Annotated in this window: 45 protein-coding genes and 1 pseudogene (1 of these 46 only partly in view); 29 read left to right on the top strand and 17 right to left on the bottom strand. The window is 66.0% G+C overall.

Annotation, left to right across the window (positions count from 1 at the left end):
- The 3 genes and pseudogenes from P9A17_RS31255 to pdxT all read left to right on the top strand — a co-directional run.
- Positions 1 to 143, top strand: a pseudogene (locus tag P9A17_RS31255) (pyridoxal 5'-phosphate synthase lyase subunit PdxS); the annotation flags it as partial.
- Between the two features lie 11 nt (positions 144 to 154).
- A complete protein-coding gene (tesB, locus tag P9A17_RS31250) occupies positions 155 to 1,003 on the top strand; it encodes an acyl-CoA thioesterase II (protein ID WP_278042683.1) in 849 nt (282 codons plus the stop codon).
- The gene (gene pdxT / locus P9A17_RS31245) at positions 1,000 to 1,584 is read left to right on the top strand and encodes a pyridoxal 5'-phosphate synthase glutaminase subunit PdxT (RefSeq protein WP_278042682.1); all 585 of its coding nucleotides are present in this window, start codon (positions 1,000 to 1,002) and stop codon (positions 1,582 to 1,584) included. Before tesB ends, pdxT begins: the two co-directional genes overlap by 4 nt.
- 50 nt (positions 1,585 to 1,634) lie before the next feature.
- Here the strand turns inward: pdxT and P9A17_RS31240 are convergent, their stop codons facing one another.
- From P9A17_RS31240 to P9A17_RS31230, 3 genes are all read right to left on the bottom strand, one after another.
- Positions 1,635 to 3,290, bottom strand: coding sequence for a hypothetical protein (locus P9A17_RS31240; protein WP_278042681.1), 1,656 nt, complete (start codon positions 3,288 to 3,290; stop codon positions 1,635 to 1,637).
- 99 nt (positions 3,291 to 3,389) lie between these two features.
- On the bottom strand, positions 3,390 to 4,601 hold the full coding sequence (locus tag P9A17_RS31235) for an acyl-CoA dehydrogenase family protein (RefSeq protein WP_278042680.1): 1,212 nt from the start codon (positions 4,599 to 4,601) through the stop codon (positions 3,390 to 3,392).
- A gap of 68 nt (positions 4,602 to 4,669) precedes the next feature.
- Complete coding sequence (locus P9A17_RS31230) at positions 4,670 to 6,388, bottom strand: CocE/NonD family hydrolase (protein ID WP_278042679.1); 1,719 nt, start codon at positions 6,386 to 6,388, stop codon at positions 4,670 to 4,672.
- Between the two features lie 54 nt (positions 6,389 to 6,442).
- On the opposite strand from P9A17_RS31230, the gene P9A17_RS31225 reads away from it, so the two are divergent.
- From P9A17_RS31225 to P9A17_RS31215, 3 genes are all read left to right on the top strand, one after another.
- Positions 6,443 to 7,045: a TetR family transcriptional regulator gene (locus P9A17_RS31225; protein WP_278042678.1), complete on the top strand. Its 603-nt coding sequence runs from the start codon at positions 6,443 to 6,445 to the stop codon at positions 7,043 to 7,045.
- Positions 7,046 to 7,099: 54 nt separating this feature from the next.
- On the top strand, positions 7,100 to 7,855 hold the full coding sequence (locus tag P9A17_RS31220) for a YebC/PmpR family DNA-binding transcriptional regulator (RefSeq protein ID WP_278042677.1): 756 nt from the start codon (positions 7,100 to 7,102) through the stop codon (positions 7,853 to 7,855).
- A gap of 72 nt (positions 7,856 to 7,927) precedes the next feature.
- Positions 7,928 to 8,251, top strand: coding sequence for a hypothetical protein (locus tag P9A17_RS31215; protein WP_278042676.1), 324 nt, complete (start codon positions 7,928 to 7,930; stop codon positions 8,249 to 8,251).
- Here P9A17_RS31215 and P9A17_RS31210 read toward each other — a convergent pair.
- The gene (locus P9A17_RS31210; protein ID WP_278042675.1) at positions 8,235 to 9,080 is read right to left on the bottom strand and encodes an alpha/beta hydrolase; all 846 of its coding nucleotides are present in this window, start codon (positions 9,078 to 9,080) and stop codon (positions 8,235 to 8,237) included. The genes P9A17_RS31215 and P9A17_RS31210 overlap by 17 nt on opposite strands.
- Positions 9,081 to 9,142: 62 nt before the next feature.
- Between P9A17_RS31210 and P9A17_RS31205 the strand changes: the two genes are divergently transcribed.
- On the top strand, positions 9,143 to 9,760 hold the full coding sequence (locus tag P9A17_RS31205) for a TetR/AcrR family transcriptional regulator (protein WP_278042674.1): 618 nt from the start codon (positions 9,143 to 9,145) through the stop codon (positions 9,758 to 9,760).
- On the opposite strand, the gene P9A17_RS31200 is transcribed toward P9A17_RS31205, so the two are convergent.
- Complete coding sequence (locus tag P9A17_RS31200; RefSeq protein WP_347403868.1) at positions 9,729 to 10,151, bottom strand: MarR family winged helix-turn-helix transcriptional regulator; 423 nt, start codon at positions 10,149 to 10,151, stop codon at positions 9,729 to 9,731. The genes P9A17_RS31205 and P9A17_RS31200 overlap by 32 nt on opposite strands.
- 84 nt (positions 10,152 to 10,235) lie before the next feature.
- On the opposite strand from P9A17_RS31200, the gene P9A17_RS31195 reads away from it, so the two are divergent.
- From P9A17_RS31195 to P9A17_RS31160, 8 genes are all read left to right on the top strand, one after another.
- The gene (locus tag P9A17_RS31195; protein ID WP_278042673.1) at positions 10,236 to 10,655 is read left to right on the top strand and encodes a DUF1398 family protein; all 420 of its coding nucleotides are present in this window, start codon (positions 10,236 to 10,238) and stop codon (positions 10,653 to 10,655) included.
- A 28-nt stretch (positions 10,656 to 10,683) separates the two neighbouring features.
- The gene (locus P9A17_RS31190) at positions 10,684 to 11,007 is read left to right on the top strand and encodes a hypothetical protein (protein ID WP_278042672.1); all 324 of its coding nucleotides are present in this window, start codon (positions 10,684 to 10,686) and stop codon (positions 11,005 to 11,007) included.
- 77 nt (positions 11,008 to 11,084) lie between these two features.
- Positions 11,085 to 11,663, top strand: coding sequence for a crossover junction endodeoxyribonuclease RuvC (gene ruvC, locus P9A17_RS31185; RefSeq protein WP_278042671.1), 579 nt, complete (start codon positions 11,085 to 11,087; stop codon positions 11,661 to 11,663).
- Positions 11,660 to 12,247 carry a Holliday junction branch migration protein RuvA gene (ruvA, locus tag P9A17_RS31180; RefSeq protein ID WP_278042670.1) on the top strand — a complete coding sequence of 196 codons (588 nt, stop codon included), beginning with the start codon at positions 11,660 to 11,662 and terminating at the stop codon, positions 12,245 to 12,247. The genes ruvC and ruvA overlap by 4 nt, the downstream gene beginning before the upstream one ends.
- A gap of 3 nt (positions 12,248 to 12,250) precedes the next feature.
- On the top strand, positions 12,251 to 13,318 hold the full coding sequence (gene ruvB, locus P9A17_RS31175; RefSeq protein WP_278042669.1) for a Holliday junction branch migration DNA helicase RuvB: 1,068 nt from the start codon (positions 12,251 to 12,253) through the stop codon (positions 13,316 to 13,318).
- A gap of 15 nt (positions 13,319 to 13,333) precedes the next feature.
- A complete protein-coding gene (locus P9A17_RS31170; protein WP_278042668.1) occupies positions 13,334 to 13,720 on the top strand; it encodes a DUF1304 domain-containing protein in 387 nt (128 codons plus the stop codon).
- Between the two features lie 10 nt (positions 13,721 to 13,730).
- Positions 13,731 to 14,654: an alpha/beta hydrolase gene (locus tag P9A17_RS31165; RefSeq protein WP_278042667.1), complete on the top strand. Its 924-nt coding sequence runs from the start codon at positions 13,731 to 13,733 to the stop codon at positions 14,652 to 14,654.
- A gap of 60 nt (positions 14,655 to 14,714) precedes the next feature.
- Entirely contained in the window at positions 14,715 to 15,356 is a 642-nt protein-coding gene (locus tag P9A17_RS31160) for a hypothetical protein (protein ID WP_278042666.1), read from the top strand.
- On the opposite strand, the gene car is transcribed toward P9A17_RS31160, so the two are convergent.
- A complete protein-coding gene (gene car, locus P9A17_RS31155; RefSeq protein ID WP_278042665.1) occupies positions 15,353 to 18,847 on the bottom strand; it encodes a carboxylic acid reductase in 3,495 nt (1,164 codons plus the stop codon). The two genes, P9A17_RS31160 and car, sit on opposite strands and share 4 nt — an antisense overlap.
- Positions 18,848 to 19,179: 332 nt before the next feature.
- On the opposite strand from car, the gene P9A17_RS31150 reads away from it, so the two are divergent.
- Positions 19,180 to 19,521, top strand: a complete 342-nt coding sequence (locus tag P9A17_RS31150) for a hypothetical protein (RefSeq protein ID WP_278042664.1) — start codon at positions 19,180 to 19,182, stop codon at positions 19,519 to 19,521.
- 4 nt (positions 19,522 to 19,525) lie between these two features.
- On the opposite strand, the gene P9A17_RS31145 is transcribed toward P9A17_RS31150, so the two are convergent.
- Together P9A17_RS31145 and gabT are read right to left on the bottom strand one after the other, a co-directional pair.
- The gene (locus P9A17_RS31145) at positions 19,526 to 20,563 is read right to left on the bottom strand and encodes a GGDEF domain-containing protein (protein WP_278042663.1); all 1,038 of its coding nucleotides are present in this window, start codon (positions 20,561 to 20,563) and stop codon (positions 19,526 to 19,528) included.
- A gap of 216 nt (positions 20,564 to 20,779) precedes the next feature.
- The gene (gene gabT, locus P9A17_RS31140; protein ID WP_278042662.1) at positions 20,780 to 22,123 is read right to left on the bottom strand and encodes a 4-aminobutyrate--2-oxoglutarate transaminase; all 1,344 of its coding nucleotides are present in this window, start codon (positions 22,121 to 22,123) and stop codon (positions 20,780 to 20,782) included.
- Between the two features lie 336 nt (positions 22,124 to 22,459).
- On the opposite strand from gabT, the gene yajC reads away from it, so the two are divergent.
- From yajC to P9A17_RS31110, 6 genes are all read left to right on the top strand, one after another.
- Positions 22,460 to 22,807 carry a preprotein translocase subunit YajC gene (gene yajC, locus P9A17_RS31135; protein ID WP_278042661.1) on the top strand — a complete coding sequence of 116 codons (348 nt, stop codon included), beginning with the start codon at positions 22,460 to 22,462 and terminating at the stop codon, positions 22,805 to 22,807.
- A gap of 64 nt (positions 22,808 to 22,871) precedes the next feature.
- Positions 22,872 to 24,662: a protein translocase subunit SecD gene (gene secD, locus P9A17_RS31130; RefSeq protein ID WP_278042660.1), complete on the top strand. Its 1,791-nt coding sequence runs from the start codon at positions 22,872 to 22,874 to the stop codon at positions 24,660 to 24,662.
- Between the two features lie 3 nt (positions 24,663 to 24,665).
- On the top strand, positions 24,666 to 25,925 hold the full coding sequence (gene secF, locus P9A17_RS31125; RefSeq protein WP_278042659.1) for a protein translocase subunit SecF: 1,260 nt from the start codon (positions 24,666 to 24,668) through the stop codon (positions 25,923 to 25,925).
- 6 nt (positions 25,926 to 25,931) lie between these two features.
- On the top strand, positions 25,932 to 27,581 hold the full coding sequence (locus P9A17_RS31120; protein WP_278042658.1) for an ABC transporter substrate-binding protein: 1,650 nt from the start codon (positions 25,932 to 25,934) through the stop codon (positions 27,579 to 27,581).
- Positions 27,578 to 28,111 carry an adenine phosphoribosyltransferase gene (locus P9A17_RS31115; protein ID WP_278042657.1) on the top strand — a complete coding sequence of 178 codons (534 nt, stop codon included), beginning with the start codon at positions 27,578 to 27,580 and terminating at the stop codon, positions 28,109 to 28,111. Before P9A17_RS31120 ends, P9A17_RS31115 begins: the two co-directional genes overlap by 4 nt.
- A 123-nt stretch (positions 28,112 to 28,234) precedes the next feature.
- On the top strand, positions 28,235 to 30,535 hold the full coding sequence (locus P9A17_RS31110) for a RelA/SpoT family protein (RefSeq protein WP_278042689.1): 2,301 nt from the start codon (positions 28,235 to 28,237) through the stop codon (positions 30,533 to 30,535).
- A gap of 3 nt (positions 30,536 to 30,538) precedes the next feature.
- Here P9A17_RS31110 and P9A17_RS31105 read toward each other — a convergent pair whose 3' ends face one another.
- Positions 30,539 to 31,543 (bottom strand): peptidylprolyl isomerase, encoded by a 1,005-nt coding sequence (locus tag P9A17_RS31105; protein WP_278042656.1) that lies wholly within the window; start codon positions 31,541 to 31,543, stop codon positions 30,539 to 30,541.
- Between the two features lie 5 nt (positions 31,544 to 31,548).
- Complete coding sequence (locus P9A17_RS31100) at positions 31,549 to 32,439, bottom strand: peptidylprolyl isomerase (protein WP_278042655.1); 891 nt, start codon at positions 32,437 to 32,439, stop codon at positions 31,549 to 31,551.
- 118 nt (positions 32,440 to 32,557) lie between these two features.
- On the opposite strand from P9A17_RS31100, the gene P9A17_RS31095 reads away from it, so the two are divergent.
- The 5 genes from P9A17_RS31095 (at position 32,558) to P9A17_RS31075 (ending at position 38,232) form a co-directional block, all read left to right on the top strand.
- Positions 32,558 to 33,220, top strand: coding sequence for an MBL fold metallo-hydrolase (locus tag P9A17_RS31095; RefSeq protein ID WP_278042654.1), 663 nt, complete (start codon positions 32,558 to 32,560; stop codon positions 33,218 to 33,220).
- A complete protein-coding gene (gene hisS, locus P9A17_RS31090; RefSeq protein WP_278042653.1) occupies positions 33,220 to 34,482 on the top strand; it encodes a histidine--tRNA ligase in 1,263 nt (420 codons plus the stop codon). The genes P9A17_RS31095 and hisS overlap by 1 nt, the downstream gene beginning before the upstream one ends.
- Positions 34,483 to 34,632: 150 nt before the next feature.
- Positions 34,633 to 36,951 (top strand): GH25 family lysozyme, encoded by a 2,319-nt coding sequence (locus tag P9A17_RS31085; RefSeq protein ID WP_278042652.1) that lies wholly within the window; start codon positions 34,633 to 34,635, stop codon positions 36,949 to 36,951.
- Positions 36,952 to 36,967: 16 nt separating this feature from the next.
- Positions 36,968 to 37,351 (top strand): hypothetical protein, encoded by a 384-nt coding sequence (locus P9A17_RS31080; protein WP_278042651.1) that lies wholly within the window; start codon positions 36,968 to 36,970, stop codon positions 37,349 to 37,351.
- Positions 37,348 to 38,232, top strand: coding sequence for a hypothetical protein (locus tag P9A17_RS31075; RefSeq protein WP_278042650.1), 885 nt, complete (start codon positions 37,348 to 37,350; stop codon positions 38,230 to 38,232). Before P9A17_RS31080 ends, P9A17_RS31075 begins: the two co-directional genes overlap by 4 nt.
- Positions 38,233 to 38,237: 5 nt before the next feature.
- Here the strand turns inward: P9A17_RS31075 and P9A17_RS31070 are convergent, their stop codons facing one another.
- Positions 38,238 to 38,765, bottom strand: coding sequence for a hypothetical protein (locus P9A17_RS31070; protein ID WP_278042649.1), 528 nt, complete (start codon positions 38,763 to 38,765; stop codon positions 38,238 to 38,240).
- A 455-nt stretch (positions 38,766 to 39,220) separates the two neighbouring features.
- Here P9A17_RS31070 and P9A17_RS31065 point away from each other — a divergent pair, with 455 nt between their 5' ends.
- Positions 39,221 to 42,178: an Ig-like domain-containing protein gene (locus tag P9A17_RS31065; protein WP_278042648.1), complete on the top strand. Its 2,958-nt coding sequence runs from the start codon at positions 39,221 to 39,223 to the stop codon at positions 42,176 to 42,178.
- A 92-nt stretch (positions 42,179 to 42,270) separates the two neighbouring features.
- On the opposite strand, the gene urtE is transcribed toward P9A17_RS31065, so the two are convergent.
- Genes urtE through urtA form a run of 5 tightly spaced genes read right to left on the bottom strand, consistent with a single transcriptional unit; the run spans position 42,271 to position 47,056 of the window.
- Positions 42,271 to 42,963, bottom strand: coding sequence for an urea ABC transporter ATP-binding subunit UrtE (gene urtE / locus P9A17_RS31060; RefSeq protein ID WP_278042647.1), 693 nt, complete (start codon positions 42,961 to 42,963; stop codon positions 42,271 to 42,273).
- On the bottom strand, positions 42,963 to 43,796 hold the full coding sequence (urtD, locus tag P9A17_RS31055) for an urea ABC transporter ATP-binding protein UrtD (RefSeq protein WP_278042646.1): 834 nt from the start codon (positions 43,794 to 43,796) through the stop codon (positions 42,963 to 42,965). Before urtD ends, urtE begins: the two co-directional genes overlap by 1 nt.
- A complete protein-coding gene (gene urtC / locus P9A17_RS31050; protein ID WP_278042645.1) occupies positions 43,793 to 44,902 on the bottom strand; it encodes an urea ABC transporter permease subunit UrtC in 1,110 nt (369 codons plus the stop codon). The genes urtD and urtC overlap by 4 nt, the downstream gene beginning before the upstream one ends.
- Positions 44,899 to 45,783 (bottom strand): urea ABC transporter permease subunit UrtB, encoded by an 885-nt coding sequence (gene urtB, locus P9A17_RS31045; RefSeq protein ID WP_278042644.1) that lies wholly within the window; start codon positions 45,781 to 45,783, stop codon positions 44,899 to 44,901. Before urtB ends, urtC begins: the two co-directional genes overlap by 4 nt.
- Positions 45,784 to 45,790: 7 nt before the next feature.
- A complete protein-coding gene (gene urtA / locus P9A17_RS31040) occupies positions 45,791 to 47,056 on the bottom strand; it encodes an urea ABC transporter substrate-binding protein (RefSeq protein ID WP_278042643.1) in 1,266 nt (421 codons plus the stop codon).
- 290 nt (positions 47,057 to 47,346) lie between these two features.
- Between urtA and P9A17_RS31035 the strand changes: the two genes are divergently transcribed.
- Positions 47,347 to 47,778 carry a hypothetical protein gene (locus P9A17_RS31035; RefSeq protein ID WP_278042642.1) on the top strand — a complete coding sequence of 144 codons (432 nt, stop codon included), beginning with the start codon at positions 47,347 to 47,349 and terminating at the stop codon, positions 47,776 to 47,778.
- A gap of 1 nt (position 47,779) precedes the next feature.
- On the opposite strand, the gene helR is transcribed toward P9A17_RS31035, so the two are convergent.
- Positions 47,780 to 49,208: the 3' portion of an RNA polymerase recycling motor ATPase HelR gene (gene helR / locus P9A17_RS31030; protein WP_278042641.1), read on the bottom strand. Its footprint extends 800 nt past the window's final position; 1,429 of the gene's 2,229 nt are visible here — the last part of the coding sequence; the start codon falls outside the window, past its right edge; it ends in the stop codon at positions 47,780 to 47,782.

Here is a 49,208-nt window from a genome sequence, read left to right as displayed (position 1 = left end):
GCGCCGCGATCGTGAAGGCGACCACGTTCTACGACGACCCCGATGTGCTGGCCAAGGTGTCGCGCGGTCTGGGCGAGGCGATGGTCGGCATCAACGTCGACGACATCCCGGTCCCGCACAGGCTCGCAGAACGCGGCTGGTAAACACCTAACTCATGGCGATTGAAGAGATCCTCGATCTGGAGCAGATCGAGGTAAACATCTATCGCGGCGGTGTGTTCAGTCCGGAGTCGGGCTTCCTGCAGCGCACCTTCGGCGGGCATGTCGCCGGTCAGTCGCTGGTGTCAGCGGTCCGCACCGTCGACCCGAAATTCCAGGTGCACTCGTTGCACGGCTATTTCCTGCGGGCTGGCGACGCCCGGTCCCCGTCTGTCTACACCGTCGAACGGATACGCGACGGTGGGTCGTTCTGTACCCGCCGCGTCACTGCGATCCAGCACGGCGAGACGATCTTCTCGATGTCGGCGTCCTTTCAGACCGACCAGAGCGGCATCGAGCACCAGGACGCGATGCCCCATGCCGTTCCGCCCGATGACATTCCCGACTTCAAATCGGTCAGCAAGGTCTTCGACGACGCGAGCTTCAAGCAGTTCGACGAGTGGGACGTCCGAATCGTGCCTCGCGACCAGTTGAACACGCTGCCGGGCAAGGCTTCTCAGCAGCAGGTGTGGTTTCGGCACCGTGACCCGCTGCCCGATGACCCGGTGCTGCACATCTGCGCCCTTGCTTACATGAGCGACCTGACGCTGCTGGGCTCGGCGCAGGTCAACCATATCGAGGAGCGAAAGCACCTGATGGTCGCATCGCTGGATCACGCGATGTGGTTCATGCGTGCGTTCCGTGCCGACGAGTGGCTGCTGTACGACCAGTCGTCGCCGTCGTCGTGTGGTGGCCGCTCTCTGACGCAGGGAAAGATCTTCAATCGGTACGGCGAGATGGTGGCCGCGGTGATGCAGGAGGGCCTGACGCGGTATCCCCGCGATTTCAAGCCCGCGAACGGGTGAGTGCGCCGACCGTCGGCGTGTTGGCGTTACAGGGCGACACCCGCGAGCATCTGGCCGCGCTGCGCGAAGCGGGTGCGGAAGCGATCACGGTCCGCCGGCTCACCGAGCTGGAATCCGTCGACGCGCTGGTGATTCCGGGTGGCGAGTCGACGGCGATGAGCCACCTGCTGCGGGAAATGGAACTGCTGGAGCCGTTGCGCGCCAGGCTGGCCGACGGCATGCCCGCCTACGGATCGTGTGCGGGGATGATTCTGCTGGCCACCGAGATCGCCGACGCCGGCGTGCCCGGGCGTGACGCGCTGCCGCTACGGGCGATCGATATGACGGTGCGCCGCAACGCATTCGGTCGTCAGGTGGATTCCTTCGAAGACGACATCGAGTTCGACGGGCTGACCGGTTCGGTGCACGCGGTGTTCATCCGCGCGCCGTGGGTCGAACGCGTCGGCCCCGACGTCGAGGTGCTGGCCCGAGCGGCCGGCCATCCCGTCGCGGTGCGGCAGGGCCGGATGCTGGCGACAGCGTTCCATCCCGAGGTGACGGGCGACCGTCGCGTGCACCGCCTCTTCGTCGACTCCCTCTAGCGGATTTGGGCGTGCGCGGTTGCGCTGAGCGCAACCTGGCACGCCGAAAATCACTGAGCTTGCGCGGGCAGCACGTGGTCGCCGACCTTGTCGGTGGACAGGCACAGCGAGCAGACGAAGGCGTCATGGGTGGCGCACTTCATCATGTCGGGCCGCTCGTAATCATGATGGCAGACATGACATTTCAGCTGTTCACCCGACGGGTTGCCGAGCTCGTCGTACATCGGCAGCTCGATGCCGTCGTCGGTTCGTCGCAAGTAGTACTTGCCCTTCGTGGCGACCGCGATGATCGGCGGCAGCACGGCTCCTAGCACCATGGCCACCAGCGGCGAGTACGGCCTGATCGCCTCGCCGAGCACGCCGAAGAACGCCAGCAACGAGACCCCGGCGGCCGCGAGCAGCGATACGAAGCCGACCGGGTTGACCGCGTAGAGCATTCCGCGCCGGAACTCCGGCTTCATCGGAGAGATCTTCAACAGGTATTTGTTGAAGACGATGTCGGACGCCACCACGACCACCCACGCGATGCCGCAGTTGGCGTAGAAGCCCAGGATGGTGTTGAGGAACGCGAACATGTTGGCTTCCATCAGGATCAGCGCGATCAGTAGGTTGAACGCGAGGAACACCAGCCGGCCCGGGTAGCGCTTCGTGACGCGGGTGAACGAATTGGTCCATGCGAGCGAGCCGGAGTAGGCGTTCGTGACGTTGATCTTGACCTGGCTGATCACCACGAGGATCACCGCGAGGGTCATCGCCAGCCACGGCGGCAGGAAGTTGCGGTAGATCTCCAGGAACTGGTGCACCGGCTCGTTGGCGTTGGACACCTCGCCGCCGAAGACGTTGGCGATCAGATAGACAGCCAGGAACAGGCCGACGACCTGCTTGATGGCGCCGAAGATGACCCAGCCTGGACCCGCGAGGAACATCCACGTCCACCAGCTGCGGCTGTTCTCCGGCGTCCGCGGCGGCATGAACCGCAGGTAATCGATCTGCTCGGCGATCTGCACGATCAGCGACAGGCAAACGCCCGCGGCCAGCAGCGTCATGCCGAGATCGAATCCGCTGGTGCCGCTTTCACCCTGGTAGGCGAAGAAGTCCGACACCGATTCGGGGTGGCTGACCACGAGGTAGACGAACGGCGCGACCATCAGGACAAGCCACAGGGGAGTGGTCCAGACCTGCAGTGTGGACAGCACTTTCATGCCGTAGATGACGAGCGGGAAGATGATCAGGGTCGATACCGCATATCCGACCCACAGCGGAATGCCCAGACCCAGTTCGAGTCCCTGCGCCATGATCGAGCCTTCGAGCGCGAAGAAGATGAACGTGAACGTCGCGAAGATGACGTTGGTGACCACTGAGCCGTAGTAGCCGAAACCGCTGCCGCGGGTGATGAGGTCGAGATCGATGTTGTACCGGGCGGCGTAATAGGCCAGCGGGAAGCCGGTCAGCATCACGACCACCGCGAAGATCAGGATGCCCCACAGGGCATTCGTTGTGCCGTAGGAGATTCCGATGTTGGCGCCGATCGCAAAGTCGGCGAGGTAGGCGATGCCGCCGAGCGCCGAGATACCGACCACGCGGGTGGACCACTTGCGGTAGCTGCGTGGCGCGAACCGCAGCGTGTAGTCCTCGAGGGTCTCCTTCGTCGCGGTCATGGTGTCGAGATCTGCGTCGACGACCTCTTTGCCGAGCTCTTGAGTCATTGCGCCAAGCTAGGCTCGCTATGTTTCGGCGCAATGAAGGTGATGTTCCGTCCCGCGTCGGCAGATTACCGCACTAATTTGACTCGTGTGTAAGGGAATTCAGCGGATCGGTAGGCCCGTGATCGACCGGGCCATCACCAGGCGCTGGATCTCACTGGTGCCCTCGAAGATCGTGAAGATCTTGGCGTCGCGGTGCATCCGCTCGACGGGATATTCCCGCGTGTAGCCGTTGCCGCCGAGGATCTGGATCGCCTCGTCGGTGACGTAGACGGCGGTCTCGCTGGCGACCAGCTTGGCCATCGAACCTTCGGCCGCCTCGAAGGCTTTGCCGTTGCGGGCCATCCAACCGGCCCGGTACACGAGCAGGCGGGCGGCATCGATGCGCGCTTTCATGTCGGCGAGCTTGAACGCGACCGCCTGGAACTCGCCGATCTTGCGGCCGAATTGCTCACGCTCGCAGGCATAGTCGCGGGCGTACTCGTAGGCGGCCCGAGCCGTGCCGACGGCCATCGCGCCCACGGTGGGGCGGGTCCGCTCGAACGTCGCCATCGCGGCCTGGCCCGCGGCCTTCTTGCCGTCACGGACCTTGGCGATGCGCGCGTCGAACTTGTCCTTGCCGCCGACGATCAGCCGGCCGGGGATGCGGACGTCGTCGAGGACGACTTCGGCGGTGTGCGACGCGCGGATGCCGTGCTTGAGGAACTTCTGCCCCTGAGACAGGCCTTTGGTGCCCGGCGGGATGATGAACGACGCCTGTCCGCGGGTGCCCAGCTCGGGGTGCACCGACGCGACGACGACGTGGACGTTGGCGATGCCACCGTTGGTGGCCCACGTCTTCGTGCCGTTGAGCACCCACTCGTCGGTGGCCTCGTCGTAGCGGGCGCGCGTGAGGATCGAGCCGACGTCGGAACCAGCGTTCGGTTCGGACGAACAGAACGCGGCGACCTTCGGATCGTCGACGGTGCCGAACATCTGCGGGACCCATTCGCCGACCTGGTCGGGTGTGCCGTTGGCGGCCAATGAGGCCGCGGCAAGCCCGGTGCCCAGGATCGACAAGGCGATCCCGGCGTCTCCCCAGAACATCTCCTCGAAGACGACGATCATGCCGAGGCCCGAGGGTTCGGCAGCCTGTTCGGCGAACATCTCCATCGAATAGAGGCCGACCTTGGCGGCCTCCTGGATGATCGGCCATGGTGTGGTTTCGCGCTCGTCCCACTCGGCTGCGGCAGGGCGGACGACGTCGGCAGCAAATTCGTGGACCCACTTCTGCACATCCAACAGGTCCGACGACAACTCCAGCGAGAATGTCATGCAACAGCACCTTACTCCGGAGTAAGATAAGCCGCCAGGGGGTGTGGCTCAGCTAACAGTCGCCGACGTCAATTGAGTACGGGCAGAAGTAGACGGGATGCCGAACTGACGGTGTTCACGGTGCTGGTTCCGACGCTGGCATGCCGAAAGTTCATGATCGCCGGACTGTCAGGGTCCTGGTCGTCGCTGCTGAGCACCAGCCGCACCCGGTGTCCGGCCTCGAAGCGGCGAGCGTTGGGCACCAGTGGAACTCGATAGGTCACCACCTCGCCGACGGGTACCGCGACGGCCTGGTCGCAGGGCAACGCTGGAGCGCCTTCGGCGCTGGCGGCCTCGTCGACGGTGCGCAGGCTGGCCCGCACCCATCCCGCGGTGACGTCGGTGACCTCTCCGTCGGGCGCGACATCCTGCAGCGTCGCGATCCACGCCGTATCGGTCGCGGTCGCCGACGCCTCCAGCCGCAGTTCGATCGCGCCGACGACGTCGAGATCGTGGTCCAGGGCGGGCGATGTCCACATCAGGGACGATGGCGGATCGATCGGACTGGCCTTGGCCCGGTTCAGGCCGGCGCCAAGGGTGAGGTAGTCGCGGGACCCCCGGATTCCTTCCTCGTCCGCCAGTCCGCCGTCGGCACGCAACGCCCAGTGCAGGTGAGTTGCCGCGGGCGGCCACGTGGGGCTCGCATGCCAGCCGTCGGCACCCGGCAGCACGTAGCGCACCGGCGGGCCGTCCATGATTCCGGTGTCGGCGCCGCCCAGCCAATGGTCGAACCACGCCAGCGCCTCGGTGTGCAGGCTCTCCCACGGCCAGGTGAGACCGAACTTCCCGAGCATCGCCATCCGCACATTCGGGTTGTGCTGCAACGCTTTCCATGCGCTGAACGTCGACGGCAGGTGCAGCGGCACGTTCTCCCAGTCACACCCGAGGTAGACAGGGATGTCGACATCGGCGAGCAGCGGCAGCACATTGCGTTCCTCCCACCACGAATCGCGCACCGGATGCTTGACCATCGTGTCGAGCCACAGGTCGTCCCACGGGTGCGGGTTGTGGGGGAGTTTGAGCAGTCCGCGCATCATCGTCACGGCGGCTTCACCGTTCATCGTGGCGAACTTCTCGTGCAGTTTCGGCGTGTTCAGCACCCGCCGCGCGAGCGTGATCACCGGGTTGCGCCGCCAGAACGCGTCGCTGCGATCGGACGTCAGGCCCATCATCGACAGGAAGGGCGTGATGAACGACGAACTCGTCAGGCCGTGATGTGAGGCGGCGTCGTACAGGTCGGCAGTCACAGCGACGGGGAAGATCGCCTTCAGGTGCGGTGGTCGTTCGACCGCGGCCTCCAGTTGTGTCATCGCGAAGTAGCTGATGCCGATCATGCCGACGTTGCCGTCGCACCAGGGCTGCGCAGCGGCCCACTCCACGAGGTCGTACATGTCGCGGCGCTCCTGGGCATCGAAGAAGCCGAACGTGCCGCCCGAGCCGCCGGTGCCGCGGACGTTGGCGATGACGTGGACGTAGCCGCGGGACACCCAGAAGTCGGTCGCGCCGGCCTCGACGAAGCCGGCTGGCGCGCCGAGGTCCTGCATCTGGCGCGGGTAGGGCGATGCGGCGATCAGCGCCGGGTACCTGCCGCGCGTGCTGGGGTGGTGGACGTCGGCCATCAGGTCGGCACCGTCCCGCATCGCGACGTGCTGGTTGGTGAGGTGACTGACGCCGTACCGCGGTCGGCTGAGGTTGCGGTACTCGCGGCCCGTGTCCTGGGGGCCGTTGAGGCGGCGTTCCGTGCTCATGAATTTCACGCTACGGTGAAACTAGTTTCAACGCAACGTGAGACTCGCGCTAAGATGAGGCTCGTGCCCAAGATCACCCCAGGTCCCCGGGACGAACGCGGCGTGCTGTCGGCGCGGATCCTCGTCGCGGCGCGCGAGGCGTTCGCCGACACGGGTTACGCCGGGACGACAATGCGTGCTGTTGCTCGCGCCGCCGACGTCGATCCGGCGCTGGTGTACCACTACTTCGGCTCCAAAGAGGCGCTCCTGGACGCGGCCACCGCGCCCCCGCAGCGCTGGCTGGACAACGTGGCGGCGACGTGGACCACCCCGATTCCTCAACTGGGTGAAGCACTCGTGCGCCTGATGCTGAGCGCGTGGGCCGACGACGAGATCGGTCCCGTCCTGCGGGCGATCCTGCAGACCGCCGCCCACGAGGCGGCCACCCGGGAGAAGTTGCGTCTCGTCGTGGAGCGCAGCTTGATGGGTGTCTTGCAGCTCGGCAGCGACGACGACGAGCGCATGACACGGAGCGGCCTGATCTCGTCGCAGATCATGGGCCTGGCGATGATGCGCTACGTCTGGTCCATCGAACCGGTCGCGTCGATGGGCGATGACGCTCTCGTCGCCGCGGTGGCCCCGAACCTGCAGCGCTACATCGAGGACGACCTGGGCTGACCGCCACGTAGACTGGTCAATCGGACTTTGACGTAGAACCAAGAAGAGGTGTGCATGAGCGGCCATTCCAAGTGGGCCACCACCAAGCACAAGAAGGCCGTGATCGACGCGCGTCGCGGTAAGAACTTCGCCAAGCTGATCAAGAACATCGAGGTGGCGGCTCGGACCGGTGGTGGAGACCCCGGCGGGAACCCGACGCTGTACGACGCGATTCAGAAGGCCAAGAAGAACTCGGTGCCCAACGACAACATCGAGCGCGCCCGCAAGCGCGGCGCGGGCGAAGAAGCCGGCGGCGCCGACTGGCAGACAATCACCTACGAGGGCTACGGACCCAACGGTGTCGCGATCCTCGTCGAGTGCCTGACGGACAACAAGAACCGCGCGGCCGGCGAGGTGCGCGTCGCGATGACCCGCAACGGCGGCAACATGGCCGATCCGGGTTCGGTGTCCTACCTGTTCACCCGCAAGGGGGTCGTGACGCTGGAAAAGAACGGTCTGACCGAGGACGACGTCTTGACCGCGGTGCTGGAGGCCGGCGCCGAGGACGTCAACGACCACGGTGAGACCTTCGAGATCATCTCGGAGCCTACCGATCTGGTGGCCGTGCGCACCGCGCTGCAGGATGCCGGCATCGAATACGACTCCGCGGAGGCCAGCTTCCAACCGTCGGTGTCGGTGGCGGTCGACCTGGAAGGTGCCCGCAAAGTCCTCAAGCTTGTCGATGCGCTGGAGGACAGCGACGACGTGCAGGACGTCTACACCAACGTCGACATCCCCGACGATGTCGCCGCACAGCTCGACGAGGAGTGAATCAGCGCCTCAGGCATGTTGCGGAGTGCATAATCCGATCGTCTGAACGGCGATCGGAAAGTGACTATCCGTATGGAGAAGGTGACAGATCCCGACGGTGTCGAGTGGAGAGTCCGACGCTGGTGGTGGAAGACCGTGCCCTGGGAGACCGGGTTCGCGACCCTCGACGCGCTGATCTTCCTGATCGTGTTGCCGTTCATGGTGATGTGGCCGTTCTGGCTGGCTTCCAAATGGCTCGGGGCGTCCTGGACCATCATCGTCGAGCGAGCGGGAACTCAGGTCAGCCGCGAGCAGGTGCGGGGATGGGGCAAGTCCGGTCAGCGCGTCGCCGAACTCGCCCAGCAGGCGCAGGCGGGCACTCTGGCTCACACCGTGGAACTCACCGAGCAGCGGTGACCGTCAGGAACTGGCCGATCGCCGCCGCTGTGCGTTCCGGCTGGTCCAGCATGACCAGCACGTAAGCGTCGTCGATGGTCTGCAGGCGGCCCTGCGGCAGCAGGTCGGCGAGCCGGCGGCCGTGATCGGCGGGCATCACCGGGTTGTCGGTCCACAACACCAGCGCCGGCCGGTCGAATTCCGCCAGCCGGTTCGTCGCCCTGATGAGGTCCTCGTCGACGAACGTGGTGCGGCAGTACTTGACGAGGTCTCGGCGAACCATCTTGTCGGCGAGCGCGGCCTGGACCCAGTTGTCGAAAATCGGTTGCGGGACCGGCTTTTTCGACATCATCCCGAACATCAGCCACTGGCGGCGCAGCCAGCCGATCTTGAGCTGACGCATCGCCAGCCAGACGGTGCCGGTGGTGCGGCTGGCCAGCCAGGCGACCTTGCCGGGAAAGCCCGGCGGAAAGTTGTCGAAGGCCTCCGCCGGGCAGACGACCAACCGGCCCACTCTGCGGTCGCGGCCGAGGTCGGTCAGGAACAGCGGCCCGCCCCAGTCGGAGATGACGAGCGTGACGTCGTCGAGGTCGAGCGCGTCGAGAAAATCGGCGACGATCCCGTTCATCCCGGGCAGCGTGAGGTCGGCGTCGGCGCGCATCGCGATCCGGTGCCCGCCCATCGGCAGGACCGGCAGGAGATAGCGGAATCCGGATGGTAGGTGGGGCAGTGCCAGATCCCACTGAGTGTCGTTCATCAGCAGGCCGTGCAGAAGGACGACGGGAGGGCCGTCGGGGTCACCTTCCTCGCGATATTCGAGCGTTCCGGCATTGACCTGGACTGACTTCATCGATCCTCCACTAGAACGACTATTCTAGAACGTATGCTCTAGCCTGACACGAGGAGGCGAGCATGGCAAGGTCCACCAGAGAATCAATACTGACCGCCGCCGCGGAGCTGATGCGGCACAAGGGGTACGCCGGTGTCGGCATGAAGGACATCGCCGACGCGTCGGGAGCGCCGATCGGTTCGCTCTATCACCACTTCCGCGGCGGCAAGGTCGAGATCGCCCGCGAGGCGCTCACCAATGCGGGCTACGCCTACGGACTGCTGATCCCGTCGATCATCGACGGCTACACCGACCTCGGCGCCGCCCTGGAAGGAGTGTTCACCCAGGCGGCCGACGACATGGCCGGCACGGGATTCGCCAACATGTGCCCCGTGGCCAGCGTGGCGGGCGAGATATCCGACACCGTCGAGGAACTGCGCGTGACGACCCGCGACATCTTCGTCGGCTGGGTCGAGGGCGGTGCGGCGTACTTCGTGTCGCGAGGACTGGACGAATCCCTGGGCAGACAAGTGACTTTCGCGCTCGTCGGCGCGCTCGAAGGGGCCTTCCTGCTCGCCCGGGCGATGCGTGACGCCGAACCGCTGCTGGCGGCGGGGGCGACGATGGCGCCCCAGTACCGCGGCATCGCGCTGGCGCCACGCGCCGATGTCACTGCGGCAGCGACCTCAGCAGCGACCTGACAACCGACCTGGCGGTGCGGATCTCGTCGTCGCCGATGTCGCGCCGCACGCTGCGATGGTGGGCACGGGCGCGATCATTGATGGCGCCCAAAGTCTTTTGCCCTGCCGGTGTCAGTGTGAGCAGGGGAGAGGTCCGGTGATCCGGGTTGGTGCGAAACTCCGCGAGGCCACCGTCGACGAGCTCGTTGGCGACGCGCTGCACCGCTTGGCGGGTTACGCCGAGGCGGCGGGCGGCCCGAGGCACCGTCTCGGGGTTCTCGGAAACCACGCTGAGCAGTTGCCAGCGCGCCTGCGTCTGCCCCTCCGCGGCGGCGGTGGTCTCGCCGATTCGGCGCAGCGCGCCGGCCAACTCGTACACATCGGCGATCAGCAGTGCGACGTCGTCGGCCACTGCGGCCTCCTCCTGCAATTGACAACATATTGTCACTATGGCTATATGTGGTCAGTGTAACGCCGGCGAGGAAAGGAATGTCCGATGTCCGAGAGTGTGTCGAACGTGGAGCGGGCCTTGCGAGAAGCGGCAGCCAACAGGACTGTGCGACAGGGCTTTCCGTATCTCGCCGAAACCCTGCGGCAGGCCGGTGTCCGGCGGAACGTCTGGCACCTGCCCGCAATGCAGGCCACCTACTACACCGACCTGGGGCCGGTCGTCAGCCAAGGGTCCCCGCTGATCAGCGGCTTCGCGGAGGTGCCCGCGTTCGATGCGGACCGGCTCGTCGCCGCGCTGCGCGCCGATCAAGCGGGCAACACCACCTTCCCCGAGTTCGTGGCGGCCGCATGGCAGGCCGGAGTCGTGCGCTACGTCGTCGACCTGAAGATGCGTACATGCGTGTACTACGGCCACTCCGGGGCGTCCTACACCGAGACCTACCCGGCGGTGTCATTGGCCGGTTAATCCCGGCGTGCGCCCCTATGCTCTGCGCATGCCAGTGCTCACGGATCCTTCGGGCGTGCAGTGGTCGGTGCACCGCAAGTTGTGGCCGTTCCCGTCGTTGGAGGCGCTGCTCGACAACTTCGACTTCTTCGGCTGGGTGATCGGACTCGTCCTGTTCCTGCCGTTTGCGCTGCTGTGGCCCTTCTGGCTGCTGACCAAGGTCCTCGGCGGGCGGTGGGTCATCGTCGTCCAGCGCGATCACCAGGAAGTCGAGCGCGAACTGGTGCGCGGCTGGCGTCGCTCTGGCGGGTGGATGGCCGAACTCGTGATGCAGCTGTCCCAGGGTTGGCGCTCGGGGCATTGCGCCATCTGAACGCGTGTCCTTCCCCGGCGGTGTCCCCTGCGGAAGCTAAGCTCTCGAACAAATGTTCTGTCCGAGGAGGAGCTGGCGTGCGGGTGATGGGAGTCGACCCGGGTTTGACCCGGTGTGGGCTGTCGGTCATTGAGAGCGGCCGCGGCCGGCAGGTGATCGCACTCGATGTCGATGTCGTGCGGACCCCGTCCGACCATCCGCTGGCGCACCGGCTGCTCGCGATCAGCGACGCCGTCGAGCACTGGCTCGACACCCACAAACCCGACGTCCTCGCTGTCGAGCGGGTGTTCGCCAATCAGAACGCCAACACCGCGATGGGCACCGCACAGGCCGGCGGCGTGATCGCACTCGCCGCTGCGCGCCGCGACATCGACGTGCATTTCCACACCCCGAGCGAAGTGAAGGCCGCCGTCACCGGCAACGGTCGGGCGGACAAGGCGCAGGTCACCGAAATGGTAACGAGAATCCTTGCACTGCAACAGAAACCGACCCCCGCCGACGCCGCCGACGCGCTGGCGCTTGCGATCTGCCACTGCTGGCGCGCGCCGATGATCGCCCGGATGGCCGAAGCCGAGGCCATGGCGGCCGAACAGCGCCGCAAGTACAAGGCCACGCTCAAGGCGAAATCCGCTCAGCTGGCCAGAGGTGCGCGGTGATCGCGTCCGTGCGGGGCGAGGTCCTCGACATCGCGCTCGACCACGTCGTCATCGAGGCGGCCGGGGTCGGCTACAAAGTGATGGCGACCCCGGCGACGCTCGCCACACTGCGCCGCGGGACCGAGGCCCGGCTGATCACCGCGATGATCGTGCGCGAAGATTCCCAGACCCTGTACGGATTCGCCGACTCCGACGCGCGGGACCTGTTCCTGATCCTGCTCGGGGTGTCGGGGATCGGGCCGAGCATCGCGCTCGGCGCACTCGCCATGTACGACGGTCCCGCGCTGCGTCAGGCGATCGGCGATGGTGACGTCACCGCGTTGACCCGAATTCCCAAGGTGGGCAAGAAGACCGCCGAACTGCTGGTGTTGACGCTGCGCGACAAGGTCGGAACCCCGACGTCGGGCGGGGTGGCGTCGGCGGGCGGCCACGGGATCCGCGGGCCTGTGGTGGAAGCGCTCGTCGGCCTCGGATTCGCCCTCAAGCAGGCCGAGGAAGCCACCGACAAGGTGCTCGCCAACGACCCGGAGGCCACCACGTCGACGGCTCTGCGGGCCGCGCTGTCGATGCTGGGGAAGAAGTAGGTCATGGGCCGGTTCACCGAGAACCCCGAGAACGAGCCCGACGATCGGGAGATGTCACCGGCGCTGACGGTCGGCGAGGGCGACATCGACGCCAGTCTGCGGCCGCGGTCGCTGGGGGAGTTCATCGGCCAGCCCCGCGTGCGGGAACAGCTGCAACTGGTGCTCGAAGGGGCCAAGAACCGCGGCGGCACGCCCGACCACATCCTGCTGTCCGGGCCGCCCGGTCTCGGCAAGACGTCGCTGGCGATGATCATCGCCGCCGAACTCGGAACGTCGCTACGCGTCACGTCCGGTCCCGCGCTCGAGCGGGCAGGCGACCTGGCAGCCATGCTGTCGAATCTCGTCGAGCACGATGTGCTGTTCATCGACGAGATCCACCGCATCGCCCGGCCCGCAGAAGAGATGCTGTATCTGGCGATGGAGGACTTCCGGGTCGACGTCGTCGTCGGGAAAGGTCCTGGGGCAACCTCGATTCCGCTGGAGGTGGCACCGTTCACGCTCGTCGGCGCAACCACCCGCTCGGGTGCGCTGACGGGCCCGCTGCGTGATCGGTTCGGGTTCACCGCGCACATGGATTTCTACGAGCCCGCCGAGTTGGAACGTGTGCTGTCGCGTTCGGCCGGGATCCTCGGCATCGAGCTGGGCACCGAAGCAGGGGCCGAGATCGCCCGCCGTTCGCGCGGCACACCACGGATCGCGAACAGGCTGTTGCGGCGCGTCCGCGACTACGCCGAGGTACGTGCCGATGGGGTCATCACCCGTGATATCGCCAAAGCCGCGTTGGAGGTGTACGACGTCGACGAACTCGGGCTGGACCGGCTCGACCGCGCCGTGCTGTCCGCGCTGACGCGCAGCTTCGGCGGTGGCCCCGTGGGGGTCTCGACCCTCGCGGTGGCTGTCGGGGAGGAAGCCACGACGGTCGAGGAGGTGTGTGAGCCGTTCCTGGTGCGGGCCGGGATGATCGCGCGCACACCGCGCGGCCGCGTGGCCACCGCGCAGGCATGGAAACACCTGGGGATGACGCCACCCGCGGGGGCGGGCGGTCTCGGCGCCATGGGATTGTTCGACTGACGACAGGATGGACGCATGCTGACAGCTGGACTGATCGTGGCGGTGCTCGCCGCTGTGTTGCACGGCTACATCTTCGTGATGGAGTCGGTGACATGGACTTCGACGCGCACGCGTGCGGTGTTCGGCACGACGCCGGAAGAGGCTGAAACCACCAAACTGCTTGCCTTCAATCAGGGTTTCTACAACCTGTTCCTCGGCATCGTGACGATCACCGGTGTCATCGCCGCGTTCACCGGGTCGATGTCGGTCGGCGTGGCGTTGGTGTTCGCCGGGGTGGGTTCGATGCTGGCCGCCGCGGTGGTTCTGCTGGCCGCCGCGCGGGACAAGGCGCGGCCCGCCGTCACCCAGGGTGTCCTGCCGGTGATCGCGATTGTGCTGATCGTCATCGGGCTGGCGTTGTAGCGTCCTCACCGTGATCTGGCGTCGTTTCGGCGCAGCGCTGACGGTTCTGGTCGCGCTCACCGCCTGTGCCCGGAGCGCGGCCGATCCCGCTTCGGCCGCACCGGGTCTCGTCGACATCGGGTCCGGACGCGCGCTGTTCCTCGACTGTCAGGGCTCCGGATCGCCGACCGTGTTCGTCATCCCCGGCATGGGCAGTTACGCCGAGGCGTGGAACCATCGCATTCCGCCCGACGATCCGATCTGGTCGCAGCCCTACGACACCATCGAGTCCGCGGCGCTGGTGCCGAGCCCCGACGCGACCCAGCCCACTGTCGCTCGGACGACCCGGATCTGCGTCTACGACCGGCCCGACACCCGCCCCGACGGCGAGTACAGATCGACACCGGTGCCCCAACCGCACACCACCCAGCAGGATGTCGACGACGTGGTCGCTCTCATCGGCGCGGCCGGGCTGCAGACTCCGCTGGTGTTCGTCGCGCACTCGTACGGCGGCATGATTCTCGACCTGCTGGCGCGCCGGCATCCGGATCTGGTGGCCGGGTTGGTGTTCGTCGAACCGACGTCGGAGTTCCTGCCCGATGTGGGGACGCCCGAACAGAACGGCGCCTTCAACGTCGACACTCGTGACCGGGACCCCGGCAACGAGAGCGTTGCAGTCGAGCAGTCCTTCGCCGCGGTGGAGGCCGCGCCACCGCTGCCGAAGGTGCCGGCCGTGGTGCTCAGCGGCGACCGGTTCCCGGCGCCGGAACAACTCAACCCGGACAACTACACGCAGGCCCAGATCTATCGGGCCAACGACATGCTGGCGGCGGCGCTCGGCACGCGCAACATCCTGATCGAAGACAGCGGCCACAACATGATGCTCTACCAGCCGCGAGTGGTCGCCGACGCGATCGTCGGCGTGGTCGATCAGGTGCGGCAATCCGGCCGCTGAGCCACTCGGTTATCGCCGACGGAGTCTGGGTACTCGCTGGGCATCTTGTCAGGAGGAACCATGGTTGACTCACCGACCCGGGAACACCGGGGCTCTCTGCGGATCCCGCGCAGCCGCGGCGCGGTCAGCGGCTTGCTGATCGTCGTGCTGGGTGTCTGGGGCGCACTCATCCCGTTCATCGGGCCGCTCTTCGACTTCGCTTACAGCCCGGACCGGCCGTGGGCCTGGACGGCGGGGCGTGGCTGGCTGCAGGTCCTGCCGGGCTTGGTCGCGGTGCTTGGCGGTCTGTTGATGTTCGCGTCGCGCAACCGGGCGACGGCCATGCTCGGGACCTGGCTCGCCGTGGCCGCCGGCGCATGGTTCGTCGTCGGTCGTGCCGTCGCCGTCCCGTTGGGTCTGGGGTCTGCGGGCGAGCCCGTGGCCGCGACGGAGACGCAGCGAGTCTGGCTGGAACTGACCTACTTCTCCGGACTGGGTGCACTGATCGTGTTCCTGGCCGCGCTGGCGGCGGGCCGGCTGTCGGTGCGCACCGCCCGGGACATCGCGTATCGCGACGCGCACACCCCGGTGCCACCCTCGCCCGTCACCACGACGACCACTGGGACCTGGGATCAGCCGGATGCGGTGACGGATCCGGTGCCGCGCCGGCGGGCATCCCTGTTCGGGCGCCGCCGGCGTGTCCGCGACAAGCTGCCCATCTAGAGCAGACCGAGAAGCTCCAGGTCGGTCACGTACTTGTCGATGATCGCTGCAGTGATGTGCGGAATGTCTTTGTCCGGACCGATTTTCGCGTCTTGCACCGCCGCCCTGAACCTGTCGGTCGGCGCCATCGAACCGCGCAGCGGCACCTCCGGGTGCTGGTAATTGTGCAGCAGCGGTAGCAGCGAGGCCTGCCTCTGTCGGTCGGGTAGAGCGTTGACCGCGACGGTGAACCGCTGCAGCCACGACGCGTAGTCACCCACCCGGCGCACGGGGTGACCGGCTTCGATCATCCAGTCGACGAACTCGTCGAGCCCGACGCCGTCGTCGTGCGGGTTCATCACGTGATACGTCTCGAACCCGGTCACGGAATCACTGCGGACGTGCGCCCCGATGGTGGAGATCGCCTCGGCGATGAATTCCACTGGCAGACCGTCGTAGTGGGCCCGCTGCCGGTGTCCGGCGGAGTCGGTGCGATAGAACGAATCGGGAGCAACGCCGGTGGCGACCAAGCTCAGGATGAGCCGGGTGAACATGTCGGGGACGTTGAGCTGGCCGGCGTAGGTGGTGTCGGCCAGGATCATGTCGCACCGGAAGACGGCAACGGGCAGCCCGCAGAGATCGTGAGCCTCCCGCAGCAGCACTTCACCCGCCCACTTGCTGTTGCCGTACCCGTTGGCGTAGCTGTCGTCGACCGCGCGGGTCGCGCTGATCTCGCGGATGTCACCGTCTTCGGTGAAACGTCCCGGCTCGATGCCTGCGCCGACACCGATCGTCGAGACGTAGACATAGGGCTTCTGCTTGGTCGTCAGCGCGACACGGATCAGCTCCGCGGTGCCGAGTGCGTTCGGGCCGAACAGCTGGCTGTAGGGCAGCACGTGGTTGACCAGCGCGGCGGGGTCGACGATCAGGTCGACGGTGTCGGCGAGGCGCTGCCACGTCTGCTGGTCCAGGCCGAGGTTCGGTTCGCCCTTGTCGCCGGCGATGACCACGAGGTGATCGTCCGCCAGCTTCCGATAGTGCTCCAGCAACCCCGGATCGCCGCTGTCGAAGGTGCTGTCGAGCCGGTCCCGAGCGGCCGCATCATCTTTGGCGCGGACCAGACAGATCAGCGTGCCACCGACCAGCGACAGACGCTCCAGCCATTCGAGGGCAAGGTAGCGACCGAGGAATCCGGTCGCTCCGGTCAGTAGGACCGTCCGAACCTCCGTGCTCGGCGCAGCCACAGCCGGCGCCGCAGCGAGGGTCTTGGCGTCGATGAACTTGTCCAGTGTCAGATCGCGGGCCTGCACCTCGGTGGCGCCCGCACCATGAACTGATGCGAAAGTCGGTCTGGTGTAGCCGTTCTCGCGCTCAGATTCGATGTAGCGGGCAAGTGACGCCAGGTCGGTTGCGGGGCTGACGATCACCCCGACCGGAACCTCGACGCCGAAGATGTCATGCAAGAGGTTCGCGAACGTCAAGGCGGACAACGAATCTCCGCCCAGATCGGTGAAGTGGGCATCGGGTCGCAGATCACCGGCGGCGGTGCCGAGCAAGGCAGCCGCTGCACGGCTCACGGTTTCGGCGACCGGCCGGTCGGCGCCGGACAGACGCAGCCTGCGCAGTTCGTCGGCCTGGCCTTCGGCGAGCTCGCTGTAGAGCACTTCGAGGCGGTCGCCGTAGTGTTCCTTCAGCTTGGGCCGGGCCAACTTCCGGATACCGGTGAGCAGTCCGTTCTCCAGTGTGAACGGCGTGGTCTCGATGAGGAAGTCGCGCGGGATCTCATAGGACTGCAGCCCCGCCGCCTTCGCGACATCCTGAAGCGATTCGGCGATCAGCGTTTTTGTGTCGTCGTGCGCGAGCGCGTCGTCGGTCGGAACGACGACGGCCAGCAGATAAGGTCGCGCGCTGTTGCCGTACACGTAGATCTGACGGACAACCGGGCTGTCCCCGAAGACGGCCTCGAGTTTGGAGACGGTCACGAACTCGCCCTGGGACAGCTTGAGCACGTTGTTGCGCCGGTCCACGTAGGAGATCTGGTCGGGACCCAGCTCGGCGACGACGTCACCGGTGCGGTAGAAGCCGTCCTCGTCGAACACCTCGGCCGTCACCTCGGGCCGCTTGTAGTAGCCGGGGAACAAGTTGGTGGATTTGATCAGCAACTCTCCGCGCGGATACGGCTGGTCGGTGCGGAAGTAACCGAGGTCGGGCACGTCGACGAGCTTGTAGTCGAGAACAGGCGGGCGGATCACCTGCCCGTCGGTGAACACCATGCCGGCCTCGGTCGAACCGTAGCCATCGGTCAGGTGCAGATCGAGAAGCGCCTCGACGAACTTCTTCATCTCCGGCGACACCGGTGCAGAGCCCGACAGCGCGGCGAGGAAGCGGCCGCCCAGCAGGCTCTGCCGCATGGTGGCGAACACCTCGCTTTCGGAGGCGGAGCCGCGCTCCAGTTCCTTGGCGACCTCGGCGTAGATGGTGTCCCAGATCCTCGGTACGAACGCCAGCTGGGTGGGACGGACTAGGGCGAGGTCCTCCAGGAACGTCGAAAGATCGCTGCGCGCAGCGAAATACGCGGTTCCACCGGCGCCCAGGGTGCCGTAGAGCATCATCCGGCCCATCACATGGCTCATCGGCATGAAGTTCAGCGTGATCGACGGCCAGGTGGTGCGGTCACCGATCCGGTCGTGCGATGACGGCCGCCAGGCATTGGCCATCATGTCTGCGGTGTACATGGCACCCTTCGGCGCGCCTGTGCTGCCCGAGGTGTAGATCAGCAGCGCGAGCGGATCAGCATCCGGGGAGATGAAAGGTTCTGAGCCAGTCGAACTCGCGCCCTCTGTCACCAGATCCGCGAGTCGGTCGAGCCGAACCTGGCGGTCCACCTCAGCCAACCGGGTGCGGGCCGCGCTGAGCGCCTCCCGGTGATCGTCCACCTCGGGGAGATCGTCGAACACGACGATGCGGGTGACCGAGGGCGCAGCAAGCGCGAGATCGACAGCATCGCCGAGGTAGTCGATCGACGACGCGATCGCCGCGGGCTCGGTCTCGGCGACGATCGGGCGCAACGTCGTCACTGGTGCCGCCGTCTGCAGCGGCACCGACACGGCGCCGCGCGCGGCCAGTGCGGTGTCGAAGGTCACGAAGTCGACACTGGTGAAGCCCAGTACCGCCACACGATCTCCGGGACGGACCTCGCTGAGGGCGTCGGCGATGGCCTGGACACGCCTGCCCATCTCGGCGTAGGTGATCGTGCTGAAGCTCGGCAGGAGTTCGGCGACGGTGCGGCCGGTGGATGGGTCTGCGGCGAACCGGACGTCGCGCTGCCCGAGCGCGGGGCGGTCGGCGTAGCCGTCGAATACGGTCTGCAGAATCAGCGGCAGGGGCAGATCAGGCTTGTTGATGGCCTCGGTTATGGCCAAGTCTGGTGTGGCTGCGGCGAATTGATGATCATGGGCGAACAAATCGGCGATACGGCGTTCGAGCCGCTCCTCGCGGGGATCAGTCGACATCACAAGGACCTCGGAACACATAGTGGGTTTGGGAAGCGCGACGCTGCGCTTATACACAGAGACGTTTAGTGCCACTAAAGGTATTCCGCGAAAAGGGGGTTATCGGCTGGTAATGCGCTGTGAGTGTGGTGTGACAAGGGCTTTTAGGTCTGTGATTCCTCTCGCCGGCGCTGCGCCAATGTGGCGCTCGACACATTGTGCTACCCGCCCCATGCGGCAATTCTGTTCCCGCCCCGCACTTTTCGTTCGATACGACCCGATTGGCCCGTGGGACGGAGTACTTCACCGAGCACATCTAAGCGATAACGTGGATCCATGGTCGGGAGTCAGTCATGAGCACGCTGCTGGTGAAGTTGTCGGACATGCTCTCGTCGCGAATCCCGTGTGCCGCCGCCGACGATCCGGCGGTCGTCGTGCTCGGCGAACGCCTCTACGGGTTGTGTGTGGCATTGCAGATACCGTCGCGCGACTGGTTATGGATTGCTCAGTGGGGCGACGGACCAGAGTTCGTGAGCATCGACGCGCTCGACGCCTATCTCGACGTGCTGGTGGCGCAACGGTGCTGGCGCCCGGGCGAGGACCTGATCTCCGACCTCATTGCCCTCGAAGCGGACGGTGACGGGCTCACTGCAGACCAGATCCGCGCAATCATCGTCGGGCTGCTGCTGCCCTGACGCGTCAGGCGGCAGCGGCGTCGCGGACCCCCGCCCGGCTGACGGCATTACCGCCGGATCGCTTCGCCTCGTACATGGCGGTGTCGGCCGAGGCGAGCAGCCTGTCGAGGCTGCTGCGCAGCGCCCTGGGTTCCGAAGGAAGGTGCTCGGTGCTGTCCAGGCCGACGCTCGCCGTCACGCGCTGCTCCAAACCGTCGAATGCGGCGAGAATTCGGTTCCCGAGGTCGGTCCGGGACGACGGCTGGACCTCGGCGACCAGAAACTCTTCACCGCCGTAACGGACCACCAGAGCGTCCTTGTCGACCGCCGCGCGCAGTGCCGCGCCGACGTCGATGAGGATCTGATCACCGGCGCTGTGCCCCAGCGTGTCGTTGATCTGCTTGAAGCGATCGAGGTCGATCATCGCGATCGTGAGGTGACTACCGCGCGTATTGAGGTTCGATGCCAATTCGGTTGCAGCGGTGCGGAATCCGTGACGATTTAGTAGGCCGGTCAGGGCGTCGGTATCCGAGCGGTGGGCGTCGATGCCCAGCAGGCGCGCCAGGAGTTGTCCGGCGAACGGCAGGATCACGAGTGCCACGACTGCCACGGGGACGATGCTGAGCGCCATCGCGACATCGCCCGCGGCGGCGAGCCGGGTGATGCAGACGGAGATGGTGATCACGCCGCACACGATGACGGCGGCCAGGAGTCGGGCGCTGTGAACGAAGGCGACGTATCCGGCGAGGACGGCGAATCCGGTGGAACCGAGCAGGCCCGCGATGGGGCTGGACTGGGCGAGGCACACGGAGATCAGTCCCAGTGACGACAGCAGGACGATGCCGATCGAGGCTCGGAGCGTCGGCCATCCTTTGATCCAGTACGCCGCGGCGAGTGCCGAGAATGCGATGACGACAATCGAAGCGGTCACCGCGACCGCACCCTGAGGTCCGCGAGGGCTGAAGAGCATGGCTGCCGCGGCCATTCCGTATGCGGCCGTACCCGCCGCCATCAACGCGCACGCGGCCGGCTGCAAACCCCGCCGCACGAGGTAACTGGTCATCAGTTGGTGGTGGTCGGGGGATCGCCACCAATGGTCTATACCGCGCCTCACGGGAGCAGGTTAACCGTTAGCTGAAACACTGTCTATTCAGCGGTTTTCGGTGAAATATCCTTCGCTGCAGTCAATTTCGGCGTTTGCCCGAAGCGGCCAAACTCCAAACGTGTCAGTTAGTGAGAGTGGTCACACGCGACCTGGTCGCAAGCGTGGATTTCCCGGTCAGAGATCGCGCAGGAGGAGTTCAAGGACGTCGAGCCCTTCGAGCAACAGCACGTCGCTGATCGTGAGAGGGGGAAGGAAGCGCAGCACGTTGCCGAACGTTCCGCAGGACAGCACGATCACCCCAGCCTGATGCGCGCCGGCACACAGCTTCTTGGTGAGCTCGGCGTCGGGCTCCATCGTCCCGGACTTCACCAGTTCGACGGCGATCATGGCGCCGCGGCCGCGGACGTCGCCGATCCTGTCGTCCTCTGCCTGGATTCGGCCCAGCTTGTCCTTCATCAGTGTCTCGATCTCGGCGGCGCGGGCGACGAGGCCGTCGGCTTCGATGGTCTCGATGGTCGCCAGCGCAGCGGCACACGCCACCGGGTTGCCGCCGTACGTGCCGCCCAGGCCGCTGACGTGCGGCGCGTCCATGATCTCCGTGCGGCCGGTGACCGCCGACAACGGCATGCCGTCGGCGATGCCTTTCGCGGTGACGATCAGATCCGGCGTGATGCCTTCGTGTTCGCAGGCGAACATCGCGCCGGTGCGCGCGAATCCGGTCTGCACCTCATCGGCGATGAACACCACGTTGTTGGCGCGGCACCACTCCAGCAGTGTCGGCAGGAATCCCTCGGCCGGCACGATGAAGCCGCCCTCACCCTGGATCGGTTCGATGATGACCGCCGCCAGATTTTCGGCGCCGATCTGCTTGTCGATCACGGTGATGGCCCGGCGCGCGGCCAGTTCTCCATCGGTGGCCAATTCTTTTCCGCCGAACTCGGCGTCGCGGAACGGATACGACAGCGGCGCCCGGTAGATCTCCGGGGCGAACGGCCCGAACCCGTGCTTGTACGGCATCGACTTCGCCGTCAGCGCCATCGTCAGGTTGGTGCGGCCGTGGTAGGCGTGGTCGAACGCGACGACGGCCTGCTTCCCTGTGAAGGTCCTGGCTATTTTGACGGCGTTCTCCACCGCCTCGGAGCCGGAGTTGAACAGCGCCGTGCGTTTGTCGCCGTCGCCGGGGGTGAGGCGGTTGAGCGCCTCGGCCACTGCCACGTATCCCTCGTAGGGCGTCACCATGAAGCAGGTGTGGGTGAACCTGCCCACCTGCTCGGCCACCGCTTCGACGACCTTGGGGGAGGCGTTTCCGATCGTCGTGACGGCGATGCCGGACCCGAGATCGATCAACCGGTTACCGTCGACGTCCTCGACGATTCCGCCGCCGGCCCGCGTCGCGTAGACGGGCATGGTGTTGCCGACGCCGCGGGCCACCGCCGCGCTCTTTCGCGCGATCAGTTCGGATGACCTGGGCCCGGGGATGGCGGTGGCGAGGTGGCGACTCTGTTCGAGAGCACTCACAGGAGACCTCCTAGACGACCCGACGGGACGGAAGAATTCGACGATTGCCGTGTGCCACCCGAGCCTAGCCGCAACTGGTGTCGATCCGTCGTTAACCCTGCCCAGTTGAGACGGAATCGTCAGTAGAGGGCCCGATCGACGACGAATTCCGTTGCCAGACCGGTGTCGTCGGCCGGTCCGGGGCACCCGCGGACGCGCGCTGACCGCGTCACAGATCTTCCCAGCAGGCCGGGGGGCATGGGCGCAGAAGGCCCCAATGGCACACTGGACGACTGAGTACTGCACGACGAATACGCACGAAGAACACACGAAGAGACTTAGAGAGACACTGCCGCCATGGATCTGGTCGTATTTCTGCCCCTGCTCATCATCATGGGCGCTTTCATGTATTTCGCCTCGCGGCGCCAGAAGAAGGCGATGCAGGCCACCATCGATCTGCACAACTCGCTGGAGATCGGCGACCGCATCCACACCACGTCCGGCCTTCAGGGCACCATCACCGGCCTCGGCGACGACTACGTCGACGTGGAGATCGCGCCCGGCGTCGTCACCACATGGATGAAACTCGCCGTGCGTGACCGCATCGTCGACGACATCGACGACGAGGACGACGACAGCTTCGACGAGGCCGAATCGTCGGGCGTCGAACTGACCAAGAGCCCGAACGAGAAGACTGACGGCTGAGATCTCAGCAGCAGCACGTACTCTTTGCGGTGCTGACGACCTGATCTCGAGGAGACTCTGACACGTGGCATCGTCTTCGACGGTTCACCCTGCCCGCTACCTGGGGCTGTTCCTGGTATTGCTCATCGGCGCCTACCTGCTGGTGTTCTTGACCGGGGACAAGAAACCCGACCCCAAACTGGGCATCGACCTACAAGGTGGCACCCGCGTCACCCTGACTGCGCGCACACCCGACGGCTCCGAACCGTCGCGTGAATCGCTGATCCAAGCCCAGGAGATCATCAGCTCCCGCGTCGACGGCCTCGGCGTCTCGGGTTCTGAGGTCATCATCGATGGCAACAACCTCGTCATCACGGTGCCTGGCGACGACACCAGCGAAGCGCGCAGCCTCGGCCAGACGGCACGCCTCTACATCCGCCCGGTGATCCACGCGATCCCCGCCGGCGAGGTGCCGCCGCCCGAGGCCGAGCCCGAAGGGATGCCGCCGGGCGGGATTCCCGGGATGCCGCCGGGCGGGATTCCCGGGATGCCGCCGGGCGCGATCCCCGGCATGCCGCCGGGCGCGATCCCCGGCATGCCGCCGGGCGCTGTTCCCGCCGAGCCGGAGCCGGCGGCGCCGCAACCGCGTCCCTTCCCGCAGCAGCCGGCCCCGAGCCCTGCGCCGCCCGCCCCGCCGCCGGGGCCGGGCGCCCCGCCGCCCGGACCGGACGCGCCACCGCAGCTGCCCGGTGAAGGTGGAGACGTCGACCTGGCCACCCAGATTGCCGACGAGAAGCAGTTGCGGCAGAGCTCGGAGCAGGCCATCCAGATCCTGGCGCTGCAGTTCCAGGCGACCCGCTGCGGTCAGGAAGACGTGCTCGCCGGCAACGACGACCCGAACCTGCCGCTGATCACCTGCTCGCAGGACGGCAGCCAGGTCTACCTGCTGGACAAGTCGATCATCAGTGGTGAGGAGATCGAGAACGCGACCTCCGGGCTGAACCAGCAGGCCGGCGAATACGTGGTCGACCTGTCGTTCAAGGATCAGGGCTCCAAGACGTGGGCGGAGTTCACCGCGGCCAACGTCGGCACCCAGACGGCGTTCGTGCTCGACTCGCGAGTCGTCAGCGCGCCGGTGATCAACGAACCGATTCCGGGCGGCAACACCCAGATCACCGGGCAGTTCACGCAGGACACCGCCCGCGAACTGGCCAACGTCCTCAAGTACGGTTCGCTGCCTCTGTCGTTCGAATCTTCCGAGGCCGAGACGGTTTCCGCCACGCTCGGGCTGTCGTCGTTGCGCGCGGGCCTGATCGCGGGCGCGGTGGGGCTCGCGGCGGTACTGCTGTATTCACTGCTCTATTACCGGGCACTCGGTCTGCTGATCGCGCTGTCGCTGGTGGCCTCCGGTGCCATGGTCTTCGCGGTGCTGGTGCTGCTGGGCAGATACATCAGTTACACGCTGGACCTGGCCGGTATCGCCGGTCTGATCATCGGTATCGGTATGACAGCGGACTCGTTCGTCGTGTTCTTCGAGCGCATCAAGGACGAGATCCGAGAAGGCCGATCGTTCCGCTCTGCGGTACCGCGAGGCTGGGCGAGGGCGCGCAAGACGATCCTGTCGGGTAACGCCGTGACATTCCTGGCCGCCGCGGTGCTGTACTTCCTGGCTGTCGGTCAGGTGAAGGGATTCGCGTTCACGCTGGGGCTGACAACGATCTTCGACCTCGTCATCGTGTTCCTGGTGACGTGGCCGCTGGTGTACATGGCGTCGAAGTCGCCTCTGTGGGCCAAGCCGTCTCTGAACGGGCTCGGAGCCGTCCAGCAGATCGCACGCGAACGCCGAGCGGCCGCGAACGCGGCGGGACGGGGATAGGGCATGGCCACCAAGAACCGCGCGGACACCGAATCGACCGCCGAAGAGGCGCCCGACCTGGAATCGGCCGCGGGCGACGCCCCCAAGCACGGCTTCTTCGTCCGCCTGTACACCGGTACCGGCGCGTTCGAGGTGATGGGCAAGCGCAAGCTCTGGTACACCGTCAGCGGCCTGATCATCGCGATCTCGATCGGCGCCATGGTGATCCGCGGCTTCACGTTCGGTATCGACTTCGAGGGCGGCACCAAGGTGTCGTTCCCGCGCAGCGACTCTCAGGCGACCACCCAGCAGGTCGAGACGGTGTTCAACGATACGATCGGCACTCCGCCGGAGGCCGTCGTCGTCGTCGGCAGCGGCGAGTCCGCGACCTTCCAGATCCGTTCCGAGACGCTGAGCAACGACGAGATCATCGCGTTGCGCAGTGCGCTCTTCGACGCGTTCCAGCCGCTCGGCCCGGACGGGCAGCCCAGTGAACAGGCAGTCAGCGACTCCGCGGTGTCGGAGACGTGGGGCGGTCAGATCACCCAGAAGGCGCTCATCGCGCTGGTGGTGTTCCTGGTGCTCGCCGCCATCTACATCACGCTGCGCTACGAGCGGTACATGGCGATCGCCGCGCTCGCGACGCTGGTTTTCGACCTTGTGGTCACCGCCGGGTTCTATGCGCTCGTCGGATTCGAAGTCACCCCGGCGACGGTGATCGGTCTGCTGACCATCCTCGGCTTCTCGCTGTATGACACCGTCATCGTGTTCGACAAGGTCGAGGAGAACACCGACGGCTTCGAGCACAGCACCCGCCGCACCTTCGCCGAGCAAGCCAACCTCGCCGTCAACCAGACCTTCATGCGGTCGATCAACACCTCCGTCATCTCGGTGCTGCCGATCATCGCGCTGATGGTCATCGCGGTCTGGCTGCTCGGTGTCGGCACGCTGATGGACCTGGCGCTGGTGCAGCTCGTCGGTGTCGTGGTCGGTACCTATTCGTCGATCTACTTCGCCACACCCCTGCTGGTCAGCCTGCGCGAGCGCACCGACGTCGTGCGCAAGCACACCCGGCGTGTGCTCAACCGTCGCAAGACCGCGGCGGCCAGGGCTTCCGGAGTCGAGATAGACGAATCGTCTGCTGACGGTGACGCCCAGCCCGCAACGGTCGCGGCGTCGGTGTCGCCGCCTCCGGACAAGCCCCAGCCGGGTGCCCGTCCCGTGCGGCCGACCTCCAGCAGGACAGGGCGACCGTCGGGTAAGCGCACCCCGCGGAATCGGTAGGGGCCGATGGCTGGCCGTCGCGCGACCGCCCTGGCGGCGGTGCTCGCCCTGCTGGGCGGAATAGGTCTGACCTCGTGCTCCGATGCGACCGCGGAATCGGTCGACTACGCCGTCGACGGCACTCTGATCACCTACAACACCAACACGGTGGCAGGCGCTGCCTCCGGCGGCCCGCAGGCGTTCGCGCGGGTGCTGACGGGCTTCAACTACCACGGCCCCGACGGGCAGATCGTCGGCGACCACGACTTCGGCACGGTCTCGGTGGTAGGGCGTTCACCGCTGATTCTCGATTACGAGATCAAGCCCGAAGCTGTGTATTCGGACGGCAAGCCGATCACGTGCGACGACATGGTGCTGGCATGGGCGTCGCAGTCCGGTCGATTCCCGGGGTTCGACGCAGCCAGCCGCGCCGGCTACACCGACATCGCGACCATCGACTGCGCGCCGGGCCAGAAGAAGGCCCGGGTGTCCTTCGCCCCGGAGCGTGGATTCACCGACTACGGCCAGCTGTTCACCGCAACGTCGATGATGCCTGCGCATGTCATCGGTGACGTCCTCGGACTGGGCGACGGTGCCGTGACGACCGCTCTGCTGAGCAACGATGGCCCGGCGGTGGAGCGTATAGCCCAGGTGTGGAACACCACCTGGAACCTCAGCCCGGATCTGGACCTGAAGAAGTTCCCGTCCTCGGGGCCGTACAAGCTCGAATCGGTCAGCGCCGATGGTGCCGTGGTTCTGGTGGCCAACGACAAGTGGTGGGGCGCAACGCCTGTCACCCGCAAGGTCACGGTGTGGCCGCGCAGCCCCGAGATGCAGGACCGTGTCAACGAGGGCATCTACGACGTCGTCGACATCGCCGCCGGGTCGTCGGGCACGCTGAACCTCCCCGACGACTACGTCCGGTCCGACTCTGCGTCTGCCGGCATCGAACAGCTGATCTTCGCCCCGCAGGGCCCGCTCGCCGCGGTGCCCGCGCGCAGGGCGCTGGCGCTGTGCACCCCGCGCGACGTGATCGCGCGCAACGCCGAGACGCCCGTGGCCAACGCGCGGCTCAACGGTGCGACCGAGGACGCCTACAGCGCTGCGGAGGCGACCCCGCAAGTGAACGAGTTCGCCGTGGGCAACCCGGATGCCGCCCGCGCCACCCTCAACGGGCAGCCACTGACGGTGCGGATCGGATATCAGACGCCCAACGCCCGGCTGGCGGCCACCGTCGGCACCATCGCGAAGGCCTGCGCCCCCGCGGGGATCACGATCGAAGATGCGGCGGGGGAGAACACCGGACCGATCTCGTTGCGTAACAACGAGATCGATGTGCTGATCGCCAGCACCGGCGGAGCGTCGGGCAGCGGATCGTCGGGTTCGTCGGCGATGGACGCCTACGCGCTGCACAGCGCCAACGGAAACAACCTGCCGCGTTACAACAATGGGCGCATCGACGCGATCATCTCGACCGTGGCCGTCACCTCCGATCCGAAGGAGTTGGCGCGCCTGCTCGGTGAAGCGGGCCCGATCCTGTGGGGCGACATGCCGACCTTGCCGCTGTACCGCCAGCAGCGAACTCTGCTCACATCGACGAAAATGTTCGCAGTGAGTGGCAATCCGACGCGATGGGGTGCGGGATGGAACATGGACCGCTGGAAGCTGAGTCAATGAGCACGGGCAGGGACATCTCCGACGTCATCAAGTCCCTGATGCGTGAGGTGCCCGATTTTCCCGAGCCGGGAGTCCAGTTCAAGGATCTGACTCCGGTGCTGGCGGATGCGCACGGCCTGGCTGAGGTGAGCAGGGCGATCGCCGACAGCGCCCGCGGGGCGGATCTGGTGGCCGGTGTGGACGCCCGCGGATTTCTGCTCGGCGGCGCAGTGGCCGTCACACTCGGGATCGGGGTTCTCGCCGTCCGCAAGGGTGGGAAGCTGCCGCCACCGGTCCTCGGCGAGACGTACACCCTCGAATACGGTTCCGCCACACTCGAAGTACCGGCCAACGGCATCGAGCTGGCCGGACGCTCCGTCGTCGTCATCGACGACGTCCTCGCCACCGGCGGGACACTGGCCGCCACCCACCAGCTGCTCACCAAGGCCGGTGCCACCGTGACGGGAGCGGTCGTGATGATGGAACTCACGGCACTCGGCGGCCGCGCTGCGGTGGAACCGCTGGAAGTGACCAGCCTCTACACGGTGTAGGCGATCGCGGCTCGTCGGTGTGCGCGCAGGCGATAGCGATATCCTCGAAGTCTGGTAGCGAGGAGGTGACGCGTGGCTGACGAACCCGCCATCGGGCAGACCGTGCAGTCTCCGCCTGCGCACATGCCCGAGACGCAGCCGATGGAGATCGTGAAACCGGCGCCGACCAGCGCGTCCCGGCGCGTGCGGGCCCGGCTGGCCCGCCGGATGACATCGCAGCGCAGCGCCATCAACCCGGTGCTCGAACCGCTCGTCGCGGTCCACCGCGAGATTTATCCCAAAGCCGACCTGACGCTGCTGCAGCGCGCGTACGAGGTCGCCGAGCAGCGCCATTCGGACCAGCTGCGGAAATCCGGGGACCCGTACATCACCCACCCGCTGGCGGTCGCCAACATCCTGGCCGAACTCGGGATGGACACGACGACGCTGATCGCCGCGCTCCTGCACGACACCGTCGAGGACACCGGCTACACCCTGGAGGCGCTGACCCAGGAGTTCGGCGTCGAGGTGGGCCACCTCGTCGACGGTGTGACCAAGCTGGACAAGGTCGCGCTCGGGACGGCGGCCGAGGGCGAGACCATCCGCAAGATGATCATCGCGATGGCTCGCGATCCCCGCGTGCTGGTGATCAAGGTCGCCGACAGGCTGCACAACATGCGAACCATGCGGTTCCTCCCTCCTGAGAAGCAGGCCCGCAAGGCCCGGGAGACGCTGGAAGTCATTGCGCCGCTGGCGCACCGGCTGGGTATGGCCACGGTCAAGTGGGAGCTGGAGGATCTGTCGTTTGCGATCCTGCACCCGAAAAAGTACGAAGAGATCGTCCGGCTGGTCGCTGACCGGGCACCGTCGCGGGATACCTACCTGGCCAAGGTGCGTGCCGAGATCACCGCGACGCTGAACGCGTCGAAGATCAACGCCACCGTGGAGGGCCGCCCGAAGCATTACTGGTCGATCTATCAGAAGATGATCGTCAAAGGTCGCGACTTCGACGACATCCACGACCTCGTCGGGGTCCGCATCCTGTGTGACGAAGTCCGCGACTGCTACGCCGCGGTGGGCGTCGTGCACTCGTTGTGGCAGCCGATCGCCGGGCGGTTCAAGGACTACATCGCCCAGCCCAGATTCGGCGTGTACCAGTCGCTGCACACCACTGTCGTCGGGCCCGAGGGCAAGCCGCTGGAGGTGCAGATCCGCACGACGGGCATGCACAAGACCGCCGAGTACGGCATCGCCGCGCACTGGCGCTACAAAGAAGCCAAGGGCCGCAACGGAACTCCGCCGAGCAACGCGGCCGCCGAGATCGACGACATGGCGTGGATGCGGCAACTGCTCGACTGGCAGCGGGAAGCGGCCGACCCGGGGGAGTTCCTGGAGTCGCTGCGCTACGACCTCGCCGTGCAGGAGATCTTCGTGTTCACCCCCAAGGGTGACGTGATCACCCTGCCGACAGGGTCCACCCCGGTGGACTTCGCCTACGCGGTGCACACCGAAGTCGGACACCGTTGCATCGGCGCCCGCGTCAACGGTCGCCTCGTCGCGCTGGAGCGCAAGCTCGAAAACGGCGAAGTCGTCGAGGTCTTCACGTCGAAGGCACCCAACGCCGGTCCGTCGCGGGACTGGCAGACCTTCGTCGTGTCGCCCCGGGCCAAGGCCAAGATTCGCCAGTGGTTCGCCAAGGAGCGACGCGAGGAGGCGTTGGATTCCGGCAAGGAGGCCATCGCCCGCGAGGTGCGTCGCGGCGGACTTCCGTTGCAGCGCTTGATGAATGCCGAGACGATGAACGCGCTGGCGCGCGAGCTGCGCTACCTGGACGTCTCGGCGCTCTACACCGCGGTCGGCGAGGGGCACGTGTCCGCCCGTCACGTCGTGCAGCGGCTGGTGGCGCAACTCGGTGGCGACGACGAGGCGGCCGACGAGATCGCCGAGCGGTCCACCCCTGCGACGATGCCGATCCGTCAGCGCACCAGCGACGACGTCGGTGTCGCCGTGCCAGGGGCTCCCGGCGTCCTGACCAAGCTCGCCAAATGCTGCACCCCGGTGCCGGGCGACAACATCATGGGCTTCGTCACCCGGGGCGGTGGCGTCAGCGTGCATCGCACCGACTGCACGAATGCCACATCGCTCGAACAGCAGTCGGAACGGATCATCGAGGTGCAGTGGGCGCCGTCGCCGTCATCGGTGTTCCTGGTCGCCATCCAGGTGGAGGCCCTCGACCGGCACCGACTGCTCTCCGACGTGACGCGGGTGCTGGCTGACGAGAAGGTCAACATCCTGTCTGCGTCGGTGACGACGTCCAACGACCGGGTGGCGATCAGCCGCTTCACCTTCGAGATGGGCGACCCCAAACATCTGGGCCACGTCCTGAACGTGGTGCGCAACGTGGAGGGCGTCTACGACGTCTACCGCGTCACCTCTGCAGCGTGAGCCTCAGCCCACAGACACGGACTTGATCGTGACGTCGGTTGCCGGCTCGCCCTCCTCGCCGCCGCCACGCACTCCGGCAGCGGCGATGTTTTCCAGTGCAGCAAGACCTTTGGTGTCGATCGTGCCGAACACCGTGTATTGCGGTGCCAGCATCGAGTCGTCGAAGATCAGGAAAAACTGGCTGCCGTTCGTCCCGAGCCCTGAGTTCGCCATCGCCAGCGTGCCGCGCGGGTAGACCACTTCGGACTTCAGCGCAGGGTCGGTGAGCCGGTACTGGTTGCTCGGATACTCGTTGGGGAAGCGGTACCCGGGCCCGCCCGTGCCGGTGTCCGTCGGGTCGCCGCACTGCAGCATGCGCAGACCGGGGTCGACGGTCAGTCGATGGCACCGTGTGTTGTCGAAGAAACCCTGCTCGGCGAGGCTGGAGAAGTTGTGCACCGTGCAGGGTGCCTGCGCGTTGTTGAGCTCCAGCCCGATGTCGCCGCGATTGGTCACGATGCGAGCCGGGATCGACGCAGGGGTGGTCGACGTGCGTCCCGCCTGAGGGGGCTGGACAGGCTTGCCCGCTCGTTCGGTCGTCGCCGGGTACTGGCAGTTCGAGCCCAGCGTCGCAGGCGGATCGAACGGGGGCAGAGGGCTGCCCGCTGACGGAATCGGTTGGGTACGTTGCCGATTGCTGGCGTTGTCGAACTCTTCGAGCGATTGCGCGAGCAGCAACACCATCAATACGGAGACCACGACGATGATGATCGACACGACGATCATCAGATAGCTGACGATCAGACCGGCGATGGCGAGACCGCGGCCTTCCTCGCCGCTCTTCTTGATCTGCGACAACGACATGTGGCCGAACACTGCGCCCAGCGGTGCGAACACGAACGCGCACACCAGTGACGCGACGGCCAGCCCGTTGGTGCCCCGCGACGCCGGATACCCGGGATGGCCCGGGTACCCGCCGTAATCCGTTGGGTAAGGCTGGTTTTCGTGATACGGCGGAGGACTGGTCACCGCCGTCAGTCCAGCTGAATCGACTTCACCGTCGTCGCCAGCTTCGGCGAACCATCCGGACCGCCGTCGGCGACGCCGGCATTGGCGATCTTGTCGAGCGTGGCCAGGCCGGTCTCGTCGATGGTGCCGAACACCGTGTACTGCGGCGGCAGCTGAGAGTCCTTGTACACCAGGAAGAACTGGCTGCCATTGGTGCCGGGCCCGGCGTTGGCCATCGCCAGCGTGCCTCGCGGGTAGACGACCGGCGCATTGAGGTTCGGGTCGTCGGGCTGGTACTGGTCGGTCGGGTATTCGTTGGCGAACTGGTAGCCGGGGCCACCGATGCCTTCGCCCGTCGGGTCACCGCACTGCAGCACACCCAGCGAATCGCTGGTGGTCAGCCGGTGGCACGGGGTGTTGTTGAAGAAGCCCTGCTGGGCGAGGCTGGCGAAGCTGTTGACCGTGCACGGCGACTTGCCGTTGTCGAGCTGCAGCCCGATGTTGCCCTGGTCGGTCTCCATGCTTGCGCTGACCTCGGCCGGATCGGTGGGGACCTCGCCGGTACGCGGCGCATTGTTCGGCTTGCTGGCCGCTTCGGCCGACTTCGGGTACTGGCAGTCGCTGCCCAGCCCCTCCGGGGCCACGAACTCCGGCAGCTGCCCCGCCTCGGTCGGCGGCGGAACGTCGAACGGCGACGACGTCTCGGTCGTCGTGGGCGACGCCGATGCGGTCTGCGTTCCGGAATCGCGGTTGACCAGCACGATGGTGGCGACCACGGCGGATACGACGAGGACGGCGCCTACCGCCGACCCGATGATCGTGTACTGGCGGCGCTTGCGGTCCCGCTCGGCACGATTCTCGAGCTGCCGCTCGAGCTTGCGCTTCGCTGTCGCACGCCGTTGTTCGTTCGTCGGCACGGCCGGTGTCCTCCTCGCAGTTGATCCGGTCGGCACCGAGTGTGCCATTTCTCCCTGACCGGGAAGGTCGCGACCCTCGTGAACAGGGCTGCGACCCGGACGTGGGAAGCTTGATGGCGTGTTGATCACCGGATTTCCGGCCGGCATGTTGGCGTGCAACTGCTATGTGCTGGCCCCGCGGCAGGGAGCCGACGCCGTCGTCGTCGACCCCGGTCAGCGGGCCATGGGTCCGTTGCGCAGGATCCTCGACGAGAACCGGCTCACCCCCGCGGCGGTGCTGCTCACCCACGGTCACATCGACCACATGTGGTCGGCGCAGAAGGTCGCCGACACCTACGGTTGCCCGACCTACGTCCATCCGGCGGACCGGCACATGCTGACCGATCCGATCAAGGGCTTCGGGCCGCGATTAGCGCAAATGGCCTTCGGGGCCATATTCCGCGAGCCCAAGCAGGTCGTCGAACTCGACCGCGACGGCGACAAGATCGAGCTTGGCGGGATCACGGTGGCGGTTGACCACACGCCGGGCCACACGATGGGTTCGGTGGTGTTCCGGGTCGAGCAGGGGCCCGATCTGGTCGCCTTCACCGGCGATACGTTGTTCCGGTCGTCGGTGGGCCGCACCGACCTGCCCGGTGGCAGCGGACGCGACCTGCTGGAGTCGATCGTCACGAAATTATTGGTGCTCGACGACGACACCCTGGTATTACCGGGGCACGGCGAACGAACCACCATCGGCACCGAACGCCACAACAACCCCTTTCTCGAAGGTCTGAGCTAGTGACTGACAGCTTCAAAGCGCCCAAGGGCGTCCCCGACTACCTGCCGCCCGACTCGGCCGAGTTCGTCGCCGTGCGCTCCGGGCTGCTCGACGCCGCACGGCGCGCGGGATACGGCGATATCGAATTGCCGATCTTCGAGGACACCGCGCTCTTTGCGCGAGGCGTGGGCGAGTCCACCGACGTCGTCTCCAAGGAGATGTACACGTTCGCCGACCGGGGTGAGCGCTCGGTGACTCTTCGCCCCGAAGGCACCGCCGGCGTCATGCGCGCGGTCATCGAGCACGGCCTCGACCGCGGGCAGCTTCCCGTCAAGCTCTGCTATTCAGGGCCGTTCTTCCGGTACGAGCGGCCTCAGGCCGGGCGCTACCGGCAGCTGCAGCAGGTGGGGGTGGAGGCCATCGGCGTCGACGACCCGGCGCTGGACGCCGAGGTGATCGCTGTCGCCGACGCCGGCTTCCGGTCGTTGGGCCTCGACGGGTTCCGGCTCGAGATCACCTCGCTCGGCGACGACAGCTGCCGCCCCCAATACCGGGAGCTGCTGCAGCGTTTTCTGTTCAAGCTCGATCTCGACGACGAGACCCGGCGGCGCGCGGAGATCAATCCGCTGCGCGTGCTCGACGACAAGCGCCCGCACATCAAGGAGATGACTGCCGACGCGCCGTTGATGCTCGACCACCTGTCCGACGCGGCCAAACAGCACTTCGACACGGTGCTGGCCCACCTCGACGCTCTGGCGGTGCCGTACGTCATCAACCCGCGGATGGTGCGCGGGCTCGACTACTACACGAAGACGACATTCGAGTTCGTCCACGACGGCCTCGGGGCGCAGTCCGGGATCGGCGGCGGCGGCCGCTACGACGGCCTGATGGCTCAGCTCGGTGGCCGGGACCTGTCCGGGATCGGGTTCGGGCTCGGCGTCGACCGTGCGCTGCTGGCGCTGCGCGCCGAGGGCAAGACCGTGGGGGAGTCGGCTCGCGTCGACGTCTACGCGGTGCCACTGGGTGCGGATGCGAAGGTGCGGCTGGCCGTGCTGGCAGCGCAACTGCGCGCCGCTGGCGCGCGGGTCGACGTGTCCTACGGCGACCGCAGCCTCAAAGGTGCGATGAAGGGTGCCGACCGTTCCGGTGCGTCCATCGCGCTGGTCGCCGGCGACCGGGACCTTGAGGCCGGCACGGTCGGTGTGAAGAGCCTGGCGACCGGTGAGCAGGTCGATGTCGCCGTCGATGACGTTGTCGCCGAGGTGCTTTCCCGCCTGGGTTGACGCGCACCGCACGTCGTCACCTGGCCCGCCAGGGGCGGGCGCCGCAACATCTGCGTAGTGCACTACGCACGACATGCGCGACCGCGGTCGAAAGCATGGAGGTCAGGCGCCGGCGGGATCGCCCGGGGCCCTGACGAAAGCAGGTGCACGATGGGAGCAGTCGAACGGCGGCCTGGGGTTCTCACGGGTCCACTCGGTGACCGGATGATCGCGTTCCTGGAGCGTTACCCCAAAGCCGATCAGATCTACATCACCAGCGGCCGCGACGGCAACCACGGCTCCGTCTCACATCATTACGGTCTCCAGCACCACGGATCCCAGACGGCCGCGCTCGACATCGGGGCGGGCTCACCACCCGATGCCGCCCAAATGCGCGACTTCGCAAAGTGGTTGTACGACAACTACTCCGATGCCACCGTCGAGCTGATCCACTCCACCCCGTTTCCCGACGACGACGGGTTCTACGTCAAGAATCAAATCAAGAATCCGGGCGGCAGCATCTACGGAGGCCCCCAAGCGATCGGGCATTTCGACCACATCCATTGGGCCACATCGGACGAACTGCTCGCCCGACTCGAACGCAACGGCCAGTCGCCGGTTGAGACGATCACCACGCGACGGCACGAACCGGTGGTGTCAGCCGACGTCGACCTCGTCTGGGGCTGGGACGCTTCCGATCACGACTGGGAGCGCGGACCGATGAACCTGGTCGAGGCGCAGCGCGACGGCATCTCGTTCTTCGTGCACAAGGCCACCGAAGGCCGCACGTGGAAGGCGAAGCACTATCGCGAGGCGCTGGAACGGGCCCGCAACGCCGGGATTCCGGTCCTCGGCACCTACCACTTCCTGTGGCCCGAGGAGATCGAAGAGCAGGTGGGCGAGTGGATGAACTTCGTGGACGCCGAGACACCCTGGTGGCGCGACGTCGCATGGATATGGCAGATCGACGCCGAGGTGCCGAAAGCAGGTGTGCGCGCACCCAGCGCCGCGGAGATCACAACCGCCGTCAACGCCGTCAACCGGCGGATGGCGGCGCAGGGGGCACGTGCCTACGTGATCGTGTACGCGCCCAACTGGGTCTACGGCGACTCGCTCGCGCCCAGCTACGACATCTGGAACAGCAACTACAACGGATCAGGTGCACCCCGCGCCTTCAAGGAGCAGTACCAGGGCGTCACCAACACCCAGGCGGGGTGGAACCCGATGTCCGGCCGCAAACCCAAGATCCTGCAGTTCGCCTCCGACGGGCAGGTCGGCAGCCAGAACACCTGCGACGTCAACAAATTCGACGGCTCCCTGCATGACCTGATCCGGTTGTGTGGACGCGATCCCGGCCGGGTGGACAATGTCATCACCATTCCGGTCACGGAGAAGGTGCTGTCCTACGATCGCTCGATCCCGCTGGTGCGGCAGGACACCGGCTTCTTCTGTGGGCCCGCCGCCTCGCAGATCGTGCTCGACTCGCTGGGAATCAGGGTTCGCGAACATGATCTCGCGCCGAAGATGGGCACCGACGAGAACGGTACCGACAGCGTGCACAACATCAGACCGGTACTCCACAATCTGGTGCCGGCCGCGGGATTCACCGCTGTCGAGATGCCCCACGATCCACCGACGGGGGATGAGCGGGAGATGCTGTGGCGCAACATTGTCCGGTCGATCGACAGCGGGTACGGCGTGGTGATGAACTGGGTGGCTCCGGTGGGCAACCATCCGCGGGGCGTGAAGGGGTCGGTGAACCCCAACTACGGCAACCGCACCGTCCGGCACTACGTCGCCTGTATGGGCTACGACAGCAATCCGGCACTGCGCGCCGTGTGGATCGCTGATTCGGGATTCTCCCCGTTCGGCTACTGGGTCAGCTTCGACCAGGTCGCGACGCTCATCCCGCCGAAGGGCTACATCTATGCTGCTGCCGCACAGCCGGTCTCGCCAGCTGTCCCGGTGCCGCCGGTGGTTGCGGCGGCGCCGGCTCCACACGTCGCGCCGACGCCCGTCACCGATTGGGAGAAACTCCGCCTTGCCATCGCCGGCGTGGATCCCGAGGGCTGGCCGCTCGAATGGCGCTACGCCCACTCGCGTTCCGCGCGCGACTTCAACGAGATCGTCGCGGACCCCGATCGCGGCCCGTGGCAACGCCTGCAGCCCGACGGCACCAGGGTGGCCGGACACACCGACGCGTTCGAGCAGATCGTCCCGATCAGCGAACAGATCGCCTGGCGCCATACCTTCTCGGACGGTCTGACGCGTGACCTCGCCGACGTCCTGTTCGAGTTGATGGAGTTCGCGATCCAGTGGCGACGTGAAAAGGGTTCACCTGCAAGCGCATTCGTCGGAGAGCCGGAGCCGAACGGAACGCCGACTCCTGCGCCTCGCCGCCGGTCACCACGCAAGGCAGCCGCCCGGCCACCCCGCAAGACGACAGCGCCGGCCGCGGCGAGTCGCCCCGCCGAACCGATCACCCACTGATCGGCGAGGAGGAACCATGACCGCTGACCAAGATGTCCTCAACGGCATCAACGGCACTCTGATCGACGGCAGCCCGCGTCCGTGGGCGTGGGTGCGAGTCCGGGCCCGGACCGTGTTCGGCAACCTGCACAAGAACAAACCATTCACCCGCACGGTCGACGGCAGGCCGGTGGCGTCGTCGACATCGCAACTCGACCACGACATCGGCACCAGCGAACAGATCAGCTGGCGCTACGTGGCGAGCAACGGAATGGTGTTCGACCTCAAGGATTTCATGCTGCTGCAGATCGAGCACTTCATCGCCACCACCGACGAGGCCACGTTGGACGCCTACATCGAGCGCGCCAGGCAGCTCCGGGCGTACCCCGCGGGGTTCCTCGGGGACATCCCCGGCACATGACCGGGCTGTGGCCGAGGATCCGGGCGGCCAAGGAAGGTGTCGCCTACGCGCCGGCCGGAACCCTGTTCACCGTGAACGGCACCGGTGTACCCGACCCGTTCGGTCCCGGGTTTCCCGCCGATCTGGCGCGAGCTCTGGTCCGCGCGGACGACGGAATGTGGGTCTGGCAGCCGATCGGTTATCCGGCGGCGGCCTTTCCGATGGGGCCGTCGGTGCGTGCGGGGCGCGCCGAGTTGTGTGCCCAGATCGGACGGCACGCCGGCCCCGTGGCGCTCAGCGGCTACAGCCAGGGGGCTCTCGTCGTCGATATCGTCTGGCGCGACGACATTCTCGCGGCAGACGGGATCCTGCACCATCGCCTCCAGGACGTCGTCGCTATCGTGAACTACGGTGACCCGATGCGTTGTCCCGGTATGGCGAATGGCAATGCTTACGCGGGAAAGCCGCTGCCGCGCAATGTCAATGGTTTCGTATCGGGTGGTATCGCGGGGCCGGGAAATCTGACCCCGCAACAGACACCCGATTTCCTTCTGTCGTTCGCCACCGACGGGGACCTCTACGCGTGCGCGCCGACAGACCTCGACCCGTGGACTGCCGAGACGGAGGTGGGGCACAACGAGCGGATCATCTTCGACGTCGTCCAGGACGCCACCGTGGTCACCGCGCTGGCCATCGCCGCCGAGGTGGCCGAGATCCTCTCCGAGCCGCTCGAGCAGGTCCTTCCGTTGGTTCAGGCTGTCGCGAATGGGGCGTTCTTCCTCGGCGCAGGGGTCGGGGGACCGCACACGCGATACGACATCGCGCCGGCGGTGCGGTTCCTCACCGAAGTGGCTGAGCGGGTTCGTCTGGACGCACTGAATCGGGTGCTCAACAGCATCTGAGGTGCCTAGCGCCAGAGGGCGGCGTTGAGCACATCGTCGATGTTGCCGATGGAGGCACCGAACGGGTTGCCCCGCATCAGAACTCGCTCGCCTGTCGGTGTCACGGCCACCAGTTTCTGTGAGCTCGAACCGATCTGCATACGCCGCTCGATGCGGACCTGATCCAGCGGTGCGACGATCTGTCCGTCGGCATCGACGTAGGTTCGCCGGAGCCGGTCGAACACGGCGACGGGCCGGAGCGACTCCAGTGGAGTCAGTCGGCTGCGGCGCAGGGACCGGGCACCGTACGCCATGCCGAATCCGGCGAGGATCCCGATGCCGAGCAACGCGGTGGAGACCGGCAGCGACACCGTCGACATCGAGCCCGCCACCGACATGAGGAGGGTGACCAGCCCGAACATGCCGAAGACCAGCGTGATCACCAGCAGCACGAACACGGTGATCTCCGATGGCCCGTTGCCCCGGTCGATGACCAGCACGTTGGGTCCGTCCTCGGCGACGACGAGCCTGCCGGCGTCGGCGAGTACACGCATGCCGGGAAGTCTGTCACCTCGCACCGCGAGCGTGCGGGTCTGCACACCGACGCGCCGATGCACACGGGGGAGGTGAAGTTTGCGCCGGAGTTTGCGAATTCTGTCGCATGGACACTTTGCGTAGAGTGTCGGTAGCCGTCGATCGGCACGGTGTTCGGTAAGCGGATTGCTTGTTGACGTCGATATTTAGCCAATTCACCAAGGTGCTGAGCAGTCTGTGAGCATCATCGTGTCTGTTCAGAGCTTTGTGGTAACACGTCTCATTTGTCACTATTAACGTTCGTGTTAATCTACTGTGACGTGCATCGCTCTCTTTGGGCGTGCACGCGTGAAGTCATAATTTGTCGCGTTGTGATATTTGCTTAGAAGTGGGAACGCATAGCTGTGCGCGTTCCTCGCCGGGATGCCGACACGCCACAGCGGGTGGGCTGGAAACGACAGAGCAGGGGAGCTGCATGGCCGCCGCCAGCCCACGGAAGCCGCGCCGGGCCAAAGGCCGTCACCGCAAGAACTCCGGCTCTGGTTGCGTGCGGTGGCTACAAGCGGGTGCGGTCGGCTTCGGGCTCGCGGCGGCGATTGCGGGCGGCCAGGGTGTCGCGTCGGCTGCTACGGATGACTCGTCTAGTTCCAGTGATTCATCGTCCAGTGCGGACGGCTCCAGCAGCGATGATGGCGGCGGCCCGACGGCCACGTCCGGTGCCGACGACGCACCCCCACAGAGGGCGAAGCATCGGGCGGAAGCTCCGAGTTCTCAGCAGGATGATGCTGACGCCGAAGCCGATGGTGATGACGAGGACGTCGTCGACGACGCGTCGGACGGAGAATCCGACGACGCGCAGGAACCGACGACGGCCGACCCGGTCGAGTCATCCGAGGCCGACCTCGAGGCCGAGTCGTCGGTCGAATCCACAGCGACGGTGGACGATACCGAGACGCCCATAACCGAGACGGAGTCGACCGAGGTCATCAGGCCCGTCGCGCTTGCCGCGGCCGCGGCGCCGAGTGCCGCTGCGACCGCGACGCCTAACGAATTGTTGTTCCAAAGCGTGCTGCAGCGTGCGATCAGCCGCCTTGCGGCCTGGCCTGGCACCCCAATAGGGGCTTGGCCCGGTACGCCGCGCAACTTCGTCACGATCACCAATCGCCAAACGGACCAGAGCCTCGACGCCGCCAACAATCAGCTCGACAATGTCACTGCGACCGCGTCCCTCTTCAGTCCTGCGCGGTGGCTTCCGGATTTGATCGGCATCATCGGAACCTTTTTCGTCTCGCTACCCCCGAGTTCCACGACCACCGACAGATTCAATGCGATGGGCGACTTCCTCAACCGGGTCGTGCCGCCGTTCAAGCTTGCCGACGGTGCGGGCACGCTGGACATCATCTCGCCGTACAAGATCATGGGTGCTGCGGTTGTCGGGACGGCAACGGTTCTACAAGACATGCTCAACGGCATCTATGACCCGCAGCAGTGGGCTATCCACGTCATCAAGGCGACGACCGGCGCCAACGCCACCGTCTCCGACCTCAGTAACTTCTCGAGCCTCTCTGCGAAAGTAGTTGCAGCACAGGCGGCGGCGCTGCTCGGAGGCGACGGCGGCGCCTTCGACGAGCCGGAAAGAGCCTGGAACGTAACGTTTCCCACCTGGACCGAAGCGCAGACCAATCCATTCACCATCGTCACCTACATCGCGTTCGTTGGCATCTACAAGCGGTTCCAGGAAATGGCCGCCCTGCAGACGTACTCAACGACCACGACGTACGACAGCTGGCATTACAAGAACGCGTTGGGTCTGTACGCAGCCGGTACCTTCCACGTGCTCGATCAGGACGGCAACCCGGTCAAATTCTTCGGCGTGTCCCAGGGCGGGACATTCTCGTCGGCGACCAACGCGTTGGTCACGATCAACAACGACACCGGTGGATTTACCTACACTCCGCCGGCGGTATGGGATCCGCACTTCCACGACGCGGCGTTCTTCCACCGGTCGACTTCGGAGAACGAGGCCGACCGATACGACACCGTGCAGGTTCCGGTGCTGTCCGCGGACGGTGCTCCCTACACCCTCACGTTCCGGATCGAGATCATCGGCGGGACGAACGCCAACCCGACGGGTTCCAACGCCGTCACGGGCACCGACGCGGCGGGCGTGGTGAAGGGCAAAGTCACCGGCGCCGATTCCGATGGCGACACCCTGAAGTACTCGCTCGTCGGCTCGTCGGTCAACGGCCTGTCCGGCAACTCGGCGTACACGAAGAACGGCGCCAACAATGGCGGCATCGTCACGATCAACCCGACGACCGGTGAGTACACCTATGTCTCGACGTCGACGGTCTCAGGCACGCAGAGCTTCCAGGTGAATATCAACGACGGTCATCACGGAAACACCGTCATCACGGTCACGGTGCCCAACACCACGTCGATCACCCCGACCAACGTCACCAAACCTGCGGACAACATCGTCACCGGTTCGGTACCGGGCTCAACCAACCAACCGGGCGTGTTCACCAGTTACTCGCTGGGTACGGCTCCGGGCAAGGGCTCCGTGACGTCGTTCAACCCTGCTAACGGCGCCTTCACCTACACGCGCAACTCGGGCCTGGGGCACAGCACGACGGCCGACGACGTGGTCACGATCATCGCCACCGATGCCAACGGTCGCCAGGTCACCCTGCGGATGACGGTCCAGCCCACGGTGCCCAACACCTCCCCGACGGTGGTCGTGACCACAACGCCGACGGTGGGCACACTCAACGGCACGACGCAGACCAGTACCGGGAAACTGACCTACGCCGACGCCGACGGTGACGCGCCGATCTGGACGACCGCCACCTCGGCGAGGGGCGGAACCATCACCTTCGCCGCCGACGGTACGTTCACCTACACGAGCAACCTAACGGTCGCCCAGCGCCATGCGGTGGCCAGGATCGGGGCCGCGGGCAGCACGTTCAATGGTGTCGCCCTCGCAGCCTGGGAGGATGCGTTCACCGCCACCGTCTCGGACGGGTTCGGCGGCACCGCTCAGGTCACGGTGAAGGTCCCGATCTACGCGATCAACGCCAACCCCACGATCAGCACCAACAATCCAGCATGTGGATTCGGCACCTGCACCGCGACGGCTACGACGACCGACCCCGATGGCGACGACCTGAGCGGCGGCTTGAACTCGTCGAACAACGGCACCGGCTCCCCGTGGTACACGCTGTCTCGGGGATCGGTCACCATCAACGCGGGTAACCAGCACACGTTCAGTTGGACAGGCAATAGCAACGGTGCCGGAACCCAGCAAACCGGTATCCAGATCTATACCGTCTACGACGGTTATTACCGAGTCACCAACGGCATCGTCGACTCCACCTACTTCTCGCGTGCGTGGGTCCAGTGGAACAACACCACCAGGACTTTCGGGAACTAGCGCAACCGATCGAAACCTATTGCGAGCGCGCGTATTTGCACAGAATTACCGGCGCGCCCGCGTGCAGACACGCGCGCTCGCGGTGCGAACTACTAGATCGCCATTGCGGCGCGGACGTCGGCCTCTGACGCCGAACCTCCCGTACCACTGTTGGTGATGCGGCCGGCCTCCAGGATGTAGTAGCGCTGTGACGATTCCAGCGCGAAACCGATGTGCTGCTCGACGAGCAGGACGCCGAGATTGCCCCGCTCGGTCAGCGCTGTGATCGTCTCCTCGATCTCGTGGACGACCGACGGCTGGATGCCTTCGGTCGGCTCGTCGAGGATCAGGCATTTGGGCTCGGTGATCAGCGCGCGCGCGATCGCCAGCTGCTGTCGCTGACCACCGGAGAGCAGGCCGGCGCGCCGGGTCAGGAGCTCCTTGAGCGCGGGGAAGAGGTCGAGCTGTTCGTCGATCAGCTTCTTGCCGTTCTTGCGGCCGTCGGCCACCACCTGCAGGTTCTCGGCGGTCGTCAGCTGCCCGAACGACTGCTGCCCTTGCGGCACATAGGCCAGACCCTTCGCCACCCGTGCACTCGGTCGCAATTTGGTGATGTCCTCGCCGTCGAACATGACCTTGCCCGAGGTGCATTTCAGCAGACCCACCGCTGCGCGAAGCAGCGTCGTCTTGCCTGCACCGTTGTGGCCCATCACAGCTGCCACGCCGTCCGCGGGCACCTTGATGGTGGCGCCGTGAATGACCTCGCTGCGTCCGTAACCGGTGTGCACATCGACCATTTCGAGCATCAGGAGTTCTCCTCGACGAGTTCGATTCCGTCGGCTCCGGCCGCGGCGGTACCCAGGTAGACCTCCTGGACTTTCGGGTTGGCCTGGACTTCAGCGACAGAACCTTCGGCGATGACCTGGCCACGCGCCAGCACGGTCACCGACGTGGCGAAGGCCCGCATGAAGTCCATATCGTGTTCGACGACGACAACGGTGCGTTCAGCACCAATGCGGCGCAACAGGTTTCCGGTCTCTTCACGCTCTTCGGTGCTCATGCCGGCCACCGGCTCGTCGAGCAGAAGCACGTCGGCGTTCTGCACCAGCAGCATGCCGATCTCCAGCCACTGCTTCTGCCCGTGGGCGAGCACGCCTGCCGGCTTGTCGGCCAGGTGGGTGAGCCCGATCGTGTGCAGCGCCTGCTCGATAGCGGGCAGCACGCTGTTGCGCCTCCGCAACAGTGTCCAGACCGATCGTCCTGCGCCCGCGGCAATGTCGAGGTTCTGCAGCACGGTGAGCTGTTCGAACACGCTCGCGGTCTGGAACGTGCGCCCGACCCCGTTGCGCGCGATCTGGTGCACCTTCTTGCCGAGCAGCTCGATGCCCGACTTGTTCACCGATCCGGTCGCCGACACCAGGCCGGTGATGGCATCGATGACGGTGGTCTTTCCCGCGCCGTTGGGGCCGATGAGGAACCGCAGGTCCCCTTGGAACAGGGTGAGGTCGACGTCGCTGACAGCCTTGAAGCCGTCGAAATCGACTGTCAGTCCCCGCACTTCGAGGTACTGCGTGCCCATGCCGACATTGCCGCCGACGGCGGGTTCCTTGCCTGCGGTGCTCGCTTCGACGTCGCTCATGAGCTGGCGCCCACCTTCTCTTCGTCGGGGTCGGGCGTCTTGTCTGGCGGTTCAGCCCCGGCTTTGGCCTTGCGTCGGCGGTGCAGGAACACGCCGAGACCTGCCAGGCCGGCCGGGAAGAAGCCGACGACGATGATGAACAGTGCACCCTGCCCGTAGGTCCAGGCCGACGGGAAGCGTTCGGAGAACAGGGTTTGCGCCCACGCCACACCGATGGCGCCGAGCACTGGCCCCAGCAAGGTGGCCCGTCCGCCGATCGCCACGCCGATGAGGAACGCGATGGACGGCAGGATGCCGACCTGAGACGGTGCGATGAAGCCGACGATGGGGGCGAACAACGCGCCCGCGATGCTGGCGAACAGTGCCGCCACCGTGTAGGCCACGACCTTGACGTTGGCGGGGTCGTAACCGAGGAAGCGCACCCGCTCCTCACCGTCGCGGACGGCGACGAGCAGTTCGCCATACCGGCTCTGCATGAGCTGACGGACGACGGCAACCACGATGAGCAGCACCGCCGCGGCGATGAAGTACAGCATTCGTCGGTTCGCCGGGTCATTGAGGGTGAACCCGAAGAACGTGCGGAACCTGTTGAGGCCGTTGGACCCTCCGAGGCTGGTCTGCCCGACCAGCAGGATCGCCAAGGCGGCCGCCAGCGCCTGGGACAGGATCGCGAAGTAGGCACCCTTGACCTTGCGCTTGAAAACGCCGAAACCCAGTGCCGCCGCGATGCCGGTCGGGATCACCACGATGGCCAGCAGCGTGACGATCGGCGACGCAAAAGGCGACCAGTACCCGGGCAGTTCGCGCACGCCCTGGATCTGCATGAAATCGGGCACCTCGTCACCGCGTATCTCCGCGTCAGCGATCTTGAGATGCATCGCCATCATGTAGCCGCCGAGACCGAAGAACACGCCCTGACCCAGGACCAGCATGCCGCCCCGGCCCCAGGCCAACCCGATGCCGACGGCCACGATCGCGAAGCACAGGAACTTGCCCAGCAGGCTGAGGCGGAAGTCCGACAGTACGACGGGCGCCACCCCGAACAGGACAACCGCGGCCAGTCCGAAGCCCGCCCAGGTCTGCCAACGTCCGAGGATGGTTCTCATACGAGACTCCTTGTCCGCACGGTGAACAGACCCTGCGGTCGCACCTGCAGGAAGATCACGATGATCACGAAGACGATCACCTTCGCCAGCGATGCGGTGGTGTTGTACTCGATGAACGAGTTCAGGAAGCCGAGTGCGAAGGCCGCGATGACAGTGCCCTTGATCTGCCCGAGTCCACCGATCACGACGACGAGGAACGCGTCGATCAGATAGCTCTGGCCGATGGTCGGACTGGTCGACCCGATCAACGTCAGCGCGACACCGGCAACGGCCGCGAGGCCCGATCCGATGAAGAACGTCGTGATGTCGGTCTTGCGTGACGAGATACCGCTGGTCTCAGCGAGATCGCGGTTCTGCACGACGGCGCGGATCCGGCGTCCCATCGGACTCACCTTGAGCACAGCGGCCAGCACCGCGACGCACACGACGGCCAGCACCAGGATGAAGATGCGTGTCTTCGGGACGACCGCACCCATGATTTCCAGACCGCCGGACAGCCATTCGGGGGCGACGACATTGACTGCGGGTGCGCCGAAGATGTCGCGTGCCACCTGCTGCAGGACCAGACCGACGCCGAACGTGACCAGCAGCGTGTCCAGAGGTCGGTCGTACATGCGCTGGATCAGCGTCACCTCGAGCAGCGCACCCATCGCACCGCCGATGAAGAAACCGAGAACCAGCGAGATGATCAGCGAGACACCGGCACTCGATACGATCTGCTGCACCACGTAGGCGGTGTAGCAGCCGGCCATGATGAACTCGCCGTGCGCCATGTTGATGACGCCCATCTGGCCGAACGTCAGGGACAATCCCAGTGCGGCCAGCAACAGGATTGAGCCGAGGCTCAATCCTGTTGCCAGCTGTCCGATTACGACATCCATAGGTGGATCAGCCCGACAGGCCGGCGGCCCACGGGTAGGACTTCAGGAACGGGTCCGGCTCGATCGGGCCGGGCGACTCCCAGATCGTGTAGATCAAACCGTCGGGACGGATCTCGCCGATGCGGGCGGTCTTGGTGATGTGGTGATTCTCACCGTCGATTGTGACGAGGCCTTCCGGTGCGTCGAACGTGACACCGTCGGCGTTGTCCTGAATTGCCTTGACGTCGAACGACTGTGCCTTTTCGACGGTGTTCTTCCACAGGTAGACCGACACGTAGGCGGCTTCCATCGGGTCCGAGGTCGGCTTGTCGGCGCCGTACTTGGCCTTGTACGCGTCGACGAACTCCTTGTTCACCGGGGTGTCGATCGTCTGGTAGTAGTTCCACGCGGTCAGCTGGCCGTCGATGTTCTGCACACCGATGCCACCGACCTCTTCCTCGGCGATCGACACCGAGACCACCGGCATCACGGCCGGCGTCAGGCCGACGTTCTTGTATTCGCGGAAGAACGCGACGTTGGAGTCGCCGTTGAGCGTGTTGAACACTGCGTCGGCACCTGCGGAGCGCACCTTGTTGACGATGGTGGAGAAGTCGGTCGAACCCAGCGGCGTGTAGTCCTCGCCCTTGATCTCGATGCCGTTGGCTTCGGCGTACGCCTTGATGATGCGGTTGGCGGTCTGCGGGAAGACGTAGTCACTACCGACCAGGTAGAGGGACTTGACGCCCTGCTCCTTGAGGTAGTCCAGGGCAGGGACGATCTGCTGGTTGGTGGTCGCACCGGTGTAGAAGATGTTGGGGGAGGACTCCAGGCCCTCGTACTGCACGGGGTAATACAGCAGGGAGTTCGCGCTCTCGAACACCGGGAGCATCGCCTTGCGGCTGGATGAGGTCCACCCGCCGAACACCGCGGCGACGCAGTCGCTGCTGATGAGCTTCTCGGCCTTCTCGGCGAAAACCGTGGGCTCGGATGCGCCATCCTCGCCGACCAGCTGGATCTGCTTGCCCATTACGCCGCCGTCGGCGTTGATCTGCTCGACCGCCAGATCGATGGCGTTGCGAACGGTGACCTCGGAGATCGCCATCGTGCCCGACAGTGAATTCAGTGCACCGACCTTGATGGTTTCACCCGAGGTGTCCACGCAGGACTCGGCATTTGCTGAATCTTCCTCAGTGGCTTTGCTTCCGCAGCCGGCCAACAGCAAACTGGCCACCGCCACGACGCTTCCGGTGGTCAGTGCGGACTTTGTGAACGAATGGCGTCGTGGTTGTTGCATGTACGGCCTTTCTGGCACGGTCGGCAGCGCTCATCCCCTGATGAGGAACCGAAGAAGGACACTTCTGCACCCCTCAGAACCACGCAGAGCGGCCCTGAACGAAGAAGTTTCGACACCACCCCGGTGTCGAATCGGGACGTTAGAGCGCCTGTGTTTCTGCCAAATGTCTGTGTGTGACGGGAAAGTTAACCTGTGGTCGCAAGTGACGGTTGGTTTGCCGTTAACCAAGGGCGAGGGCGAGGGACTGGCACGCCCGTAACAATCCGGTAGCGTCCGGCGATGTGACCAACATGCGAATTGCTACAGCCAAAGTGGGAGCGGCAGTCGGGGCCACACTGCTGGCGGCGGCCACCTCGGTCATGGTGGGTGCGCCCACCGCGAGCGCTCAGCCTGCGGGTAAGCAGGTCCGCTACACGCTCGTGTCGGGCGGCGCCTACCAGTTCGACCTCTTCTATGTGACGGCCCAGCCGCCGAGCATGGAGGCCTTCAACGCCGACGCTTACGCGTACGCCAAGCGCGAGAAGGTCAACCTGGCGCCGGGCGTGCCGTGGGTGTTCGAGACCACGATGGAAGATCCGAACTGGGCGATCCTTCAGGTCAGCAGCACCACCAAGGGCGGCCAGGCCCCTCCGAACGCGCATTGTGACATCGCCGTCGACGGCGCCGTCGCCACCGAGCACAACGATCCGTACAACGTGTTCTGCAAGCTCGGCCGCTGGTGACTCAGGCCTGAGCGCATCGCCGCCCCGTCAGCTCGGCGAGGGCGGCGGGTAGTTCGTCTCGGTGCAATACCCCGAGCCGCTGGGTCGCGCGGGTCAGCGCAACGTAAAGGTCCGCCGCGCCTCGGGTGCCTTCGGCGAGAATGCGTTCCGGGTGCACGACGAGGACGGAATCGAACTCCAGTCCTTTGGTCTCCGTGGGTGACACCGTCCCGGGAACGCCGGGCGGCCCGATGACGACGCTTGTGCCGTCCTTCTGTGCTTCATCGGTATGGAACTCTTCGATGGCCGAGGCGAGCTCGTCATCGTCCACCTGCCGGGACCAGGGGGCAATTCCGTTGGAGCGCACCGACTCCGGCGGTTTCACGTCGGGCGCGAACTGGGCGAGCACCGCCGCGGCCACGGCCATGATCTCCGAAGGAGTGCGGTAGTTCACCGTCAGGGTCCGGTACATCCAGCGGTCGGGCACATAGGGTTTCAACATCGAGTCCCACGACGTCGCACCGGCCGTCGAGCGTCGTTGCGCGAGGTCACCGACCATCGTGAACGAGCGGCTCGGGCAGCGTCGCATCAGCACCCGCCAGTCCATCTCCGAGAGCTCCTGCGCCTCGTCGACGACGACGTGCCCGTACGTCCATTCCCGGTCTGCGGCAGCTCGTTCGGCGAGTTCGCGGGTGTCGCGTTCGATGTATCGCTCGGCGAGATCCTCGGCGGCGATGACGTCCTGGGCCATCAGCCGGTCTTCGTCGTCCATCATGTCCTCGCGGCCGATCATCAGGTCGAGCACTCCCGCTGCGTAGGCGGCCTCCTCCTGGCGTTCCCGTTCGGCGGCTTCCTCGCCCGACTTGTCCCGCCCGAGGAGGTCGACGAGTTCGTCGAGCAGCGGCACATCCGACAGTGTCCAAGCGGCGCCGTCCTCGCGATACAGGGCGGGGTCCGCACCCGCCGCGCGCAGCCGGTCGTGTGACGAATAGAGCTCGGCCAGAAGCGTTTCCGGCGTCAGGACGGGCCAGAGCTGGTTGAGCGCCGCTTTGAACGCCGCGTGGTCTTCGAGCTCGTCGAGCAGATCGGCGCGCAGATGTTCCCAGGCGGCCTTGTCCGAGCGCGTCAACCAGCCGCGGCCGAGCTTCGCGATGGCCCGTTCGGTGAGAGCCCAGGTGATGACGTCGACGAAGACGGTGCGTGCGTCGTTGTGGGGTTGGTCGCTTGCCCGGGCTTCCTGAATGGCCCACTCGGCGATGTCGGCGCCGATGCTCACCGACACATCGGAGAGGTCTATCGGCAGCGGTTCCTCCGGAACGCGCTGCCGGTCGGCGACCGCTGCGGCGAGTACATCGAGAATCGCCAGCGAGCCTTTGATCCGTGTCGCCTCCGGCTTGTCCTCCGCGGTGGCGTGGAGGCTGGGGTGAAGGTCGCCGATGGTCATGAAGACC

Source organism: Mycobacterium sp. 236(2023), from assembly GCF_029623955.1.
Classification (GTDB): Bacteria; Actinomycetota; Actinomycetes; order Mycobacteriales; family Mycobacteriaceae; genus Mycobacterium.
This window is presented reverse-complemented; position numbering and strand designations above follow the sequence as displayed.

What these genes read in the sequence shown, in the direction of transcription:
- tesB (WP_278042683.1), top strand. Translation starts at nt 155, where the DNA reads ATGGCGATTGAAGAGATCCTCGATCTGGAGCAGATCGAGGTAAACATC.
- P9A17_RS31240 (WP_278042681.1), bottom strand. Translation starts at nt 3,290, where the DNA reads ATGACTCAAGAGCTCGGCAAAGAGGTCGTCGACGCAGATCTCGACACC.
- P9A17_RS31235 (WP_278042680.1), bottom strand. Translation starts at nt 4,601, where the DNA reads ATGACATTCTCGCTGGAGTTGTCGTCGGACCTGTTGGATGTGCAGAAG.
- P9A17_RS31230 (WP_278042679.1), bottom strand. Translation starts at nt 6,388, where the DNA reads ATGAGCACGGAACGCCGCCTCAACGGCCCCCAGGACACGGGCCGCGAG.
- P9A17_RS31225 (WP_278042678.1), top strand. Translation starts at nt 6,443, where the DNA reads ATGAGGCTCGTGCCCAAGATCACCCCAGGTCCCCGGGACGAACGCGGC.
- P9A17_RS31220 (WP_278042677.1), top strand. Translation starts at nt 7,100, where the DNA reads ATGAGCGGCCATTCCAAGTGGGCCACCACCAAGCACAAGAAGGCCGTG.
- P9A17_RS31215 (WP_278042676.1), top strand. Translation starts at nt 7,928, where the DNA reads ATGGAGAAGGTGACAGATCCCGACGGTGTCGAGTGGAGAGTCCGACGC.
- P9A17_RS31210 (WP_278042675.1), bottom strand. Translation starts at nt 9,080, where the DNA reads ATGAAGTCAGTCCAGGTCAATGCCGGAACGCTCGAATATCGCGAGGAA.
- P9A17_RS31205 (WP_278042674.1), top strand. Translation starts at nt 9,143, where the DNA reads ATGGCAAGGTCCACCAGAGAATCAATACTGACCGCCGCCGCGGAGCTG.
- P9A17_RS31195 (WP_278042673.1), top strand. Translation starts at nt 10,236, where the DNA reads ATGTCCGAGAGTGTGTCGAACGTGGAGCGGGCCTTGCGAGAAGCGGCA.
- P9A17_RS31190 (WP_278042672.1), top strand. Translation starts at nt 10,684, where the DNA reads ATGCCAGTGCTCACGGATCCTTCGGGCGTGCAGTGGTCGGTGCACCGC.
- ruvB (WP_278042669.1), top strand. Translation starts at nt 12,251, where the DNA reads ATGGGCCGGTTCACCGAGAACCCCGAGAACGAGCCCGACGATCGGGAG.
- P9A17_RS31170 (WP_278042668.1), top strand. Translation starts at nt 13,334, where the DNA reads ATGCTGACAGCTGGACTGATCGTGGCGGTGCTCGCCGCTGTGTTGCAC.
- P9A17_RS31160 (WP_278042666.1), top strand. Translation starts at nt 14,715, where the DNA reads ATGGTTGACTCACCGACCCGGGAACACCGGGGCTCTCTGCGGATCCCG.
- car (WP_278042665.1), bottom strand. Translation starts at nt 18,847, where the DNA reads ATGTCGACTGATCCCCGCGAGGAGCGGCTCGAACGCCGTATCGCCGAT.
- P9A17_RS31150 (WP_278042664.1), top strand. Translation starts at nt 19,180, where the DNA reads ATGAGCACGCTGCTGGTGAAGTTGTCGGACATGCTCTCGTCGCGAATC.
- P9A17_RS31145 (WP_278042663.1), bottom strand. Translation starts at nt 20,563, where the DNA reads ATGACCAGTTACCTCGTGCGGCGGGGTTTGCAGCCGGCCGCGTGCGCG.
- yajC (WP_278042661.1), top strand. Translation starts at nt 22,460, where the DNA reads ATGGATCTGGTCGTATTTCTGCCCCTGCTCATCATCATGGGCGCTTTC.
- secF (WP_278042659.1), top strand. Translation starts at nt 24,666, where the DNA reads ATGGCCACCAAGAACCGCGCGGACACCGAATCGACCGCCGAAGAGGCG.
- P9A17_RS31120 (WP_278042658.1), top strand. Translation starts at nt 25,932, where the DNA reads ATGGCTGGCCGTCGCGCGACCGCCCTGGCGGCGGTGCTCGCCCTGCTG.
- P9A17_RS31115 (WP_278042657.1), top strand. Translation starts at nt 27,578, where the DNA reads ATGAGCACGGGCAGGGACATCTCCGACGTCATCAAGTCCCTGATGCGT.
- P9A17_RS31110 (WP_278042689.1), top strand. Translation starts at nt 28,235, where the DNA reads ATGCCCGAGACGCAGCCGATGGAGATCGTGAAACCGGCGCCGACCAGC.
- P9A17_RS31085 (WP_278042652.1), top strand. Translation starts at nt 34,633, where the DNA reads ATGGGAGCAGTCGAACGGCGGCCTGGGGTTCTCACGGGTCCACTCGGT.
- P9A17_RS31080 (WP_278042651.1), top strand. Translation starts at nt 36,968, where the DNA reads ATGACCGCTGACCAAGATGTCCTCAACGGCATCAACGGCACTCTGATC.
- P9A17_RS31075 (WP_278042650.1), top strand. Translation starts at nt 37,348, where the DNA reads ATGACCGGGCTGTGGCCGAGGATCCGGGCGGCCAAGGAAGGTGTCGCC.
- P9A17_RS31070 (WP_278042649.1), bottom strand. Translation starts at nt 38,765, where the DNA reads ATGCGTGTACTCGCCGACGCCGGCAGGCTCGTCGTCGCCGAGGACGGA.
- P9A17_RS31065 (WP_278042648.1), top strand. Translation starts at nt 39,221, where the DNA reads ATGGCCGCCGCCAGCCCACGGAAGCCGCGCCGGGCCAAAGGCCGTCAC.
- urtE (WP_278042647.1), bottom strand. Translation starts at nt 42,963, where the DNA reads ATGCTCGAAATGGTCGATGTGCACACCGGTTACGGACGCAGCGAGGTC.
- urtD (WP_278042646.1), bottom strand. Translation starts at nt 43,796, where the DNA reads ATGAGCGACGTCGAAGCGAGCACCGCAGGCAAGGAACCCGCCGTCGGC.
- urtC (WP_278042645.1), bottom strand. Translation starts at nt 44,902, where the DNA reads ATGAGAACCATCCTCGGACGTTGGCAGACCTGGGCGGGCTTCGGACTG.
- urtB (WP_278042644.1), bottom strand. Translation starts at nt 45,783, where the DNA reads ATGGATGTCGTAATCGGACAGCTGGCAACAGGATTGAGCCTCGGCTCA.
- urtA (WP_278042643.1), bottom strand. Translation starts at nt 47,056, where the DNA reads ATGCAACAACCACGACGCCATTCGTTCACAAAGTCCGCACTGACCACC.
- P9A17_RS31035 (WP_278042642.1), top strand. Translation starts at nt 47,347, where the DNA reads ATGCGAATTGCTACAGCCAAAGTGGGAGCGGCAGTCGGGGCCACACTG.